Source organism: Kistimonas scapharcae (genome assembly GCF_039540975.1).
Classification (GTDB): domain Bacteria; phylum Pseudomonadota; class Gammaproteobacteria; order Pseudomonadales; family Endozoicomonadaceae; genus Kistimonas; species Kistimonas scapharcae.
Genome location: NZ_BAABFL010000462.1, coordinates 1 through 43,288, shown reverse-complemented (window position 1 = coordinate 43,288; position 43,288 = coordinate 1). Strand labels below are relative to the sequence as shown.

Sequence of the window (43,288 nt, the reverse complement as noted above, 5' to 3'; positions counted from 1 at the left end):
TCAGGCGGTAATGGGAACATGGGGATGAGCTTAGGCGGCAGAACGTGAAATCGCCTTATGTACCGGTTTTTGAGTACTTACAGAAGCATCTGCTTCATTTTGCCCTATATGTTTCAAACCCTGAGTAATATACGGCCTGAGCGTCTGTAAAATTTCCAGATCATTCCGGGTGAAGTTACTCCTGCCAGCATGCCGCCAGATTCTCAGGTCTCCAATATTGAGGTCATTATCCAGAGCATACATATTCACGCCATAATGCAAACCATCTTTACTCAAGAAATCATTATAAAACTCGGTTTTGACCAGCTCCGACTGACTGATCACTTCGTTTACACTGCTGGCTTTACCCAGAGCCTGCAGCTTGAACGTGATGGGGTCATTAAATTGGTAGTATTCTTCATAACCCTTGAGATTGTTGTTATCCATATTGATGGACACACGCTCGGTGAAACACTGCTGTTGCTCATTCCAGACAAAGGACGCATAAAAGTCTGCCTCCAGCAGCTCCAGCAATCGATGACCAAGATGCAAACGCAACGCGCTGCTCGAATCAGACTGATTCAACAAATCAATAATGTCGTACAGATTTCTGAGTTTTGTCCCTGTGAGGTGCATCGCGGTCTCCATCGCAACAGCAAGATCGTAAAATACCCTATAAAAACAAGGAAAACAAAGTCATCAATGACAATCCCTTGATGACATAAAGGTTAAGCGTAGCCGAACAAGACGACAGCAATATTAAAATACAACCTCACTGCACGACTTCAGTGCATTTTTCTCATCCCAATTGCAACAGACTCATCAAAATTGAGGATACAGGCATTTAATTTTTTGCTGATAACGTTAGTTTACAGGCTGCGGTAAGCCGTTACTCCAAAGATAAAACGCACAATAACAAGGCAAGGGAAAAGCGATGACGTTTTTTGTTACCCGTAAAAGTGGATTACCCCGCGCAGAATCAGATCAACTCCAGAAAAGCTTTATCGATATTCTCTACGATCACCGAAAATTCCTTGATGACCACGGCGGATTCCTTGGCCCGGAGTCACTGGCCCGGCTGTGCGGCGATAAAAAAATTGCCATTATTGGTGCAGGCCCTGCCGGTCTCGCCTCAGCCTGGCTCCTGATGAAAATGGGGTTAAAACCCGATATCTACGAAGCCGAGGAAGCCCGGGTCGGTGGTCGGATCTGGACACACCACTGCACAGACGCACCGCACGCCCTGTTTGAAATGGGCGCCATGCGGGTTCCGCCTTCGGAACAGGTTTTCAAGTATTTTGCTGATCTGTACAGGATGCCTTCAGGGCCATTCCCTGATCCCGGTATCGTTGATACGCGGCTTCAGTATCAGGGCAAAACCTATGACTGGGATGAAGGAGGGGATGTCCCTGCAATCTTCCAGGGCGTAAAGGAAGACTGGGAAGCACTCGTCACCGAAAAAATGGAACCCATCGCCAACTGCCTTAAGGACGGCGACTTCGACCAGGCACAGACACAATGGCAGGCATTACTCACCGGAAAAGACACCGGCTGGAGCAACCTCAGTTTCTACGGCGCACTGAAACAACAGTTTCCCCATTGGACGGCCAGGGAGTTTGACCTGTTCGGCACGTTGGGCATTGGTTCTGGTGGTTTCGGCCCATTGTATGCGGTTAACTTTGCCGAGATCGCCCGGCTGGTCATTAATGGCTTGGAGGATTCCCAGGAATTCTACCCCGAAGGCATGGATAAGCTGGTCGACGGTCTGTATTCCACCCAGACCCCCATCCATGGCACCACGCCGCACTCCCTGGAAACCTGGAGCCAAATCCGTTTCAACCAGCCGGTGAAATCCGTCACCAGCAAGTCGGATGGTGGAGTTGAAGTAAAATCCATTGATCCCTGCGGACATACCTGCACGGAAGATTATGATGCCGTCATCGTTGCCACCACGACCCGCTCCATGGAAATCGATCTGCGGCTGACCAACCCGGTCGAAACCTCTCCACTCAACAACGACGAAATCACTGCCGTTCAGAATCTCCACCTGATGAACTCGTCCAAACTGTTTCTGCGGACCCGCACCAAGTTCTGGACAACCAAGGAATGGAAAGCCAGTAACCTGCCAGAAAATATCCAGACCGATGGCCTGTGCCGAGGTGTTTATTGCCTGGATTATCCCGGTACTGATAGTGGCGTCGTCCTGCTCAGCTACACCTGGGGCGATGACTCCACCAAACTGATCGCCCTGGATGTTGAAAAGCGGAAAGAGATTCTGCTGAATTCACTGGAATCTGCCTGCCCTGAGTTTGTTGAAAAATTGAGAGAAGAAATCTGCGACAGCAAGAATGTTGACTGGCAGCTGGAACCCAATTATTTCGGCGCCTTCAAACTCAATCAGCCCGGGCAGGATCTGGAAAACCAGCATCTGTATAGCCAGTTCCTCTCCGTTAAAAACCCGACAACCGACAAAGGCGTGTATCTGGCCGGCGACAGCGTCTCCTGGTCAGGCGGCTGGATTGAAGGTGCCCTGCAGACGGCAATGAATGCCTCAGCAGCGGTTATCGCCCGATTAGCGGGTGAACAGGCACTCCATCCGAACAATCCTCTCGAACAGACATCAGATCTCTTTGATTACGGTACCTGATCGTACTGAACACCATACAAAACCGTTCCAACCCTGAATTGGGCTGGAACGGTTATCGCTAAACGTAGCAATGATTTCAAGAATAACGGTTTAGTCCTGTTCTGATATCTGGTCACCAGAATGGATAAACCAGGGAAGCATTCTCGACAAAGGAGCCTGTCAATGAATACCCAACAATCGGTAGCAGAAGCATTAAAAGCCTGTCTGGGCAGCAAAGAACAATACCCCCTCATTCTCTCAGACTGCGATGACTGCAATGGCAACGGTCTGCTGTATGAACAAGCCAGAAAAGTGTTCAACCGGAAATTTCAGTTTCGTCCCAGCGCCATTGTGTTTGTTGAAAACAGCAGTCAGGTCAGCGACATCGTTCAGTTTGCCAATCAACACAAGATCAATATCCGGGTACGCTCCGGTGGTCATGATCATGAAGGGGAGTGTTCCGCGACCGATGTCATCCTGATTGATTTCAGCAAGATGAACCGCATCACCCCAACCACAGCACCCAAGGGATGTGACGAGACGGCAGACTATGTGACCATTCAGCCCGGCGCCCGCTTTGCCCATGTCAAAGCAGAACTGGACCAGCTAGGGCTGGGCATACCCCACGGCACCTGCCAGACCGTCGGTATTGCCGGCTATACCATGGGCGGCGGTTGGGGGCCGTGGACGCGCAAGTACGGTATGGGTTGTGAGTATTTGGTGGCAGCCACAATTGTGCTGGGTAATGGCAAAATCCTGCAAGTCGATGCAACGTCTCGCGAATCACGACTGCTCTGGGCATTAAGAGGCGGTGGCGGTTTTAGTTATGGCATTGTCACAGAACTGGTTTTCAAGGCCTTTAAACTACCGCTGGTTGCTTTCGACTTCCACCTCCCGGTTCACCAGTATTTCCCCGACCTTACCGCCGTTGAGATATTGGCAGCCTGGGAAAAACTCATTGCCCCCGGTGAGAACCCTAACCTGATTGGCACAAATCTGAAGATCAGCACCAGAGCCCTTGCAGAAGGGGAAACGCCTGATCCTGATGCCAAACTGGACTGCGTCATGAACGGCTATGTGGCAGCTGAATGGGGCGATCTGATGAAACTGATTATCATCATTTTAAATCACTTTGACCCCAAAGGCGCTAAGTCTCGTAAGCAGGCAGATATTGAGAAGAACATCCATAAGAAAGGGCTCAAGATCTTTGCCTACCATGCTGACAAAACCCAGAAGCGCCACAAGCTGACCCATGCCAGTGACTGGTCATTTGCCTCATGGGATCGACACCAGGGCAGCACAAAAAATCCGCAACTGCATCTGGACGGAGACTGTCCGGCACCGCATAAAATCACTTCTCGCCTTGTCGATGCCTGCGGCTGGGATGACGAAAGCCGCAAAGCCCTGATCTGTTCACTACAGTCTCCGCTACTCCCACGCTATGACGGTCCGGAAAAAAACTGTGAGGATACATTCCGCATTCACACCTACATCACCCTGGGAGCGATCTCCGGTGAGTATTACAGCCACCATATCCAGAACGATGAGCTGGGCTGCGCCTTCCCCTACAACGATCGCCCGTTCACGATCCAGTACCAGGCCTGGTGGGATCAGCCGGAACGGAACGAAACGACCGGAAAATGTGAATCAGGCTGCTCGGCAGAGCATCAGGTGATCCAGAACCGTTTTCACAGCAACCGCGCGGAAGACTGGATAGCAACCTGCCGAAATTACCCCATTCCCCATACCAGTGGCGCATTCATCAGCTTTAAGGACGCTTCTATTCCGACAGCCTCCTATTTCGGAAACAACTACCAGGATCTGATTCAGGCCAAGCTGGATTACAGCAGAGACAAAAACTGCCTGTTCAGATCCCGGAAAACGATTCTCTAGAAGATAACGGACAGGGATGCCTGAACGCCGTATGTCAGGCTGTCTGCAACTGACGGCTCAGGGAAGTTCATGGGCCAGCTATTCGATGGAACCAATATAAAAAACCTGATGGGGACTTCGCCATGAAACGCTTACTTGCCGCCTGTCTGCTAATGGCAGGCACCTTTTTTTATTGGAGCGGTGCGGTTGCTGAAAGTAACGACACCCGAACGGTGGATGCCATACAATCCGCCATGTATTACAACGCCAACATTCGTGATGCCGAAGAATGTGCCATGGAAGTCAGAAACGGACAGCTGGTTGCCCTTTCCAAAGACGGCAAACTGATTTCCAACCCGGCCATGACCTGCCCGGACATGTTTTCCTGGAAACTCTTTGTTGAGGTCGTCAAAGACCGCTTCTGGTCCAACTGGGCGGACGAATCACAAAACTGGCCAGCCAAACCCTATCCGCTGTGTGAAAAGGGAGAAAACGGAGACTGTTGTACCCCCGGCAGCAATAACGACAAGGACGGTCACTGCCCTTACTATCCCGGCGATGCGCACAAAGATCGCCTGACAGCATTAACCAATGCCATCGGTACCGAGGCGGAAAAGCTGGCGGAAGAGATCTTACGGGTTGGACGTATTCCCTTTGTCGACCATATGAATACCCGGCAATCCCTGAAAAAAGACGGCTGGAAATTCTTCAAGAGCAGCAGTGGCGACAGCCAGAATAGCACGCCCTCCTGTGACGCCGTGGTGGTTAACGGAATCAGCACCAACGTCATCCCCCAGATTCTCAAGAACTTCAACCCGCCGGGATCAGAAAGCATTGGCCGGGTCATTCGTCAGACCAACGCGGAAATCACAGTCCGGAACAAAACCTTCCATGAATACCTGTATAACAACGATCTCTACAATGCCAATGGTGTGGCAGACATCTACAGGCGTAATGCCGATAACCTGGCCCGGAACTGTGAGATTGATGGCAACCAGCAGGTCTGCAGCAACGCACCTTACCATCTGCCCAACAAATCCTATTCAGGCAGTAACAAAACACCCAGCCTGGCCACGGTGGATCTGCCCTTTGACGCCATCATGATCAAGAGTAACTGGCTGCATCAGGACCTTGCCGATGCGCTGAAACTCAAAGGAAACCAGCAAGACTATGTCAGTAAGCACCTGGCCACTCAGATTTCGCTGGATGCATTGAGCATTCCCTACGACAAGAAGGACAATCCCGGCGGTCAGTGTAATCTGAAAGGCACTCACTATCTGGTGGCCTTCCATGTTTCATCGAAGGATGTGCCCAACTGGGTCTGGACCACCTTTGAGCATAAGGATCTACCAGGGCGTTGTGACTACACAGGCTGTAATGATGCCTTCGGTTACCAGAGTCAGGACGACCTGCCTGCAGGGGTGGCCAAAAACTATGTGGCGCCCAACGAGCGCAGTGACCACCTCAACAGTCCTTCTCAGGTCTTTGGCATTGACCGGGGTTATCCGGAAGAACAGAGAACATCTGCACTGGCTAATGTGTTCAAAGGTATGAACATCGGCACCGGAAATAGCACCAGTCCCTATGAGCCGGATCCCGAGGACAAGGCCTGGTTAAACTACCGTCTGAAAGGTTCACAGGTGGAGTTTGTCACCGCTACAGGACGCCCCACCTTTCTGGGTAATTCAGTCACTGAAGGCGGCTTCATGGACGGTTCCAGCTGTATTACCTGCCATGCCCGGGCCGGTGTTTATGTCAGTGAAAACGATGAGATCGATTTCGCCCGGCTTAGTGTCTTCATGCGCAGTATCACTGACTATGGCTATGCCCGCAGCGCCAATGGCATTCCCAATCCATCCTGGTACAACGTCAGTGACAATCCGCCCAGGCTGGAGGTACTGCAGACCGATTTCATCTGGGGTTTCCTGAATGCACAACCGCTGGATGACTAAGAGAAAGTAGTGTTAACACTTTATTAAAGAACCATGATGGGGCGATATCTCTAGAGCAGTAACCAGAATGACGATGCCGCCCCATCGCGCCCCTGCCCGATCTCATCCCACGCCTGAACTCAGCCTTTATTGATCTGACACAACCCCCACCAACAACATCAAACACCTTCCAACATTGATAAACATCAATAACCAACATCACAAACAATGTTTCAATTCGCCGCCCTATAGGCTGCTTTTCTGCAATCCCGGTAAACGCTGTTTACCCTCCCGCAGACAGGGTTTCCGTTCCCGCGGGACTCAGACTACCAGTGAGACAACCACTTGAACGTTGAGATGAAAGGCATTTGCAAGGCTTTCGGCCATGTGAATGTCCTGACCGATATTGCATTGTCGATTGCCGATGGTGAAGTGCACGCCCTGATGGGCGAGAACGGCGCCGGCAAATCCACCTTGATCAAGATCCTGGCGGGTGTCTACATCCGGGACAGTGGTACAGTCACCATTGATGGCGTGCCGGTGGACGCCTGCAGTATTGCCGCTTGCCAGCAACTGGGCATCGCCTATGTGCACCAGGAACTGAACGTCATCAACGACATGTCCATTGCCGACAACCTGTTCCTCGGCCGTGAACTGCGCAACCGGTTCGGTTTCATCGACCGTCCGCGCATGAACCAGACCTGTGCCGAGCTGCTTAACGAGCTGCATCTCGAACACCTATCGCCTGATACCTTGATGCGCCAGCTCAGTGTCGGCTATCAGCAGATGATCGAAATTGCCAAGGCGCTGCTGATCAATGCCCGCCTGATCATCCTGGATGAGCCCACCGCGGCACTGACAGACAAGGAAATCCGCACACTGTTCACTATTGTGCGAAAGCTCAAGGCACAGGGTGTCAGCTTCCTGTATGTCTCGCACCGGATGAACGAGATTTTTGAACTGTCTGACCGCATTACCGTCCTGCGGGATGGCCGTTATATCGGCACCTGCCAGACCACCGACGTGAATGAAGATGATCTGGTCCGGATGATGACCGGGCGGAGCATCGACAACCTCTACACCGCCAGTGAAGCCATTCCTGGTGATATCGCGCTGGAACTCCGTAACCTGGGTTCAACGGGTAAGTACGAGGATGTCAGTTTTACCCTACGTGCTGGTGAAGTCCTCGGCTTTGCCGGTTTGATGGGCGCTGGACGTTCAGAAGTGATGCACGGCATTTTCGGCAGCTATCCTGCCGAAACCGGTGAAATCCACGTTCACGGGAAACCGGTAACCATCAAAACCCCCCGTGATGCCAGCAAACACGGCATTGCCTTTGTCGCCGAAAACCGCAAGGAAGAAGGCCTGATACTGGACTTCAACCTCACCGAAAATACGACTCTGCCTTCGCTCAACAGCTTTAGCAAAAACGGGTTGGTCAATGACGCCGCACTGGTTACCACCACGGATAAGCACATTGCCCGGTTGCATATCAAGACCAGCAGCCGCGATCAGAAACTGAAAAACCTCAGCGGCGGCAATCAGCAGAAAGTTGTGCTGGCCAAATGGCTGGAAACCCGGCCCGACATCCTGATTCTGGATGAACCCACCCGCGGCGTGGATATCGGTGCCAAGAAAGAGATTTACGACATCATTAACACACTTAAACAACAGGGTGTCGCCATTATCGTCGTCTCCAGTGAACTCTCAGAAGTGATGGGAATTTCGGATCGACTGGCCATTATGCATCAACGCCGGCTGGTCAAAATCGCCGACACAGACACCCTGACCCAGGACCAGGTTTTGAAATACGCTTTTACAGGTGCCCAGTAATGTCTACCCTTTCAGCCAGCGCCGTCAGCCCCCGCAGGAAGCCCAGCCTGTCGGAGATTTATGAGAAGTATGGCCTGTTCGTTATTCTGATCGGGCTGTGTGTACTCTTCACCTGCCTGAACCCCAATTTTTTCTCGCTGTATAACCTGCAGAATATTTTTAAGCAGTCGTCTATTAACGGCCTTATTGCCTTTGGTATGACGTTTGTCATTCTGCTGGGCTGTATTGATCTGTCCGTCGGTTCTGTACTGGCGCTTGTCGGTTACCTGACCGGTGTCATGCTAGTGAACTTCCAGCTGCCGATCGCCATTGCTCTGCCTGTGGCGCTGGCGCTGGGTATTATCCTGGGGCTTATCAATGGTCTGCTGGTTGCGCGGGTCAAACTGCAACCCTTCATCGCCACACTGATTACCATGACCGTTTACCGCGGGCTGACCCTGATCATTTCCGATGGCATGCCGGTGCGTAATATCGGTGATGTGTCGTCCATGATCGCGTGGATCAACCGCGGCAGCATCGGCATTCTGCCCGTCTCCATGATCGTATTCCTGGTGGTGCTGGTCATCCTGATGGTGCTGCTGCACAAGACCGTTTTCGGCCGTCAGCTCTACGCCACCGGCGGTAACGAGGAAGCCGCCCGGCTCTCCACCGTGCCGACCGACAAGATCAAGATTCTGGGTTATATGCTGTGCGGCCTGCTCTCCGCCATGGCCGCCATTCTTTATATCGCCCGTTATAACTCGATCTATCCCAACGCCGGCGTCGGCATGGAACTCGATGCCATTGCCGCTGTTGTCATCGGTGGCACCAGCATGACCGGCGGCCGCGGACGCATCACCGGCACCTTTATCGGCGTGCTGATCATCGGTGTCCTGAATAACGGCCTGAACCTGCTGGGCATCTCCTCGTTCTATCAGGAGGTGATCAAGGGGCTTGTCATCCTGTTTGCTGTCGTTATCGACATCAAGAAGAAGTAACGCCTTACACACTGTCATTAGGAAGCGTCGTCGTACCATGAAAAAACTACTGGCCGTATCCTGCCTTGCCCTTGCCGCAACTGGTTTACTGGCGGGCTGCTCTGATCAAAACAGCGCGGATACCACCGCCACCGATCAGAAGACCATTGCCCTGATGATCTCCAACCGTTCCAACGAGTTCTTCGGTGTACTGGAACGTTCTGCGGTCGAACAGGCAAAAACCCTGGGTTACAACATTGAAGTGTACGACGGCGGCAACGATGCAACCCGTCAGCCCAGCCAGGTGGAAGACGCCATTACCAAGGGTGTCAGCGCCATCATCATCAACCCGCTGAATCAGGACGCCACCCGCAGTGTGCTGAATGACGCCATTGATCGCAACATCCCGATCGTGTCCGTTGACACCACCGTCGCCAATGTCGACATGCTGGCCCGCGTTGCCACCGACAACGTCGATGGCGGCAAGTTTGCTGCGGAATGGCTGGTGAAAAAATCTGGTATCAACCCGGAAGAGCTGACCGGTGTTATCCACATGCAGGGGCTGGACGGACACACCGCTCACATCACCCGTGCCAAAGGTTTCACTGAGTACCTGCAATCTGAAGAAGCAGGTACGGCCTGGAATGCGCTGACAGCCGATGCCCAGAAGTACATTCGCCTGACCGGCGACTTTGCCCAGGACGTGGCACAGTCTGTACTGGAAGCCAAGTTGAGCGCCCTGGACCCAGCCGGCAAATACGTGATCTACAACGAAAACGATGTCATGGCGATTGGCTCCATCGGCGCCATCAAGAACGACAGCCGTTTTAACCTGAAAAACTTCACCATCATCGGTTTTGACGGGTCTTCGGAAGGCAAGCGCCTGATCGATGAAGGGGATATGCAGGTCACCATCGTTCAGGATTTCCAGTATATCGGTGAACATGCCGTGAATGTGTTGGATGATTTCCTGAGAAACAACGCCATGCCCGTCAATCCCGATATTCCGGTTGAGGTCATCATGTACCCCAGCGTACAGAACCCTCGCGGCTAATCAGCAGATTCAATGCCCAGTCCGCACAGCGTCAAACCTGTGCGGACACCTTACATTCAGGACAGCAGGCAAGCTGCTGTGACAGTCTTTCACTTCCGGCAACGATTACGCGCATGTTTCTTGGTATTGATCTGGGCACCTCCGGTGTCAAAGCCGTTCTGCTGTCTGACACCGATGCCATCATTGGCCAGGCCAGCGCTCCCCTAACCGTTTCCCGCCCACAACCACTCTGGTCAGAACAGCATCCGGATGACTGGTGGCAGGCGGTCTGCGCCAGCATTGAGAGTCTCCGGCAGCAACATGACCTGTCCGGTGTGCAAGCAATTGGCCTGTCAGGGCAGATGCATGGTGCCACGGTGCTGGATCATGATTTGCGCCCACTGCGCCCCGCCATTCTCTGGAATGATGGCCGAAGCCAGACGGAGTGTCTGGAGCTGGACAAGCTTGTACCCGAATTGCGCGCCATTACCGGCAACCAGGCCATGCCGGGATTCACCGCCCCTAAACTGCGCTGGCTCCAGAAACATGAACCTGAAATTTTTTCCCGTATTCATAAAGTGCTGCTGCCCAAGGACTATATCCGGTTGCAACTGACCGGTTGCTGTATATCGGATCTTTCTGACAGCGCCGGCACACTCTGGCTGGATGTCGCTAAACGTCAGTGGTCAGAAACCATGCTCGCCAGTTGCGGGCTGACGCTCGAACATATGCCCGAGCTGAAGGAAGGCTCACAAATAACCGGTTATTTAAAAACCGATATTGCACAACAGTGGGGTATGGACCCCGTACCCGTTGCCGCAGGCGGTGGCGACAATGCAGCTGGCGCTATCGGTACCGGTGTGACCGAACCGGGTCAGGGTATCCTGTCCCTGGGAACCTCTGGCGTCATCTTCGTGGTCAGTGACGACTATCGCAGCAACCCCGCCAACGGCGTACACAGTTTCTGCCATGCCCTGCCTGACCGCTGGCATCTGATGTCCGTTATGCTGAGTGCCGCCGGCTGCCTGGACTGGCTTGCCCAGCTGACGGGCGCTGCCGATGTCCCGACGCTGTTGGCTGAAGCAGAACAGTCACAGCCTCAGGAAAGCCTGTATTTCCTGCCTTACCTCAACGGTGAACGTACGCCGCACAATAATCCCACGGCATCGGGCGTTTTCTTTGGTATGACTGGCACCACGACTCGCGCCCAGCTGACTCTGGCAGTACTGGAAGGCGTTGCCATGGGATTAAACGATGGTCTGGAAGCGCTGCACGCAACCGGCATTACCATCAATGAAATGACGCTGATTGGTGGCGGGGCCCGCAGCCCCCTCTGGCGACAGATACTTGCCAATATATTAAACATGCCACTGAGTTATCGCCGCGGTGGTGAGGTGGGACCAGCGCTTGGGGCTGCCAGACTGGCGCGGTTATCACTCTATGATGATAAGCCTTCGGACATTACAGAGGCTTGCCCAGTACCGGCACTGCTTGAACGCATTGAACCCAATCCAGAGAAAGCCTGTCTAGCCCAACTGCGACAAGAGAAGTTCAGACGTCTTTACCTGGCTCTAAAAGACGAATTCCCAAGCACCTAGTGCCACCAAAACAAAGGGGACAGCGACAACCTGTTCCCTTTTCCTGACAGATGACGTGGCCAGGATAGATTGCGTAAAAAGGCATTACCGCCATGCAATGTCTTGTTTTACCCTTCGCGTCCATATCTACACCTAAACTCTCTGATGCCAGTGATTAAGGCTGGATTCGCGTCTGCCCGTTTGAGACACTACCCGGAATTACCAGAATAAATCAGACTGTGTTATGGATATGTTGTCGCTTCTGTCCAGCTCTCCCCTGCTGTTTATCACACTGACGCTGATCCTTGGCCTGTTGGTGGGCAGCTTTCTCAATGTCGTGATTTACCGGTTGCCGGTGATGATGCAGGCCGACTGGAAACAGCAATGCCAGCAACTGCTGGATCCGGATAAAGCACCTGAGGCAGGGGAACGCTTTAATCTCATTGTACCGGCATCCACCTGCCCTTCCTGCCAGCACAAGATTCGCCCGTGGGAAAATATTCCCGTACTCAGTTACCTGTTCCTGAAAGGACGCTGCAGTCAGTGCAAGACAACCATATCCCCCCGTTATCCCATTATTGAGGCGGTAACCGGTGCGCTTTCCGCCCTGGTCGCCTGGCATTTCGGATTCACCTGGCTGGCACTTGCGGTACTGGTGCTTACCTGGTCGCTGATCGCCCTGACCATGATTGACTACGACCACCAGCTCTTGCCGGATTCCATCACCCTGCCGCTGGTCTGGCTGGGTTTGATCTGCAACAGTTTTGGTTTGTTTACTACGCTGGAAGCGGCCCTGTGGGGGGCTGTTGCCGGTTATCTCAGTCTCTGGTCAGTCTATTGGCTGTTCAAGCTGGTCACCGGCAAGGAAGGGATGGGCTATGGTGACTTCAAACTACTGGCGGCACTCGGTGCGTGGATGGGCTGGAGCCTGTTGCCAGTGATTATTTTACTTTCCTCTCTGGTAGGCGCCATTGTCGGACTTTCCCTGATCCTGTTCCTCGGCCGGGACCGAACCATACCGATTCCCTTTGGCCCGTACCTGGCAGCTGCGGGACTGATTGCCATGTTCCAGGGGGAACAACTGGTCAATACTTACCTGCGTCTCACCGGACTCTGATTAACACCCTATGAGCACCTTGATTATTGGCATTACCGGCGGTATCGGCAGCGGCAAGACCGCCGTAACCGATTACCTGGCCAGCCTGGGGATCACCATTATTGATGCCGATCAGGCGGCTCGTGTCGTTGTGGAACCGGATACCCCAGCCCTGCAGGCGATTGCCGAACACTTTGGCACGCAGATTTTGCAGGAAGACGGCGGTCTGGATCGCCGGGCATTGCGCAACATTATATTTAACGACGATGAAGAACGACGATGGCTGGAAGCCCTGCTACACCCGTTGATAAAGGAAGAAATGCTGAACCAGCTGTCACAGTCCCGGTCACCGTACAGTATTATTGTTTCACCATTACTATTGGAAACGGATCAGCATACGATGGTTGACCGCATCGCTGTGATCGATATTCCCGCAGAGCTGCAGGTACAACGCACCATGGCGCGGGATGGGATCGAACAGAGTCAGGCGGAAGCCATCATGAAAGCCCAGGCCGCCCGTGAGACCCGACGGGAAAAAGCGGATGATGTAATAGACAACAGTGGTTCACTGGATGATCTGCACCAGGTTCTGGATCAGTTGCACAACACCTGGCTGGAAATAGCATCCGAACGGGCATCTGATTAGTGGCCGACAGGTTGTAGCGAGTTCATCACAATACGGATCACCACTTCCCTGACCCGGTTAACCTCCTCACGGGTATGGCGGGTATCCTTAAGCAGGTTCAGGGACGCCGCTTCCATCGCCCAGATAAGGGTGTAAAAGACCATGCGATCCGGGGCTTCCAGCCCTAGGTCGAGCATCTTATCGTGGAACAGTTCGACCATGGCGTCGTAACCCTGCTGCCGATACACCGCCAGCGGCGATTCTGAACGCATCGCCTCTTCTTCCAGCAGTCTCAGCAAAGGGCCGATATAGCGATGGCAATCAAAAAACAGTCCTACCGAACGCTCGACCAGTTCACGTAACGATGCAGACTCTGACGCCATCATCTGCAATTGCCCCATCATCAGGTCAACGCCTGCCCGATAGGTAGCTGCCAGTACCGCCATCTTGCTGGGATAGTATTTGTAAAAGGTACGACGGGAAACGCCTGCCGCCTGGATAAGATCATTGACCGTCACCGGCTCAATGCCTTTCCCGAGAAAAACAGGAATACACTGCAGCATGATCTCAGTGGCTGCGATTTCACCCTGATCAGACAGGATGCCGGCTTCGGTTTTTTGCTGCCGAAAGAGGGCTTTCCGTCCGCCGAGCTCTTCAAACACCTGCCGGATAATCACCAGGCTGTCACTCCCCTGTGCGCCTGCCATGATGGTTCTCCCCCAACAATTGTACTTTCCGTCAGCTACCGGAATACGGTATAACGATGTCCAGAACAGCCGTCCGCCACCCGGGCGCCTGCCAAGCACGAATATAATAACAGCGAAGTGCCTGATCACAATGAGAAGACGTTGCCTGTCGCCTGACCGCCTGCACCGGCTGACACCATTCCTGTTCGCCATTGGCCTGATGTTACTTCTCCCTTCGGTTCATGCCGCCAAAGCCCTCTGGTACCTGGGCCAGAAAATACCGGATGTAACCCGCACCTGGCAGTCCCACGACTACCGGCAGGCTACGGATGCCCTGAAAACCATTGATGAAAAACAGCCTGATGCCCTGCCCCGTCGTGGCGGTGAATACACCGGCGCCGTCTTTGAACGCTTGATCAATGAAGAAAATTTCCGCCCGCAACTGGATATCTATGAGTCCCTGGATTTCCGTCGGGAAGAAGCTTCGCGAATCCTGTTTTCCCTCAAGGAGATCATGCGTCTGTATTTTGATTTTTCCGCGTCAAGACAGCCTTATGGCAAGGAAGCGCTCAGTCTGATGAGCTATTCCATTCGCCAACAGGCCGTATTATTCGACCTGACCGTGGAATTCTGGCTAACCCTCAGCGAGGAAGACCAGCAAAGTCCCGAACGACTGGAGGGCCTCAATGACACCAAGGCGGCAGCCGCCATGCTGGCGTCCAGCGCCCTGGATTATCTCAACCTGCATCAACAGTTCGACCAGCAGGCCCTGATCCTCTACAGCTATGAACTGGGCAAGACCTGGCCGGAGCTGTTTGTCCACCTGCCGAAAGCTGAAAGGGAGCGGTTATTGGTCAAAGTCGTGCAAATCAGCGAAAACCACGATCTGGATGAGGTGCAAAAGACCCTCTCTGAACTGCTGCCGGTCCTGACCAAAATCCATGATGGCATTGGCTGAACGCTGCCCTTTACCCTCATTTCACGGAAGTTTCGCGGTTTTCATAAGCAAATACCCAACCGGTATTTGGGCATACGAACTCTTCCTGCCTATGGTTGTCTTATCTATAAATCATCTAGAAAAACGGCAGGAATACAGTCAGTAGTTATTAACTCGGGACTGTCAGGATTTGCCGGTAGTGGTAAGAGGCAACTTCATGGGCAGACTCTCATTGAACACAATGGTGCTACTGGGCGCCATGGCGGGGCTGGTCAGCGGGCTGGGCGCGCCTCAGCCGGTGCTGGACACCGCCGCAGTAGTATCGGACCTGTTTATCCGGCTGCTGCGTCTGGTCAGCGCACCGATCATTTTCTTTGCCCTGCTCTCCACCCTGACGGGCATGAAAAACACCACCCATGCCAAGAAGCTGGCGGGCATGGTGCTGAAATATTCCCTGCTGACAACATTGATTGCCGCCACGATTGCACTGGCTGTCTTTCTGGTCATTGACCCGGTTCGCGGTGTCACCGGGATGACCGGTACCACTGAAGGCACTGTCACTGGCGGGTATGGGCAATACCTGTTAAGTCTGATTCCGAACAGCTTCGTTGCCCCTTTTGTCGATAATCAGATTGTCAGTGTGCTGCTGCTGGCACTGTTGCTCAGCATTTCTATTCTGTCACTGCCGGAACGCAAACGGGATATTCTCCATGAGCTGTTTGACAGCCTGTTCTCAGCCATCATGCGCATGACCGGCCTGATACTGCTTCTGCTGCCTTTAGCGGTCTGGTCGTTTGTCACTGATTTCTGCCAGACACTGGAAAACCAACAGATGCTGGCAGCGATATCACTCTATGTCGCCTGCATACTGATTGCCAATCTGATTCAGGCCATTATCGTGCTACCCGGCATGCTCATGCTCAAGGGGCTTCCCCCATGGAAAATTTTCAAGGGAATTCTGCCTACACTGACTGTGGCGTTCTTTTCCAAATCATCCAGCGCAGCGCTACCTTCTGCGATGGAGAATGCCGAGAAAAAGCTGGGCATCAGCAGTGAAATCTCCCGATTCAGCTTCCCACTGTGTATCACCATCAATATGAATGCCTGCGCGGCATTTATCCTGATCACCGTACTGTTCGTATCCATGACCTATGGTGTGACCTATTCCGGACTGGAACTCGTCAGCTGGATATTTATTGCAACATTGGCGGCATTCGGTAACGCTGGTGTGCCGATGGGCTGCTATCTGTTATCCAGCACCATTCTGGCTTCCATGAATATTCCACTGAATATCATGGGCGTTATCCTGCCGGTGTATGCACTTATCGATATGCTGGAAAGTGCCATTAATGTCTGGTCGGATACATGCGTGACCAGTGTTATTAATAAAGAAGTAAACGAGAGTGATTACATTGCTATTAACAATTAAATCACCTGTAATCCTTCTATGAAAAATATTCATTCTTTTTTCTAAGAAAAAATGATCTCAACCATTTGCACTGGTTCAAATCATAAAGCGCAACCAGTACAACTTGATTACACAATGAGGCGTAGTTCATAGAGCCACGCCTCACGTCGTTAATGCTTTGAAGTCAAAAATGGGCGAGTAAAATTTTCTGTATCCCCATCCTTCACCAAAACCGTATCTTCAATCCGAATACCACCAAACGGCTTTAGCGATTCGATGCGGGACCAGTTAAAGTCCGCACAACCTACATGTTCACTTAACAGTTGATCAATGAAGTAAAGGCCGGGTTCGATAGTAAACAACATATCGGGTTCGATTTTCCGCTGCAGACGCAATGCCGGATAATCCGGATGCCGCCCCACTTGTGCGCCATCAGCGCCAGTCAGCCAACCACCGACATCATGGGTCTGCAAACCGATGAGGTGCCCAAGACCATGGGGGAAAAATGTCCGGGTATACCCACGGTCATATATAGCTTCTGCTGGCAGACGAACGAGATCAAAGTCACTGAGCACACCGGCAATACGGCGGTGCATGGCATCATGGAATTCCCCATAGGATATACCCACCCGGATATCACTAATAATGCCCAGCTGTTCAGTATGCATACGCTCCACCATGTCAGCAAAATCACCCTTTTCAGCCGCATAGGTACGGGTAATATCTGCATGGTAATTCCTGAAACTGGCGCCGGCATCCATCAGGAAAGAATGGCGCTCTGCTGGCGGCTCCCGGTCATAGTCATCATAATGCAGTACTGCGCCATGCTCGTTCAGTGCCACGATATTGCCATACGGCAACTCACACTCCCTGTGCCGACTCGCTGCGAGATAGCGCAGGTGAATATCAAATTCAGAGAGCCCTTCATGGAAGGCGTCGGCCGCGGCCTGGTGAGCATGGGCGGCAATCCGGTTGGCTTCGCGCATGCAGGCCTGCTCATAAGGGGTTTTGTAGGCTCGGATCCAGGTCAGGTAATGCATCAGTTCCGGCGGATTGATTGCACCTAATCCCCAGCTACTGAAGCGGCCATCTTCGTAACCCAGCAGCGCAAACCGAGACAGATCCTGAGGCAGACAATCCCGCAGCTGATCAGGACGATCGATAACCTGGATATCCAGGGCATTCGCCCAGTAAGCGTCTGCCGGTTCCGGCGCCACATGCCAGTAATCACGGGGTTGATAATGCATCAGCTGCACCGTCTCACCCGGCACGAAAATCAGCATGGACTCCGGCGCCCCGCGTGACGGCACCCACTGTCGAAAGAAGGGATTGCCCCAGAAAGGATAGCCCTGATCATCCTGAAAACGTCGGTCGGGAGAACCGGCCGGGATCACCACCCCGTGATAATCTGCCAGCGCCAGTCCTTCGGTATAACGTTCCATCAGTGTTGCCACATGCCGGGCAAAGAGAGAAGTCCAGTCTGTCATTGATTGCATGTCCTGCTGCGAGCCGAGAGGGCTCAGGATTGTCTGTGCTCGATAAGATTCAGATCGATGTTACTGACCCGATACGACACTTGCCAGACATTAACAAAATTTAATGAAGCGCCCATGCGACGGTCATCTCACGCCATTTATACTGCAGTCACTTGAACACGAGGATATCTCCATGGAAAAGCGACGGTGCACCGTAATGGCCAAAGCCATTCGTCAACCAGACAATCGCCGCCTGTACACCATTCTGTTTGCCCTGTTGCTACTGGCCGGCAGTCTGTCCATTGGACATGCCATGGCCGATTCGCCCAGGGAACGGGCTCTGACCTGGCAGGCCCTGCAGCAGGCACCCTATACACCAGAACAGGCGCTGACCGACACACTTCAAGCCTATCCTGGCATGATCACTGAGTATGAAGTGGATGATGAGAATGGCCATCTGGTTTACGAACTAACGTTGGTGTCTGCAGACTTCCGAAAGGCTCGGGAACTGACCATTGATGCACTCACCGGCAAAATAGTGGAAAACAAACCGGATGACCTCGACAACTGGCTACGTCAGCGTGACAATCGCATCACTGCACTGCTGGCAAAAAGCACGCCCCTGGTAGACATCCTGAAACGTTTTCAGGAAAACACCAACGGCCATGTGGTTGAAGCGGAGCTCAAACTGGAAAAAGGCATTCTCTTTTTTGAACTTGAGGTCAATCACGAAGGAAAAATCACCAAACACCTGGTGGATGCCGGCAGCGGAAAACCGATTCCGGTTTATGGCGATTTCTGACAGCGCTGGGACAATTCCATGAAAATTCTGGTGATCGAAGACGACACCACCACACGTAACTACATCGTCAAGGGATTCACTGAACAGGGACACAGTGTCGATACCGCAGAAGACGGCCAGCAGGGTCTACTGCTCGGGCTGGAGAAACGTTACGACCTGATCACCCTGGATCGGATGCTGCCTGGCCTTGATGGCATGAAAGTACTGGCATCCTTGCGCGCCTCGGGTATTACGACGCCAGTATTGATTCTGAGCGCTATCGGGGATGTGGACGAACGGGTACGCGGACTGCGTCAGGGCGGGGATGACTATATGACCAAACCCTTCGCCTTTGCCGAGCTGCTGGCCCGGGCGGATCTGTTAATGGCCCGTGGACAGCGTGAGCCAGAGATGACGTCGACACTGTCAGTCGACGACCTCGAACTCAATCTGATTACCCGTGACGTCCATCGCAATGGTCGAACCATCGACCTGCAACCACGGGAGTTTCTGTTGCTCCGCTACCTGATGGAACATGCCGGTCAGGTCGTCACCCGTACCCTGTTGTTTGAGGAGGTCTGGCATTACCACTTTGATCCCGGTACGAATGTGATTGACGTTCATATCGCCCGCCTTCGGCGCAAACTGGAAGCGGAACACGAATCTCGCCTCCTGCACACTGTACGGGGCGTCGGCTACACACTGAAGGCTTCCTGAAACAAGGAATGATCAATGAACCGCATTGCCTGGCGCTCCTCTGTCTGGCGTTACACCGCCATGTATACCGTGCTGGTACTGGTCATTATCAGCCTGCTGGCAGGCGCCACCTGGTGGCAGGCGATCCGTGCTCTGCAACGTCAGCAGGAACAGACCATTGTGCGGGAGCTTGCCCAGTTCCGGGAGCTGAGTGAGGATATATCACTCTCGGACTTCCGGCGTGCCGTATACGACAGAATGCGATTGTTCCGCCGCGTCATGATTGCCTGGGACTCACCTGACGGTATGGTGGGTAACCTGAATGCCCTGCCTCAAAGTGTTCAGCCATGGCCACTGGCCAGCCGATTCATTATTTTCAGCCCTTCGCTCATTGACCACTCACGGCTGCGTGAAGTGATTGGCAGCCGAATAGATACCCGATACGGCCCGGTGGTCCTGGCCATCGACAGCAGTGAACTGGACCGTGTCGCTGCCCGGGCCAAGCAGGCGGTTGCCCTGGCAATGATTGGCGCAATCCTGCTGACAGGTATTTTCGGCTTTATCCTCTCCCGCCGCCTGTTCCGTCGTATTGACAGTATCAACCGGATTACACAGGAGATTGAAGACGGGAAATTATCGGCACGACTCCCCGTGAATATTCAAGGTGATGAGCTGGATTACCTGTCGGACCGGGTCAACCATATGCTCAACCGCATCGACGACACAATGCACTCGATTCGCACTGTCACAGACAGTATAGCCCATGACCTTCGCACGCCACTGGCCCGGTTGCGCCTGCGCCTGGAAAACCTGTTGACCGAGCAGCCTGAAGACAGCCCACTGGGTGATGAGCTTGAGATCACACTGTCTGAACTGGATCAAATACTGGCTACGTTCCAGGCAATACTGGAACTCTCCAAACTGGAACAGGGCACCAGTCATCGACATTTTGAAACGCTCTCCATGCGAGAGCTCTGGCAGGATGTTATTGAACTCGCAGAACCACAGGCTGAAGAAAAGCAGCAGACCATTGCCTTACATCATAACAATGCTTTACAGATAGACGGCGACCGAAGTCTTCTTTTCCGTATGTGTTACAACCTGCTGGATAATGCGATCAAGTATTCGCCGGAAAACAGTAACATCGATATAACAATCAATCACCATGGCTGGAGTATTGCCGATCAGGGTTCCGGCATCCCTGACGAAGAAAAACAGAAAGTCTTCCGGCGCCTTTATCGCATCGACAGCAGTCGAACCTTACCAGGCTATGGACTGGGCCTGTCACTGGCCCAAGCGGTTGCCAGACTGCATGGTGCCGAGATCGAACTGACGGACAATCATCCCGGACTGAATGTGACCATCACCTTCCCTGAACAGCCTTGAGCACAGGCAAGGCGATCTTTTGTATCAGAGCCGCCTGACAACGTTTCGCATACCTTGCCCTAACAGGGCGAGATCTTCACGACTCATGATGTACGGCGGCATGACATAAACCAGCTTGCCAAACGGTCTGACCCAGATGCCTTCTTCCACAAACATCGGTTGAACCGTTTGCATATCCACCGGTTCTTTCATTTCAACAACACCAATCGCGCCGAGTACACGGACATCCGCGACAGTGGATAACTCGGCCAATTGTTGGAGTTCTTCCTTTAACGCCACTTCAATGCCCTTGACCTGAGATTGCCATTCCCCACGATTCAGAATATCCAGGCTGGCACCTGCGACACTACAGGCCAGGGGATTCGCCATGAAGGTCGGGCCATGCATGAATACCCCATTATCCGAAATGGTATGGCTGACCTCATCCGTACAGAGCGTTGCCGCCAGTGTCATGTAGCCGCCGGTCAGGGCCTTGCCAAGGCACATAATGTCTGGTGTCACGCCGGCCTGTTCGCAGGCAAAGAGCGTTCCCGTTCGCCCAAAGCCCGTGGCAATTTCATCCAGTATCAGCAATACACCAAACTCCCTGCAGAGTTCTTTCACACGACGCAGGTATTCCGGAGAATAGAAGCGCATACCACCCGCACCCTGTACCACCGGTTCAAGGATCACCGCCACAAGGTCTTCATGGTTTCCACGAATCGCGTCAGTAAACTCATCCAGATAGCGTTCTTCCCAGGTATCGCCATACCGGCACTGCGGCGCTTCAACAAACACATGTTCAAGCAACATACCGCGAAACAGGCTGTGCATACCGTTCACCGGATCACATACTGCCATCGCCCCCAGGGTATCGCCATGATAACCATTTCGTACCGTCAACAGGCGTTTCTTGCGGGTATTCCCCAAGGACCGCCAGTACTGGATCGCCATTTTGATGGCAACCTCTACAGAGACCGAACCGGAATCCGCAAAAAAGACAGTCGACAGTCCCTCGGGCGTCATGGCGACCAGTTTTTTAGCCAGCTCAATCGCCGGCTGATGGGTCAGCCCTCCGAACATGACGTGCGCCATATTCTGCGTTTGCCGTGCAATGGCAGCATTTAATTCAGGATGGTTATAACCATGAATCGTTGACCACCAGGATGACATGCCATCCACCAGCTCCCGGCCATCCGTCAATGTCAGCCGCACCCCAGAGGCTGACGCCACCGGAAATATCGGCAGTCGGCGTGTGACCGAGTTGTAAGGATGCCAGATGTGTTTTGCATCAAAGGTCAGGTCATCCTGACTCAGACCGATGGAATTCTCATTGGAACTTGCTTGCAAAACGGCCACCTCTTATCGATAAAAATCGCAATACTCACCCCGCCCGCTATACCCATTCCGGTATCGCCAGCAGCAAGATACGTCAAAACCCAATAACCAGGCAGCCTATTATATCTTCTCCCTATGAACAACACGGACAAAAGCCTCTGGAATGCCTTCTACCCGCTGTAGTTGGATATAATTAAATTGATAGACAAACCGCTGACCTGACGATGCGTATATGGAAATACTCAATAGCGGATACCTCAAGGGTGACAGCCTGAAGGAAGCTCACTTGCCTTCTGCACTGGCGAGGGCACTGGCAGCCATTGCCCAATACCATTACACGCCTGAAACACACGAATTTGACTACCAGGCCTGCGCCCACTCAAAATCCTACGAGCACTATCTTCAGGTTGTGAATGCACTTCAGGACTTTGAACCCGCATCACTGGCCGATACGGATGAGAAAGTCGCCTTCTGGCTCAACCTGTACAATGGCCTGGTAATACACAGCGTCATCCACCACGAGGTCTGCGGCAGCGTCAGGCATCACAACGGTTTCTATACCTATAACTGTTATAAACTCAAAGACCACCATTACAGTCTGGATGATATTGAACACGGCATCCTGCGCAGCAACAGCCCAAAATTCGCGGCCTTCTGGCGTCCCTTGAAAAAGAAGCACCCGGGTTATCAGCATGCATTGCCAGAATTAGATGCAAGAATTCATGCCGCCTTGTTCTGCGCCACGATTTCCTGTCCTCTCTTACGCATTTACGACCCTGAACACCTGTCGAAGGTACTGGATAATACCGTCTCAGACTACCTGTTAGCCTATGTCTCTTTCCATGCCGGAAAACAACTGCTGACGCTGCCTAAAACCTTTTACTGGTACCGGAAAGACTTCGGGACAGACCGTGAGTTAATCGCTTTCGTGAGGGAAAAGCATCCGTCCTGCGATGTAAGGCAGGCGCTGGCAAAAGCAGGAGAGAACATTAAATTCGATTTTCGTGATTTTGACTGGAGTCTGAACTCAACCCGATACCAATGGCAGCAATCCGAGCTGTAAGCACGTCAGGATTCGACTATGCATATACTCAATGACCGTTACGTAAACCTCAAAAAAATCAACGTATCAGCTCTGCCTAATGAACTCGCTGCCAGGCTCGGTGATCTTTACCAGCGGTTTTATAATGACGTACAGCATGAATTTGACTACCTGGCCTGCGAGCATTCTCATGAATTTGCACGCTACCTCCAAACCGTGGAAGGGCTGACAGCCTTCCACCCTAAACAGTTAACGGACCATGACACCCGTCTGGCTTTCTGGCTGAACCTCTACAACGGCCTGGCAATACACGACATCATTCACAATCACATTGGCGATAGCATCAATAGCTGCAAAACCTTTTTTACCAAAAACGGTTACCAGCTGGCTGAAGGGGTCTATTCCCTGGATGATATTGAGCACGGCATTCTGCGCAATAACCATTCCAAGCATGCTTCTCTCCTGCTCCCTCTCAGCAAGGATCATCCGGGACGGAAACACTGCCTGCCCGACATCGACCCACGGATTCATGCAGCCCTCTTTTGCGGGACACGTTCCTGCCCAGACCTCAGGGTCTTTCATCCTGATACCATTGATGCCGAACTGGATGCCATTACCCGGTTATACCTTGCCAACAATGTTTTCTTTGAACCCGATACCGTGACGCTTAATCTACCCCAGAAGTTTCACTGGTATCGTGACGATTTCGGCTCCAAAAAGCAGATGCTGGCCCTGATCGGCAAGATCCATTCAAAGCCTGAAGTCCGTTATGGTATTCAGGAAGCCAGTGACACGCTGAAAATCCATTACATCGACCACGACTGGCGCCTCAATCAATCCAGCAGTCTTCGCTAAACATGAACTGGTTCAAAGACAAAAGCTCCAATAGAAACGCTAAATATTACGATTGGAATTACACTCGCTCATCATGACGAGGTCGCCTACAATAGCGGCCTTTTTCTTCCCTTGTCGCAAAAAAGGGAGTCAGCAGCGAGTACCGACACACCATGAGCGCCCTGTTCGTTAACCAGATGACCACCATCGACTTCTCCTACCTGTGCCCCGAACGCGGGCTGGTCGGCGAGAGCCTGATTGTCGATGTTATTCTCAACGGCGATCTGAATGATGAAGGCATGGTCTTTGACTTCAGCCATGTCAAAAAGCAGATTAAGCAATCCATTGATCACTCAATGGATCACACCCTGCTGGTTCCCGCAGCGTGTGCGGCGATTGAGTATTGCCAGGAAGATGGTCGTATCGACGTCACCCTTCACACCCACGAACTGGGCTACATCCAGTGCCGTGCACCAGAGCAGGCGATCACTCTGCTGCCACTTTCTCAGATCACCCCCGTAGCACTGCAACCCCTGCTGGAACAACAGGTTATGGCAGACCTTCCGGAGAATGTCAGCGGTGTCGAACTGCGCCTTTACCCTGAAACCATTGACGGTGCCTGGTACCACTACAGCCATGGCCTGAAAAAGCATCAAGGGGATTGTCAGCGTATTGCCCACGGCCACCGCTCTGCCATTCAGATCCTGCTGAATAATCAGCGCAGCGAGTCCCATGAGCAAGATTGGGCGAAGCGCTGGCAGGACATTTACCTCGCCACCCGGGAAGATCTGCTCACCACATTCACCGTTCAGGACCGTGAATATCACCGATTCGGCTACACCGCCCAACAGGGCTATTTTGAAATTTCCCTGCTGGCCAGTCGGTGCTATCTGATTGACACCGATACCACTGTGGAACTGCTGGCTGATCACATGGCAAAGACTTTGGCGAACGAAAACCCGGGACAAAACGTCCGGGCTATTGCTTACGAAGGTTTCCAGAAAGGTGCAGTTGCTGATGCACAATGCCAGCCATCAATGCATGCCCTGCTGCCTGACAACCAAAATCAGTAAGCCAAAAACCAGCCGCCACTGAATTGTTTCAGCCAGCGCCTGGGCCTGCTGTTTGCAGCAGCGACAGGATGTCGCGGTAGCGATGCAGGACAGGGAAAGTCCTGTGATCGCGGCGAAAAACAGCAGGCCCAGGCGCTGGCCACCCCGCTCTCAAATCCCTCCAAAAACCAGTACACTCCAACAAGGCAATTATAATGATAATAATTATCAATATAATTTAGACCAAAAATAAGCACGGAAATCCTGATACACAACCATCGAATTAGAATGACACGGGTTGGAACACTCCATGACAAGAATGAAAAAGGTCTTACCGATTCTGGCAATCTCTGCCGTACTGGCAGGTTGCGGACAAAATGATGCACAGGACATCTCAACGTCACAAAGCAGCCAGATAAACCCCAGCATTTCACACGAGGCCATTGTCGAGCAGTATGCCAATGTTGCCCACGCTACGTTTGAAGATGCCCTGCTCACCGCCAGAGCGCTACATACGTCCATCAGCACACTGATTAAGAGCCCAACGGAAGCCAATCTGGACGCTGCCAAAGCAGCCTGGATCGCCGCCCGGGTACCCTATCAGCAAAGTGAAGTCTTCCGCTTCGGCAATGCCGTCGTGGATGACTGGGAAGGCCAGCTCAACGCCTGGCCGCTGGATGAGGGTCTGATCGATTATGTCGACAACAGTGCTTATCAGGCAGAACTGGGCAACGCTGGTGCTGCGGCCAACATCATTGCAAACCTTGAGATCCAGGTTGGCAATGACATGATTGATACCAGTCATCTTGCACCCTCACTATTGGCCAACCTGAATGAGCTGGGAGGCAGTGAAGCCAATGTCACAACCGGCTACCACGCCATTGAATTCCTGCTTTGGGGACAAGACCTGAACGGAACAGAGCCCGGCGCCGGTAATCGTCCTGCCAGTGATTACGCGACAGGCGATGACTGCACCAACGGCCATTGCGAACGACGCGCCCAATACCTGACAGCAGCAGCTGAACTGCTCGTCATTGACCTTGAAACCATGGAAGCGCAATGGCGCTCAGGACAAGACGATAACTACCGTCAAACCTTACTGAGCGAACCTGCCGAACAGGGCCTGCGTAAAATGTTGTTCGGTATGGGTAGCCTGGCATTGGGGGAACTGGCCGGTGAACGGATGAAAGTCGCCCTGGAAGCCAACTCCACCGAAGATGAGCACGATTGCTTCAGTGACAATACCCACAACTCACACTTCTATAACGCACTGGGTATTAACAACGTCTATAGCGGCAGCTATACACGAGTTGATGGTACACAGATCAGCGGCCCCAGCCTGGCCGACCTCGCCGCCGCTGAGAACCCGGAACAGGCAAGCGCCATCAGCAGCAAATTTGTCCGTACCCAGGCCGCGCTGCAAGCCATGGTCAATGCGGCTGAACAGGGACAGGCGTTTGACCAGCTGATTGCGGCGAACAACAAGGAAGGCAACGCAATTGTTGAGCAGGCTATCAGCGCACTGGTTGAAGAAACGGCCGCTATCGAGCAACTTGCTGCACTGGCCGGTATCAACAACCTGAGTCCTGATACGGCCGACCATACGTTCTGATAACAATATTCCTGACGCACAGGCAGGGACGCTGTGCGGATAACATATGAACGGTAAACACTGATGTCTGTTTCTAAAAAGCGCCACGCTAAAACCCTGTTGGCTGCTACCGGAGTGGGTACTGTTTTGGCGGCAACAGGTTTTGCCATTGCGATGGCAACCGACAACGCCGATTATTCCGCCCCGGAACCCAATGAACACCTTAGTGGCGGTAAAGCAACGGTATTCAACCAGACCCGTAATGCGTTTTCCCTGCCTTCTGCCAATATGGCGGTCTCCCGTCGCTTGGACTTCAGCGTCGGCAACAGTTTCTTTCGTAACCCCTGGGTTATGGCGCCGGCCAGCACCGATGCCCGAGATGGACTCGGCCCCTTGTTCAACACCAATGGCTGCCAGAATTGCCATATTAAAGATGGCCGTGGGCACGCACCTTCAGGACCTGACGACACAGCCGTATCCATGCTGATACGCCTGAGTATTCCTGCTATTACTGCCGCACATAAGGCACAGCTAAAAACGGACGGTTCCGTTCCTGATCCCGTTTATGGCGGACAATTGCAGGATTTTGCACTTCTAGGCGTCGCACCAGAGGGAAAAATCCGGGTAACTTACAGCTACCAGACAGTGACCTTTGCCGATGGCGACACCGCAGAACTGCGCAAACCGTCGTTTACTATTGAGGACAAGGGTTATGGTGAATTCCATCCGGATATCATGTTCTCCCCAAGGGTCGCACCACCCATGATTGGCCTGGGGCTTTTGGAAGCCATTCCTGAACGTACGCTTCAAGCCTATGCAGACCCCAATGACCATAACAATGACGGGATTTCCGGACGACTCAACCAGGTCTGGGATACCGAAAAACAAACGACAACCATCGGACGTTTTGGCTGGAAAGCCGGCCAGCCAAACTTACGACAGCAAAATGCTGCCGCTTTCAATGGCGATCTCGGCATTACCTCAGGCTTATTTCGGAAAGATCACTGTAGCGAAAGTCAACAAGATTGCCTGAACAGCATTAACGGTGGCGACCCTGAACTCTCTGAGGAAATCCTGAACTTTGTCACCTTTTACTCCCGCAATCTTGGCGTACCTGCACGCCGGAATGTTGATGCACCGGACGTGCTCCGAGGTAAACAGCTTTTCAACGAAGTTCAGTGCGCTGCGTGTCATATCCCCCAGACAACGACGGCACAACTGACCGGCCAGCCAGAACAGTCCGGCCAGACCATCTGGCCCTATACCGACCTTTTACTCCATGACATGGGCGAAGAACTGGCGGATAATCGCCCTGAGTTCCTTGCGACAGGGCAGGAATGGCGAACACCGCCACTCTGGGGTATCGGTCTCACTAAAACAGTCAATGGCCATACTGAATTCCTGCACGATGGACGGGCCCGAAATCTGACGGAGGCCATCCTGTGGCATGGGGGGGAAGCGGAACAATCCCGGGAACATTTCGTGGCTATGCCCCGTCATGACCGCCGGGCGCTGCTGGCTTTTCTGGAATCCTTATAAGTCCAAAGCAGTATGAAATCTATTGCCATTGTCGTACTTACATCGCTGTTGCTGGCACTCGGGGGCTGCTCGAACAACAATGACTCAGAGCGCCAACTGGCGGAGCATTCTTCCAAACGGGTTATCCTGGCGCTGTATCATCGTCTTGCATTCCAGGCTGAACAGTTTCAATCCTCAGCAGAACACTTTTGCCAGACATCCTCACAGCCCGCATTCAATGAACTGCAGCTACGCTGGCGCAACCTGATGGGCGCCTGGCTGGAAACAGAAGTGATCCAGTTTGGCCCGGTTATCGAAGAGAACCTGTTGTGGCAATTTCAGTTCTGGCCGGACAAGAAAAACTTAGTTCAGCGGAAAGTGGAGCAACAACTCCAGAGTCATGCCAAAACTGACATCAGTGAAGCGAGTGTGGTCATACAAGGGCTTTCAGCCCTGGAATATCTCCTGTTTGAGCCATCCATCAACACAGCAGAGCAGCTGAGGCAACAGCCTGAGCGTTGTCAGTTATTGCGCGATATTGCGCAACATGTACATGACAATGCCTCCCTGCTCAAATCCAGCTGGAAACCGGGTAACGGCAGCTGGCATGAGCAGTTTATGGCGCTGCCAGATCAACGACAGGAAGCGGGTATTCCCAATCCGGTCAGTACCCTGATGGTGAACGGTCTTCATACCATGCTGGAGCGGGCCTACAAAAAGGTTGTCCTGCCCCTGGGAAAAAACGGGAGAGGCAATCCCTATCTGGCGGAGTCATGGCGCAGCCGCAATTCCCTTGAAAACATTGCCGCCAATATCCGGGGCGCTCGCCGCTTTTATGATGGCGCCGATGGATTTGGTCTGGATGACCTCGTCAAAGCCTCCCCCAATGGCAGCGATCTGACCATAGAGGTACACCAGGCGTTTAATCAGGTTGAACGTTCACTGGCTCTGGTCCCGCAACCGTTATCCCTTGCGGTGACCAACCCGGATTCCAGAGCTGCGGTAGAAGCGCTGGCTAACGACCTCAAAATCCTCTGGGATCTCTTTGGCAACGAAGTCCCCAACGCGCTGGGCATTGTGCTAAGTTTCAATGCCAATGATGGGGACTGATAAGAGACAGGCTGCTGGTTATGCCCACTCGCCGTACCGTACTGAAGCACATGGTGACCGGTTGTACGATGACTGGCCTGTTACCCTGGATATCCGGCTGCAGCAGCAACCCACCGGAACGTCTTATTTTCAGCACCGCACGCGATCGACAGGGACAGTTTTCCGCACGTATTGCCTCACCTGATCAGGTCTGGCAACACATTGTGCCACTGCCTGCGAGAGGACACGGTATTGCAATACATCCGACACAGCCGGTAATCATTTGCTGTGATCGACGCCCCGGCCAGAATCTGCATCTGATTGATGGTCGTAACGGCGCTTTGCTGAAACGTATTGGCAGTCAACCAAATCGTCACTTCTACGGCCATGCTACGTTCAGTGCTGATGGTAAAAAACTGTTTGCGGCTGAAAATGCCCTGAACGATGGCCGCGGCATGATTGGTGTGTATGAAACCAGCCACTACAACAAAGTGGCTGAGTTTTCGGCCCATGCCATTGGCCCCCACGAGATTCATCTGCATCCGGATAACCGGACACTGGTTGTAGCCAATGGCGGCATCATGACCCACCCGGCAACCGGCAGACAAAAACTCAATCTTGCAACGATGCAGCCACGGCTAAGTTACATCGATAGCCATACCGGTGAGCTACTGGAAGAACACAGTTTCCAGCACCACCAGCTCAGCATCCGCCACCTTGATATCGCCCCGGATGGCACCGTCGTCTTTGGTATGCAATACCAGGGCGATTCTGCAGATATCCGGCCACTGGTTGCCCTGCATCGTCGTGGAGAATCTATCCGACCAATGCAGGCTGATGATGCCGATTGGCTGCAACTCAATCAGTACATTGCCAGCGTCTGTGTACTTCCTGAAGCAGATACCATTGTTACAACCGCCCCAAGGGGAAATACGGTTACATTCTGGCGCCTCAGCGATCAGCAGCTAATGAATACGGTTTCAGTTAATGATGCTGCTGGCGTCACAGCAATAAGCCAACATACAGCAGTTGTGAGTAATGGCATTGGAGAATTAATCCATTACAGCTGTCGCGCGGGAAATGGGCAGGAAACACAGCGATTGTTATACCCGAATTGCCAATGGGATAATCACCTAACAAGCTAAAGCAACAATGTTATCAATTCTAATCTTACATGCTATCTACGTACCACTTTATTTATGAACCATTTTGAAAAATGCCAATCGAAACATAACAATTTCATCGAACAATGGACATAACATGGATCCAGCAACTTCCTCTACTCAAAAACAAACAGATAAATACACAGTCATAGCAAAAAGAGAACATCATTCCCCCCCGTCTATAAATATCAGATCAACTTCTGGAGCTATGAAGCTGCAACGTAGTCATTCATTTCCAAAACAGCTGCAATTATTATATAGAGAAATATCTACCAACAACGTCACTTTTATTCTGAGTCATACTTCATGGACTATCAAGCATGGTGAAAACCAAAACATCATTTATTTTCCATTTAACATTAAAATTGGAAATTTGACGTTTCCCTTGCACCGTATAAAATTCGAAGAGCGTGATGAACGACTTATAGAAGCCATCCGCACCCTAAGCTTTTGCCCAGAAATACAAATAAAGCATGAACCAGATCAAAACTATAGTTTTCCAATAAAACCATCTTACAACTTCAGCACACTACTAAAAAACGGCACAACTTTTCTTAAGTTAGACGCCAATAAATTTAATTGCTTTGATTTTATAATCTATTTAAAAACTGGCCAAGAAGACCTAAGATGTGAACGATTCACCCTAACTAAAAAATGCCCATTAATTCGAAGCCAAGACAATACTGGAAAATCAATCGTATTGTCTCATGACGAGCAAATCCATGCAGCGTTAGTCATCAGTCCGACTGAACTGACAGTCTCATATCTTGGCAGGAAAGGGCTTTTCTTTTGTCGTTTAGGTGATCTTATTGAACTTTATCAACAACATGAAGGAAAGCCACTTGAAGTCCATGAGTTAACCATATCAATGAAGGCTGAAGGCTAAATCATTCAAATTAAGCGACCTTGCATATTAATCATCAAAGACTCCCGAACATTGAAGCTCTCTGTTTCTGGCGTCACTCGCTGCAAAAGACCATCAATCAACAACATGGCGTGACCATGAACATTCGCCCAGCAGTTATTCGCCATCAACCAGACCGGTTGATCCACCATAATGCCCTGCTCAATTCCCTTTTCGATGATGGCGTAAAGTGCCCTGAAGGCTTGTTGTGCCGCTTCCTGCAACTCCGGATGGTTTTCCGGGTGCTGAATCATCGGGCCGAACATCAGCTTGTACTTAGCAGGATTGGCCACGGCATAACGAATATAGGCCTCACCACAAACGAGTAAGGCCTCATCAGGACGATCAATCCCCTGGCTCGCCTCACAGATAAAAGCTTTCAGTGCGAGATACCCTTCTGTCGCCATCGCCGCCAGCAGGCATTCCTTGTCAGGAAAGTGGCGATAAGGCGCCGTCTGGGACACACCAATATCCCGGGCCAGTGCCCGCAGACTGAGCTTTTCCGGCCCGTGCGCCTCCAGATGCCGGAACGCACACGCCAGCAACGCATCGCGCAGGTTGCCATGATGATAAGTGCGTTTGCCCGTCGTCATTGCCTGTCCCCAGTTCTGTGGCGTTTCAAGTATACCCAAATGGTCTGAATAAAGATTTTCTTGTTCAATGTTATTATTGTCAACATTGTTGACAGTGACAACATAGCCCCCTACATTTCATCATTATGGACAAGCGCAATGACTGCGCACCAATAACGACAGTCCTCAGGGCAAAGAGAATCGAACGTGAAAACAGCAGCCGTAGGCCGTTCCCGTGGAAGGGTGCTCGTATCTGTGCTTGTGCCAGCCTTCATGGCCCTATCGCCAGTCAGGGCAGACACTGCACCGTATGACACCACACCATTGCAATATCAGGAGACCACCCGTCCCATACAGACGAGTGGCCAGCTCACCTACAAAGCCACCCAGAAACTGTCCTTCAAAACGTCAGGTCCCGTGGCCAGCATTCAGGTAGATGAGAGTGATACCGTTGAAAAAGACCAGCTACTGGCCAGTCTGAATACCGAAGAGGTCGAGGCCCAGGTGGCTGAAGCTGAGGCGCGGTACCAGGAAGCCTTGCGTAACCTTCAGCGCCTTCAGCGGTTGCACCGGCAGCAGGCCATCTCCCTGGACCAGCTACAGGCCGCACAGACCAGCGTCGATGTCGCTGAATCCCGACTGCGAATTGCCCGCTTCAACAATCGCTATTCGCATATCCGCGCCCCTGGACGTGGCCGGATTATTGAGCGTTTGATAGAACCGGGCGAATTGATCAGCCCCCAGCAGACCGCCTTCCTGCTGGCAGATGAGGCCAAAGGCTGGATTATGCGCACCGGTTTATCGGATCGTGATGTGGTGCGGGTACAGACCGGCGACCCGGCCACCATTCATTTTGATGCATATCCGGGCGCCAGCTTTACCGGCTGCGTGACAGAGATTGCCCCAGCCGCTGACAGCCGGACCGGCACATTTGACCTGGAGATCTCTCTGGATTCTCCACCGAAACGGCTTTACCAGGGATTCATCGGCCGAATAACCATCACACCTGCTGACACCCAGCGTATTGCACGACTACCGGCCAACGCCCTGGTCAGTGCAGAGAAAGGCCAGGGCATCATTTATGTGGCTGACCCGACGTCTGACCGCATCATTCAACACCGTGTGGATATTCTCTGGCTTGATAATCAGTCTCTGGCTATTCAAAGCAGCCTGCCTGAAGGCACGCCTGTTATTACCCGGGGGGCGTCGTTTCTCAAACCCGACGACACCGTTCAATCGGCTCCGGTAGCAAACAGGCAATAATCACCATGCAGTTACCTCGTCTCGCCATACAGAATCACCAGTTCACCCTTGTGATCACATTGCTGTTGATCGCGCTCGGCGCTGTCTCATTGGCCAGTATGCCGCGTTCAGAAGATCCCCAATTCAACTTTCCTGCCGCCATGATCAAGGTGATCTACCCCGGTACCGCGCCGGCGGATATGGAGAAACTGGTCGTCGATCCCATTGAAGAAGCCATTAATGAACTGGATGACCTGAAAGTTATCAAAAGTGACATTGAGGATGGCCTGGGTGTCGTACGGGTCGAGTTTCTCTACGGTACAGACCCGGATGAAAAATACGACGATGTGGTTTCAGCGGTATCACGCATACGGGATGACCTGCCCGATGCCATTCACCAGCTGACGATCGAGAAAATATCCCCTACTGACGTCAATATCCTGCAGATTGCCCTGATGTCGGATAGTGCCGGTTATGCCCGCCTCAAGCGCCAGGCAGAGAAACTGGAAAAACGCCTTGAGCGCATCGCCGGCATCAAGCGTGCCGATATTGATGGCTTCCCGGAGCAACAGGTCGAAATTGCGGCGGATCTCGACAAAATGCGCGCCTTGAATATCAGTATTGCTGAACTGGCAAACGCGATTCAGTCATCCAGCATCAACCTGCCTGGCGGGCATGCATTGTCTGGCGAAGAACGCTTTACCGTCCGCACCAGTGGTGACTTCCGTACCTTACAGCAAATCCGGCGCACAGCGGTTCGGTCAAAACCTGGCAGTGTCGTTTATGTGGAAACCATTGCCGATGTCCGCCTGAGCGATGCGTTACCCACCTACCATGCCCGGTTTAACGGACAACGTACGGTGTTTGTCTCCGTGGTACAGCGCAAGGGCAGTAATATCATGGCCGTCATGGCGGCACTGAAAAGTACGTTGGCAGAATTCAGCCAGACCCTGCCCGACGATATCACCCTTGAGCTGGCACACGACCAAAGCATCAGTGTCGATGAACGGATTAACGGATTTTTCAACAACCTGCTCCAGGGGCTGGCACTGGTTGGCGTCATGACAGTGCTGGCATTGGGAGGACGCGCCGCCTTTGTCATCGTGCTGGCGATACCGATGTCGGTACTGATCGGTATAGGCTGGCTGGATCTCAGTGGATTTGGTTTACAACAGATGTCGATTGTTGGCCTGGTGGTTGCGCTTGGCCTGCTGGTCGATAACGCCATCGTAGTCACCGAAAATGTCGGCCGTGTCCGTCGCAGCGGTCATGACAGCGCCAATGCGGCAATGAACGGCGCCAGTCAAGTTGGCTGGGCGGTCGTTAGCGGCACACTGACAACGATTCTGTCGTTTTTTCCGATTCTGCTCCTGCAGACCGGCGCCGGCACCTTCCTCCGCTCCATGCCGGTAACCGTCATTCTGACGCTGCTAGCCTCCCTGGTGATTGCCCTGACCCTGACGCCTTTGCTGGCCAGTAAGGTGCTTGGCAAAGGAGATCAGAAGACGCCTTGGCTGTTGCGCAAGATTCAGGTACTCGCCAATGGTCCCTACAGCCAATTGCTGGAACATTCCCTGAAACACCCATGGCGTGTGTTGCTGCTGTCTGTCGCCCTGCTCGTGGGATCACTGGCACTGGTGCCTCTGGTCGGCGTCAGCATGTTTCCCAAGGCTGAAAAGCCCATGCTTCTGGTCAATATTGATATGCCGGAAAATGCCAGCTTTGATACCACCTGGGAGATGGCACTCAACGTTGAGTCAATATTGCGGGACTATGACATCGTGACAAACCTGGCCACCAATGTCGGCAAGGGCAATCCCCGTATTTTCTATAACATTTTCCCAAAACGACAGGTGCCTAACTTCGCCCAGATCCTGGTACAACTGGATACCGGACGACTGCAGGTCGTCGAGCCTTTTATTGAAGATATCCGACAGAAGTTTAACGCCATCACCGGGGCAAAAATCACGATCAAGGAATTCATGCAGGGGCCGCCCTATGAAGCACCGGTTTCCATCCGGGTGGTGGGTGACAACCTGGAACAGGTGAGCCTGGCAGCTGCCCATGTGGAATCCATCTTTGTTGCCACTCCGGGTACGGTGAATGTCGATAATCCACTCGACAAACCGCGTATTGATCTGCAGGTCCAGATTAATCGGGAAAAAGCCGCCATGCTGGGCGTGCCGATTTCCAGCATTGATCAGGCCGTCAGAGCCAGTCTGGTCGGACAGCCCGTCGGTCAGTTCAGGGACAGTAACGGCGATGACCACACCATTCTGGTTCGTGCAGCCGGTGAACGTCCCAAAGTCGATACGTTCAACCAGATCATGGTGGAATCAGCCAACGGCGCACTGATCCCTTTGAACCAGTTAGCCAGCCTGACCCTACAAACGACACTGGCACGACTTCAGCACCACAACCTGGAGCGAATGGCGCGTATTACCGCCGATATCATGCCCGGTTACCTGACCGAAGACATCACCAACGAGATCATCGAACAGCTGGATCGCTATGATTGGCCAAAAGGTGTCAGTTATCAGGTGGGTGGTGAACAGGAAAACCGGAAAGATTCATTTGGTGGCATGAACCAGGTGTTGCTGGTTGCTTTGCTGGGAATATTTGCCGTTCTGGTGCTTCAATTCCAATCCTTCAGCCAGCCACTGATTATCTTCACAGCGATTCCGTTTGCAGTCACCGGCGCGATTGTCGCCTTGTGGCTGACAGGCTACAGCTTCTCATTTACCGCGTTTGTCGGGCTCACCTCCCTGGTGGGGATTGTTGTGAATAACTCGATCATTCTGGTGGATTCCGCCAATCAGCATCACGAACAAGGGTTGAGTATTCATGATGCCATGCAGGAGTCGGCCCGCGTCAGGCTGGTGCCGATACTGTTAACGACACTGACGACAATTGGCGGACTACTGCCTCTGACCCTGGAAGGTTCCAATATGTGGTCCCCCATGGGCTGGTGCATTATTGGTGGCCTGATAACGTCTACTCTGTTGACGCTGATCGTTGTCCCTGTGCTGTATACCCTGTTCAGCAATACCACTGAACGACACTGTCCAATAAAAAATGCACAGACCGCAGCGTCTATTTCAGGGGATTCCTCAGGCAACTTCTGAAAACATACCCTATCTTTCTAGACAGCCAACCGGTTCGGGCTTTTTAGCCTGGACCGGTTTATACCGTTATCGCTTTCCCATTATTCAGACAGAGTCATTACCATGAACTGTCAGCAGCTGACCGTCACACACAAGCAGGCGTGGCACAGCGCCACCAACCATCCTTTCCTGCTGGACTGCCGAAGCGGCAACCTGCAACCTGCACAGTTCAACCGCTGGCTGGAACAGGATTACCTGTTTGGCATTGAGTTCACCCGTTTTTTTGCCGCGACATTACAGGCCGCACCTCCCAACCACTTTGATATCCTCCTAAGCGGCCTGACTGGCATCAAAGCAGAATTATGCTGGTTTCATACGACGGCAAAAGAACGGAATCTGAGCCTCCACAATGCACTGTTACCCGCCGGCGAAGAATACTGTCGTTTTTTGATTGCCCTCAGCCACCGCCCGTATCCGGTATTGGCAACCATTCTTTGGGGCATCGAAAGCACTTACAGTGTCGCCTGTCGGGAACCGATGGCATCGCCTTACGATCAACTGTTTTCCTATTGCGCCAGCGATACCTTCAAAGATTACGTGCATCAGCTGGAGCAGATTGCAGATGAGGCGCTTACGAGTGCGACCGAAGAGACCCAGTCAGAAACTGAAGCCGAATTCCTTATAATGTGCCGTCATGAAAAAGCCTTCTGGCAGATGGCCTATGAGGCGGTCGCCTGAACGGAATCCACCCATAAAAAAACCGCACCTTAAGGTGCGGTTTTTTTAGCAGTGAACTGCAGGGGGATGATTACATCATGCCGCCCATGCCACCCATTCCACCCATGCCGCCCATATCAGGCATTGCAGCAGGCTTCTCTTCGGGCAGTTCTGCAACCATGGCTGCAGTGGTGATCATCAGGCCTGCGATAGAAGCAGCCGCCTGCAGCGCAGAACGGGTGACCTTGGCAGGATCCAGGATACCCATTTCCATCATGTCGCCATACTCGCTGGTAGACGCGTTGTAACCGAAGTTACCTTCGCCTGCACGTACCTTGTCAACGACAACAGACGCTTCGTCACCGGAGTTGGTAGCGATCTGGCGGATAGGTCCTTCCAGTGCACGCAGGGCCAGAGCGATACCGGCGTTTTGCTCTTCGTTGTCACCCTTGACGTTGATAGCAGACAGGGCACGGATCAGGGCTACGCCACCACCAGGTACCACGCCTTCTTCAACGGCCGCACGGGTTGCGTGCAGAGCGTCTTCAACGCGCGCCTTCTTCTCTTTCATTTCAACTTCAGTGGCTGCACCAACCTTGACAACGGCAACACCGCCAGCCAGCTTGGCAACACGCTCCTGCAGCTTCTCACGGTCGTAATCGGACGTGGAGTTCTCGATTTCGGCACGAATCTGCTCTACACGGGCAGCGATGTCAGCCTGGTTACCCGCACCGTCGACAATAGTGGTGTTGTCCTTGGTGATAACAACACGCTTGGCGGAACCCAGGTCTTCCAGGGAAGCGCCTTCCAGGCTCAGGCCCACTTCTTCAGAGATCACAACACCACCGGTCAGAGTAGCGATGTCCTGCAGCATGGCCTTACGACGGTCACCGAAACCAGGTGCCTTAACAGCAGCAACCTTGACGATGCCACGCATGTTGTTAACAACCAGAGTTGCCAGCGCTTCGCCTTCAACGTCTTCTGCCAGGATCATCAGCGGCTTACCAGCTTTGGCAACGGCTTCCAGGATCGGCAACAGGTCACGGATGTTGGAAACTTTCTTGTCGAACAGCAGAATGAAGGGGCTCTCCAGTTCTGCAGACATGTTGTCCTGCTTGTTAATGAAGTAAGGAGACAGGTAGCCACGGTCGAACTGCATACCTTCTACAACGTCCAGCTCGTTGTCCAGACCGCTGCCTTCTTCAACGGTGATAACGCCTTCCTTGCCAACTTTTTCCATCGCTTCAGCGATGATCTTGCCGACAGTTTCGTCGGAGTTGGCGGAGATGGTACCTACCTGGGCAATCGCTTTGCTGTCTTCGCAGGGAATGGACATCGCGTGCAGCTGTTCAACAACGGCAACAACGGCCTTGTCGATACCACGCTTCAGATCCATCGGGTTCATGCCAGCGGCAACGTACTTCAGACCTTCGTTAACGATGGACTGCGCCAGAACGGTAGCGGTAGTGGTACCGTCACCCGCTTGGTCGTTAGCCTTGGAAGCCACTTCCTTGACCAGCTGGGCGCCCATGTTCTGATACTTGTCTTTCAGTTCGATTTCCTTGGCGACGGAAACACCATCTTTGGTGATGGTCGGTGCACCGAAGGACTTCTCCAGCAGGACGTTACGGCCCTTGGGACCCAGGGTTGCCTTGACGGCGTCCGCCAGGATGTTAACGCCTTCCAGCATCAGCTTGCGTGCGTCATCACCGAACTTGACTTGTTTTGCTGCCATAATCGTATTCCTTTAATCGGGCTGCCCGCGTTACGCGGCCAGCGATAAAACTGGGTTAAAACAGCTGAAATCGATGGGAAGCGACGAGCGCTTATTCACCTTCGACAACGGCCAGGATGTCGCTCTCGGACATCAGGATGTGCTCAACGCCGTCAATCTTCACGGTGTTGGAATCACTGTGGTAACCACCGAACAGGATCTTGTCACCTACGCTGACAGCCATCGGGCGGACTTCACCGTTTTCCAGCGGCAGGCCAGGGCCAACTGCAACGATTTCGCCACGGTTGGTTTTTTCACCCTTGCCAGGCAATACGATGCCGCCGGCAGATGTGGTTTCGCTCTCGAAACGACGAACAAGCACCTGATCACGTAACGGACGAAGTTTCATCGACTCTCTCTCCAACTGTTTAGCAAGTATGCCTAAAAAACATTACCAGCAGCTGTTTACGCCACAGGACGTCACAGCATGACCTTAAGGGTTAAGGTTGGGACTTAACGTCCCCGCCGACCCGGAAACGATGCGTTTGAGAACACTCACTGGCGCATCCGACCCGGCGGCAAGCGAACTGACAGTACCGCACTAATACCGAGCCCGCTTCGGCTGACACTATGAATAGGGGCTGAATTTTCGCTTTTCAACCCTGCCCTGCAAAAAAAATTCAAAAACGGTCAGACAGGCTGACAAAGTGTCAGTTTTACTCTTCACGGCGGTATTCGCCTTCAATAATTTCCGGCCTGCGCCTGCTGTTATCGGACTCAAATGGAGCGTCAGTACCTGCCTGATAAAAGCCAGTCTGGGTATAAGCACCCGCCTGCCAGCGTTGGCTGGCCAGCATGCGGTCTACAATTTTATGCCGTGTCAGGGGAAAGAGTCCGGTCAAGGCAATAATGTCCGTGATAAAACCGGGTGCCAGCAGCAGAGCACCACAGGCCGCTATGATGATGCCTTCCAGCATTTCCCGCGCGGGCACCTGACCACTGGCCATCCGCTCACGGGCCCGAAACAGGGTATTGAGGCCTTGCTGACGCAACAGGTAGATGCCCAATGATGCCGTACATAACACCAGCGCCACCGTCGGCAGGATACCAATCAAGCTACCCACCTTGATCAGCACCATTAATTCGGTAATAGGGAATAGCACCAGCAATAAAAAGGCAAAGCGCATGACGGTCTCCTTTAGACTTGCCTTTTATATGGAGATAAACAGGGGATTTTCAAGCGAGGACACAAAGCGATACGGGAACTTTACAGTTCCCGCAGACTTTATAAAGGAAGGAAATCAGGCCGCCTTGGCCATGGCGACCAGTGCTTTTCGGACATCACCCGCCGTGGTAACCGGCACATCAAAGGGAATACGGATGATCCGCTCACCAATCAGAACGTGGAAACCTTCGCTGTCGACACCTGCCATCTTTGGTGTCACACCTTCCGGCAGGACTTCACCGGCACTGAGGCAATACTGGATAATGGCAGCCTGGTGGTCATCGTTCATATGCTGCACCATGCCCTGCTCAACCTCACCAGCAAAGGGGTTGGTCAGCAGCAGTTCTTCGGGGTTAACCCAGTAAATCTCACCAAAACCGCCGATAAAGCGTGCCCGAACCAGCTTGATACGATAAAACTCAAAGTCGTGAGTCTCGTGATAACTACGGGACTGCGGGAAATAGCTGTAGTAGCGCTCAGCCGCAACCGGATCTTCAATTTTCACGGCATCGCCAACCCAGGTCAGGCGACCACCGGTCTGGATATCATCCACCTGACTCTGGACGATGGTCAGGGATACCTTGGAATCCTGACTGATGTTGCGCGTATGTTGTGCAATACGGCTGATCAGGATCACGAGCTGTCCGTCTGAGTCCAGGCAGTAAGGCGCCACCGAACCGAACGGGTAGCCCGGCATGGATACGGACTGGGTCGCCAGTACCCCCTGGTATTCGTTGAGAAGCAGTGCGCGGGCCTGAGAAGCCGCCTTCTGTCTGTCAGCCATGGTTCACTCCACTGGATCTGTTTCTGAATTGTATTGGCGCATTGTATGCAAATGATAACAATTATCAATAGCCTTAAGGCTATCACTTTTCGCTAACCACCAAACATTTACCCTCGTAGACGTCAAGTTGCGATAGGCCTCTCCATGACAGTGTTCATCAATCGCAATGCTATTAACAATAAATATAGGAAAAAGCGGTCGAATTTAAAAAGACCTCTATTCCACGAAAACAGGATTTTTTGGAAAGCAGAAAGAACAAAAATTGTTAGAAACAAAAACAGAAGCGCCATTTTAAAAAAACACGCCACTACCAAATAAACAAGTACTGAACTTTTGAATACAACTTTCGTCTTAACAAATGCGACATTAACAAATGTGTTGTAACAACCGTTCTTATCGATCTAATGGAGTTTACATGATGAAAACAGTCTCAACAGCTACCAAGCTTATTTTCCTGACGGCATTATCAATACTGGCACTGGCCAGCAATGCATTTGCTGATATCACAATCGCCAATAAAGGGGCCTATGTGATTGAAAGAGTGTGTATTAATGATTTCGATAGCGATACCTGCCAGAAAATGTCATTACCGGTAGGTCAGTCCTACACAATTCCAAGTAACCAAATCCCTGCTGGAGGTGCACAAATTGGCATTGAAGTCCTTTGCGCGGCTTATCTTGTGCTCCCGATGGCTGATGCACAAGGCATCACCAGCGCTTATGTTCAAGATGGCGAAAAGATTACATTAAATGGCATCTGTACTTACTTTGGTGCGGATAGCGGCGCAACCGTTATGCCACAGAGCAGCTCACCTATCGACTGGTATGTAAAGTTTAAATAAAAAACAGCCAATCTGGCATATAGAATCGCCTGATAAGCCACGCTATCAGGCGATTGCCCCCTTCCATACCATAATCCAGGCACTAGCGCCCTAAAAAAGACAATTTCATAACACCATAGAACTTTCCAAATCCAATAATGTCCAATTATTAAATGTAACCCACTTGGAAAGCTACCATGGCAAGCTATCAGTCGTTGGCATCTCCGTCGGCTTTATACCGTTCAAATAACCCATTGACTGATCAGAATGATTATCCGCATGCCGATTTGGTACCACAGCCGATATGGGGAAGAATGGTATCCATAAGACCACCCCGATATACTCTCATGGATAAGCTAAAAGAAAGGTTTAAAGGTACACAGCTATACAGAAAGATACGCCAAAGTCGCTGCATAAAAGCCTTAATTAATGAACTGGCAAGGCAAGACTTATCAAGAACGATAAGGAAAACTCACGCACTATCAAGAAAAAACCGTGAAGAGCAGAAAGCCGATCTTGAACAAGCCATCCAAAGAAATGATTTTTCATTCATACGAGGAGTTATCCGACACAATCTTTTAAATGACATGCAGTTGGCAGAGGAACACCGATACAATGAGCTTGCGGCCTTAATCATTGAAACGCTCCAGCAAACTTTAGAACAAAGGCCGAAAATAATGCAAAAAATGCTTTCAAAGGTAGAAGTGAGATTTAGGGAAAGATTTTACAACTACCTCATACAAAACAAACAAACTATGATATTGATGACTCAGCTAATTCCCAAGTTATGGCTCCCTCATAGAGCCATAGATATCCAAGCAGAACTGGCCGCACTGTTTTCTTCATCTACCCAAGATAATGATCATCAAAAACTCTTGGCATGTGGGTTAGTGACATCCCTCTGGGCTAACCCAGACGACTGGAATGTAGGCAAGATTTTAGTTGCCATGAATGGTGCAATATCTTCAAGGCTTATACACCTTAACACAACACCAAAATATGAAACCATGACAACAGAAGAGCGATTACATAAAAAAATTGTAGAACAACATGAAGAAGCCATAATAGCTATGCAGCAAGCCATACAGCCACTACAAAGCACACCAAAAAGAGAAGAGCTTAATCTGTTTCTCAATATAATCTATAAGATAAGAATGTGTTTATTCGAAAAAAAGATTGGGGATAAAATCTATCACTTTTCGATATTAAACAATAGTTACCTTGACGAACAATTGGAAAAGATAACACCTGCCACACTCTCACAACTCAAAGAAAGCATTAAAACTTCCCAGTTATCACCCCCATCATGCAATATAGATCTCGAGATCAAAAATGCTTTTGACTGGCAGCCATTAGAAGATGGCATGGGAGAAGAGCTCATAAAAACTGACCAAACACAAGGTGAACTAACCAGTCAACAGAACAAGATGGAAGTTAATGATTTTTTATGGCGAGCTTTACTTAGCACCCTATAACCATCCGTAAAAAACAACCTCATTTTATTGCCGCATATATCCTGTAGCTCGCATACTATTTCGCTTAGAAAGCTTTAGCTTATTCAGCCATCTAAATCCATTAATATCTGCCAAGTAAAACAATACTAACCAAAAGGCATAAATTTACCTGATTACCACTGTGGCTCAGCCAGCTTGAGAAGCCTTGCTGGCATGGGGCAAGTTCGCGCAGCCATGTAACCCAGCCTT

Annotated in this window: 36 protein-coding genes; 27 read left to right on the top strand and 9 right to left on the bottom strand. The window is 52.0% G+C overall.

Going from position 1 to position 43,288, the window contains the following annotated elements; translation table 11 throughout:
• Positions 1-30: 30 nt before the first annotated feature.
• Positions 31-615 carry a hypothetical protein gene (locus ABD892_RS21615; RefSeq protein WP_345198242.1) on the bottom strand — a complete coding sequence of 195 codons (585 nt, stop codon included), beginning with the start codon at positions 613-615 and terminating at the stop codon, positions 31-33.
• Positions 616-913: 298 nt separating this feature from the next.
• On the opposite strand from ABD892_RS21615, the gene ABD892_RS21610 reads away from it, so the two are divergent.
• The 9 genes from ABD892_RS21610 to coaE all read left to right on the top strand — a co-directional run bounded on the left by ABD892_RS21610 (position 914) and on the right by coaE (position 13,549).
• On the top strand, positions 914-2,626 hold the full coding sequence (locus ABD892_RS21610) for a flavin monoamine oxidase family protein (RefSeq protein WP_345198241.1): 1,713 nt from the start codon (positions 914-916) through the stop codon (positions 2,624-2,626).
• A gap of 162 nt (positions 2,627-2,788) precedes the next feature.
• Positions 2,789-4,498, top strand: a complete 1,710-nt coding sequence (locus ABD892_RS21605; RefSeq protein ID WP_345198240.1) for an FAD-binding oxidoreductase — start codon at positions 2,789-2,791, stop codon at positions 4,496-4,498.
• A gap of 122 nt (positions 4,499-4,620) precedes the next feature.
• On the top strand, positions 4,621-6,429 hold the full coding sequence (locus ABD892_RS21600) for a hypothetical protein (protein WP_345198238.1): 1,809 nt from the start codon (positions 4,621-4,623) through the stop codon (positions 6,427-6,429).
• 336 nt (positions 6,430-6,765) lie between these two features.
• On the top strand, positions 6,766-8,241 hold the full coding sequence (locus ABD892_RS21595; protein WP_345198237.1) for a sugar ABC transporter ATP-binding protein: 1,476 nt from the start codon (positions 6,766-6,768) through the stop codon (positions 8,239-8,241).
• Positions 8,241-9,218, top strand: a complete 978-nt coding sequence (locus ABD892_RS21590; protein WP_345198236.1) for an ABC transporter permease — start codon at positions 8,241-8,243, stop codon at positions 9,216-9,218. Before ABD892_RS21595 ends, ABD892_RS21590 begins: the two co-directional genes overlap by 1 nt.
• A 37-nt stretch (positions 9,219-9,255) precedes the next feature.
• Positions 9,256-10,251 (top strand): sugar ABC transporter substrate-binding protein, encoded by a 996-nt coding sequence (locus tag ABD892_RS21585; protein WP_345198234.1) that lies wholly within the window; start codon positions 9,256-9,258, stop codon positions 10,249-10,251.
• Positions 10,252-10,364: 113 nt separating this feature from the next.
• Positions 10,365-11,828, top strand: coding sequence for a xylulokinase (xylB, locus tag ABD892_RS21580; protein ID WP_345198232.1), 1,464 nt, complete (start codon positions 10,365-10,367; stop codon positions 11,826-11,828).
• 229 nt (positions 11,829-12,057) lie between these two features.
• Positions 12,058-12,924 (top strand): prepilin peptidase, encoded by an 867-nt coding sequence (locus ABD892_RS21575; protein ID WP_345198231.1) that lies wholly within the window; start codon positions 12,058-12,060, stop codon positions 12,922-12,924.
• Positions 12,925-12,934: 10 nt separating this feature from the next.
• Entirely contained in the window at positions 12,935-13,549 is a 615-nt protein-coding gene (gene coaE / locus ABD892_RS21570; protein WP_345198230.1) for a dephospho-CoA kinase, read from the top strand.
• On the opposite strand, the gene ABD892_RS21565 is transcribed toward coaE, so the two are convergent.
• The gene (locus tag ABD892_RS21565; protein WP_345198229.1) at positions 13,546-14,235 is read right to left on the bottom strand and encodes a TetR/AcrR family transcriptional regulator; all 690 of its coding nucleotides are present in this window, start codon (positions 14,233-14,235) and stop codon (positions 13,546-13,548) included. The two genes, coaE and ABD892_RS21565, sit on opposite strands and share 4 nt — an antisense overlap.
• A gap of 130 nt (positions 14,236-14,365) precedes the next feature.
• Here ABD892_RS21565 and ABD892_RS21560 point away from each other — a divergent pair, with 130 nt between their 5' ends.
• Positions 14,366-15,172, top strand: coding sequence for a hypothetical protein (locus ABD892_RS21560; protein WP_345198228.1), 807 nt, complete (start codon positions 14,366-14,368; stop codon positions 15,170-15,172).
• Positions 15,173-15,350: 178 nt separating this feature from the next.
• Positions 15,351-16,580: a dicarboxylate/amino acid:cation symporter gene (locus ABD892_RS21555; protein ID WP_345198227.1), complete on the top strand. Its 1,230-nt coding sequence runs from the start codon at positions 15,351-15,353 to the stop codon at positions 16,578-16,580.
• Positions 16,581-16,729: 149 nt separating this feature from the next.
• Here ABD892_RS21555 and pepQ read toward each other — a convergent pair whose 3' ends face one another.
• Positions 16,730-18,046, bottom strand: a complete 1,317-nt coding sequence (gene pepQ / locus ABD892_RS21550) for a Xaa-Pro dipeptidase (protein WP_345198225.1) — start codon at positions 18,044-18,046, stop codon at positions 16,730-16,732.
• Between the two features lie 181 nt (positions 18,047-18,227).
• Between pepQ and ABD892_RS21545 the strand changes: the two genes are divergently transcribed.
• The 3 genes from ABD892_RS21545 to ABD892_RS21535 are packed head-to-tail and all read left to right on the top strand — an operon-like array spanning position 18,228 to position 20,897.
• Positions 18,228-18,836 carry a PepSY domain-containing protein gene (locus tag ABD892_RS21545; protein ID WP_345198224.1) on the top strand — a complete coding sequence of 203 codons (609 nt, stop codon included), beginning with the start codon at positions 18,228-18,230 and terminating at the stop codon, positions 18,834-18,836.
• Positions 18,837-18,854: 18 nt separating this feature from the next.
• Positions 18,855-19,532, top strand: coding sequence for a response regulator transcription factor (locus ABD892_RS21540; protein WP_345198223.1), 678 nt, complete (start codon positions 18,855-18,857; stop codon positions 19,530-19,532).
• A gap of 15 nt (positions 19,533-19,547) precedes the next feature.
• Positions 19,548-20,897 carry a sensor histidine kinase gene (locus ABD892_RS21535; protein ID WP_345198221.1) on the top strand — a complete coding sequence of 450 codons (1,350 nt, stop codon included), beginning with the start codon at positions 19,548-19,550 and terminating at the stop codon, positions 20,895-20,897.
• Positions 20,898-20,921: 24 nt separating this feature from the next.
• Here the strand turns inward: ABD892_RS21535 and bioA are convergent, their stop codons facing one another.
• Positions 20,922-22,226 carry an adenosylmethionine--8-amino-7-oxononanoate transaminase gene (gene bioA, locus ABD892_RS21530; protein WP_345198219.1) on the bottom strand — a complete coding sequence of 435 codons (1,305 nt, stop codon included), beginning with the start codon at positions 22,224-22,226 and terminating at the stop codon, positions 20,922-20,924.
• Between the two features lie 220 nt (positions 22,227-22,446).
• Between bioA and ABD892_RS21525 the strand changes: the two genes are divergently transcribed.
• From ABD892_RS21525 to ABD892_RS21490, 8 genes are all read left to right on the top strand, one after another.
• Positions 22,447-23,277 (top strand): DUF547 domain-containing protein, encoded by an 831-nt coding sequence (locus ABD892_RS21525; protein ID WP_345198218.1) that lies wholly within the window; start codon positions 22,447-22,449, stop codon positions 23,275-23,277.
• An 18-nt stretch (positions 23,278-23,295) separates the two neighbouring features.
• The gene (locus ABD892_RS21520) at positions 23,296-24,111 is read left to right on the top strand and encodes a DUF547 domain-containing protein (RefSeq protein ID WP_345198216.1); all 816 of its coding nucleotides are present in this window, start codon (positions 23,296-23,298) and stop codon (positions 24,109-24,111) included.
• 152 nt (positions 24,112-24,263) lie between these two features.
• Positions 24,264-25,163, top strand: a complete 900-nt coding sequence (locus ABD892_RS21515; RefSeq protein ID WP_345198215.1) for a 6-carboxytetrahydropterin synthase — start codon at positions 24,264-24,266, stop codon at positions 25,161-25,163.
• A gap of 298 nt (positions 25,164-25,461) precedes the next feature.
• On the top strand, positions 25,462-26,754 hold the full coding sequence (locus tag ABD892_RS21510; RefSeq protein ID WP_425559330.1) for an imelysin family protein: 1,293 nt from the start codon (positions 25,462-25,464) through the stop codon (positions 26,752-26,754).
• Positions 26,755-26,817: 63 nt separating this feature from the next.
• Positions 26,818-28,272, top strand: a complete 1,455-nt coding sequence (locus tag ABD892_RS21505; RefSeq protein WP_345198212.1) for a di-heme oxidoreductase family protein — start codon at positions 26,818-26,820, stop codon at positions 28,270-28,272.
• 12 nt (positions 28,273-28,284) lie between these two features.
• The gene (locus ABD892_RS21500) at positions 28,285-29,361 is read left to right on the top strand and encodes an imelysin family protein (RefSeq protein WP_345198210.1); all 1,077 of its coding nucleotides are present in this window, start codon (positions 28,285-28,287) and stop codon (positions 29,359-29,361) included.
• A gap of 20 nt (positions 29,362-29,381) precedes the next feature.
• Positions 29,382-30,485 carry a DUF1513 domain-containing protein gene (locus tag ABD892_RS21495; RefSeq protein ID WP_345198209.1) on the top strand — a complete coding sequence of 368 codons (1,104 nt, stop codon included), beginning with the start codon at positions 29,382-29,384 and terminating at the stop codon, positions 30,483-30,485.
• Positions 30,486-30,600: 115 nt separating this feature from the next.
• The gene (locus tag ABD892_RS21490; protein ID WP_345198208.1) at positions 30,601-31,389 is read left to right on the top strand and encodes a hypothetical protein; all 789 of its coding nucleotides are present in this window, start codon (positions 30,601-30,603) and stop codon (positions 31,387-31,389) included.
• A gap of 5 nt (positions 31,390-31,394) precedes the next feature.
• On the opposite strand, the gene ABD892_RS21485 is transcribed toward ABD892_RS21490, so the two are convergent.
• Positions 31,395-32,000, bottom strand: a complete 606-nt coding sequence (locus ABD892_RS21485; protein WP_345198207.1) for a TetR/AcrR family transcriptional regulator — start codon at positions 31,998-32,000, stop codon at positions 31,395-31,397.
• Positions 32,001-32,186: 186 nt separating this feature from the next.
• On the opposite strand from ABD892_RS21485, the gene ABD892_RS21480 reads away from it, so the two are divergent.
• The 3 genes from ABD892_RS21480 (at position 32,187) to ABD892_RS21470 (ending at position 37,063) form a co-directional block, all read left to right on the top strand.
• Positions 32,187-33,242 carry an efflux RND transporter periplasmic adaptor subunit gene (locus ABD892_RS21480; RefSeq protein WP_345198206.1) on the top strand — a complete coding sequence of 352 codons (1,056 nt, stop codon included), beginning with the start codon at positions 32,187-32,189 and terminating at the stop codon, positions 33,240-33,242.
• A 5-nt stretch (positions 33,243-33,247) separates the two neighbouring features.
• On the top strand, positions 33,248-36,346 hold the full coding sequence (locus tag ABD892_RS21475; protein ID WP_345198205.1) for an efflux RND transporter permease subunit: 3,099 nt from the start codon (positions 33,248-33,250) through the stop codon (positions 36,344-36,346).
• Between the two features lie 102 nt (positions 36,347-36,448).
• The gene (locus ABD892_RS21470; RefSeq protein ID WP_345198203.1) at positions 36,449-37,063 is read left to right on the top strand and encodes a TenA family protein; all 615 of its coding nucleotides are present in this window, start codon (positions 36,449-36,451) and stop codon (positions 37,061-37,063) included.
• A gap of 70 nt (positions 37,064-37,133) precedes the next feature.
• Here the strand turns inward: ABD892_RS21470 and groL are convergent, their stop codons facing one another.
• The 4 genes from groL to ABD892_RS21450 all read right to left on the bottom strand — a co-directional run bounded on the left by groL (position 37,134) and on the right by ABD892_RS21450 (position 40,765).
• Positions 37,134-38,777, bottom strand: coding sequence for a chaperonin GroEL (gene groL / locus ABD892_RS21465; RefSeq protein ID WP_345198202.1), 1,644 nt, complete (start codon positions 38,775-38,777; stop codon positions 37,134-37,136).
• Positions 38,778-38,868: 91 nt separating this feature from the next.
• Positions 38,869-39,165, bottom strand: coding sequence for a co-chaperone GroES (locus ABD892_RS21460; RefSeq protein ID WP_345198201.1), 297 nt, complete (start codon positions 39,163-39,165; stop codon positions 38,869-38,871).
• A gap of 307 nt (positions 39,166-39,472) precedes the next feature.
• Entirely contained in the window at positions 39,473-39,943 is a 471-nt protein-coding gene (locus ABD892_RS21455; RefSeq protein ID WP_345198200.1) for an FxsA family protein, read from the bottom strand.
• A gap of 114 nt (positions 39,944-40,057) precedes the next feature.
• Entirely contained in the window at positions 40,058-40,765 is a 708-nt protein-coding gene (locus ABD892_RS21450; protein ID WP_345198198.1) for a HugZ family pyridoxamine 5'-phosphate oxidase, read from the bottom strand.
• A 415-nt stretch (positions 40,766-41,180) separates the two neighbouring features.
• Here ABD892_RS21450 and ABD892_RS21445 point away from each other — a divergent pair, with 415 nt between their 5' ends.
• Positions 41,181-41,606, top strand: coding sequence for a hypothetical protein (locus ABD892_RS21445; RefSeq protein ID WP_345198197.1), 426 nt, complete (start codon positions 41,181-41,183; stop codon positions 41,604-41,606).
• A 176-nt stretch (positions 41,607-41,782) separates the two neighbouring features.
• Positions 41,783-43,060: a hypothetical protein gene (locus tag ABD892_RS21440; RefSeq protein WP_345198196.1), complete on the top strand. Its 1,278-nt coding sequence runs from the start codon at positions 41,783-41,785 to the stop codon at positions 43,058-43,060.
• Positions 43,061-43,288 lie beyond the last annotated feature (228 nt).

Excerpts from the sequence above, each read along its gene's own strand:
- ABD892_RS21615 (WP_345198242.1), bottom strand. The coding sequence starts at position 615 with ATGCACCTCACAGGGACAAAACTCAGAAATCTGTACGACATTATTGAT.
- ABD892_RS21610 (WP_345198241.1), top strand. The coding sequence starts at position 914 with ATGACGTTTTTTGTTACCCGTAAAAGTGGATTACCCCGCGCAGAATCA.
- ABD892_RS21605 (WP_345198240.1), top strand. The coding sequence starts at position 2,789 with ATGAATACCCAACAATCGGTAGCAGAAGCATTAAAAGCCTGTCTGGGC.
- ABD892_RS21600 (WP_345198238.1), top strand. The coding sequence starts at position 4,621 with ATGAAACGCTTACTTGCCGCCTGTCTGCTAATGGCAGGCACCTTTTTT.
- ABD892_RS21595 (WP_345198237.1), top strand. The coding sequence starts at position 6,766 with ATGAAAGGCATTTGCAAGGCTTTCGGCCATGTGAATGTCCTGACCGAT.
- ABD892_RS21590 (WP_345198236.1), top strand. The coding sequence starts at position 8,241 with ATGTCTACCCTTTCAGCCAGCGCCGTCAGCCCCCGCAGGAAGCCCAGC.
- ABD892_RS21585 (WP_345198234.1), top strand. The coding sequence starts at position 9,256 with ATGAAAAAACTACTGGCCGTATCCTGCCTTGCCCTTGCCGCAACTGGT.
- xylB (WP_345198232.1), top strand. The coding sequence starts at position 10,365 with ATGTTTCTTGGTATTGATCTGGGCACCTCCGGTGTCAAAGCCGTTCTG.
- ABD892_RS21575 (WP_345198231.1), top strand. The coding sequence starts at position 12,058 with ATGTTGTCGCTTCTGTCCAGCTCTCCCCTGCTGTTTATCACACTGACG.
- coaE (WP_345198230.1), top strand. The coding sequence starts at position 12,935 with ATGAGCACCTTGATTATTGGCATTACCGGCGGTATCGGCAGCGGCAAG.
- ABD892_RS21565 (WP_345198229.1), bottom strand. The coding sequence starts at position 14,235 with ATGGCAGGCGCACAGGGGAGTGACAGCCTGGTGATTATCCGGCAGGTG.
- ABD892_RS21560 (WP_345198228.1), top strand. The coding sequence starts at position 14,366 with ATGAGAAGACGTTGCCTGTCGCCTGACCGCCTGCACCGGCTGACACCA.
- pepQ (WP_345198225.1), bottom strand. The coding sequence starts at position 18,046 with ATGACAGACTGGACTTCTCTCTTTGCCCGGCATGTGGCAACACTGATG.
- ABD892_RS21545 (WP_345198224.1), top strand. The coding sequence starts at position 18,228 with ATGGAAAAGCGACGGTGCACCGTAATGGCCAAAGCCATTCGTCAACCA.
- ABD892_RS21540 (WP_345198223.1), top strand. The coding sequence starts at position 18,855 with ATGAAAATTCTGGTGATCGAAGACGACACCACCACACGTAACTACATC.
- ABD892_RS21535 (WP_345198221.1), top strand. The coding sequence starts at position 19,548 with ATGAACCGCATTGCCTGGCGCTCCTCTGTCTGGCGTTACACCGCCATG.
- ABD892_RS21525 (WP_345198218.1), top strand. The coding sequence starts at position 22,447 with ATGGAAATACTCAATAGCGGATACCTCAAGGGTGACAGCCTGAAGGAA.
- ABD892_RS21520 (WP_345198216.1), top strand. The coding sequence starts at position 23,296 with ATGCATATACTCAATGACCGTTACGTAAACCTCAAAAAAATCAACGTA.
- ABD892_RS21515 (WP_345198215.1), top strand. The coding sequence starts at position 24,264 with ATGAGCGCCCTGTTCGTTAACCAGATGACCACCATCGACTTCTCCTAC.
- ABD892_RS21510 (WP_425559330.1), top strand. The coding sequence starts at position 25,462 with ATGAAAAAGGTCTTACCGATTCTGGCAATCTCTGCCGTACTGGCAGGT.
- ABD892_RS21505 (WP_345198212.1), top strand. The coding sequence starts at position 26,818 with ATGTCTGTTTCTAAAAAGCGCCACGCTAAAACCCTGTTGGCTGCTACC.
- ABD892_RS21500 (WP_345198210.1), top strand. The coding sequence starts at position 28,285 with ATGAAATCTATTGCCATTGTCGTACTTACATCGCTGTTGCTGGCACTC.
- ABD892_RS21495 (WP_345198209.1), top strand. The coding sequence starts at position 29,382 with ATGCCCACTCGCCGTACCGTACTGAAGCACATGGTGACCGGTTGTACG.
- ABD892_RS21490 (WP_345198208.1), top strand. The coding sequence starts at position 30,601 with ATGGATCCAGCAACTTCCTCTACTCAAAAACAAACAGATAAATACACA.
- ABD892_RS21485 (WP_345198207.1), bottom strand. The coding sequence starts at position 32,000 with ATGACGACGGGCAAACGCACTTATCATCATGGCAACCTGCGCGATGCG.
- ABD892_RS21475 (WP_345198205.1), top strand. The coding sequence starts at position 33,248 with ATGCAGTTACCTCGTCTCGCCATACAGAATCACCAGTTCACCCTTGTG.
- ABD892_RS21470 (WP_345198203.1), top strand. The coding sequence starts at position 36,449 with ATGAACTGTCAGCAGCTGACCGTCACACACAAGCAGGCGTGGCACAGC.
- groL (WP_345198202.1), bottom strand. The coding sequence starts at position 38,777 with ATGGCAGCAAAACAAGTCAAGTTCGGTGATGACGCACGCAAGCTGATG.
- ABD892_RS21460 (WP_345198201.1), bottom strand. The coding sequence starts at position 39,165 with ATGAAACTTCGTCCGTTACGTGATCAGGTGCTTGTTCGTCGTTTCGAG.
- ABD892_RS21455 (WP_345198200.1), bottom strand. The coding sequence starts at position 39,943 with ATGCGCTTTGCCTTTTTATTGCTGGTGCTATTCCCTATTACCGAATTA.
- ABD892_RS21450 (WP_345198198.1), bottom strand. The coding sequence starts at position 40,765 with ATGGCTGACAGACAGAAGGCGGCTTCTCAGGCCCGCGCACTGCTTCTC.
- ABD892_RS21445 (WP_345198197.1), top strand. The coding sequence starts at position 41,181 with ATGATGAAAACAGTCTCAACAGCTACCAAGCTTATTTTCCTGACGGCA.
- ABD892_RS21440 (WP_345198196.1), top strand. The coding sequence starts at position 41,783 with ATGGCAAGCTATCAGTCGTTGGCATCTCCGTCGGCTTTATACCGTTCA.